We start from the raw sequence: 57,159 nt of genomic DNA, 5'->3' as shown, positions 1-57,159 counted from the left end.
CGGCCAGCAACGGAAGGCAGATCCACGGGTCGTCGGCGAATCCGACGATGTTGTCGCTGTAGAGCGCGAAGCCGGCGTTGTTGAACGCCGAGATCGCATGGAACACCCCCAGCCACAGGGCCCGGCCGGGCGGCTCGTCGTAACCGAACGCGAACCTTACCGTCAGGCAGAGCGCGGTGACGACCTCGATGAGGATGCTGACCCGGACCACACCGACGACGACGCTGCGCACGTCCCCGAGCCCGGACGCCCGCACCTCGGCGGCGGCGTTGAGCCGGGCCCGCAGCCCGATCCGGTTCGCGAGCATCAACCCGACCAGCGAGGCCATCGTCATGATCCCAAACCCGCCGACCTGGATCAGACCCAGGATGACACCCTGACCGAACCCCGACCAGTGGGCGGGGGTGTCGACCACGATCAGCCCGGTCAGGCACATCGCCGACGTCGCCGTGAACAGCGCGTCGATGACACCGGTGTCCGTGCCCGGCTGGGTCGCCGCCGGCAGGAGCAGTAGCCCGGTGCCGACGACGATCGCCGTCGCGAAACCCAGGGCCACCACCCGCACCGGGGTCAGCGCCACCCGTCCCGCGGCACGCCGCAGCGCGGAAGCCGGCGACGCACCGGTGCGTGAAGTCACGAACAGGAGGGTAGACCCGGACGTCGCCGACGCCGTGCGCGGCTGCACGGTACGTCTCGCGGGTGCGACTCCTCCGGAGCGGCACGGGTCACCATTTCATCGACGGCCGACTCTCACGATCGACCGACGTTCGAACCACGAGTCCTGACCGGAGGGCCGGTCCGGCCCTTGTGCCCGTACTGATCGCGTGTTTAGGATACTGAGTATGCGTTCAAACGAGCGTTCTCGGGGGCCGCGTGCCGCGGCCCGTGACGGTGATCTGACGGCGGCGGCGCGGATCCGCGACGCGGCCATACTCCGGTTCAGCCGCGACGGGTTCGGGGTCAGCCTCCGCACGGTGGCCGAGGATGCCCAGATCAGCGGCGGGTTGATCCTGTATCACTTCGGGACCAAGGCGGGGCTGCGCCGCGCGTGCGACGAGTGGGTGCTCGCGGAGATCCGGGAGTCCAAGCGCGCGGTGCTGGGCACCGGTGAGACCGGGCCGTGGCTGGCGCAGCTCGGGCAGACCGACCACTTCGCGCCGCTGGCGATGTATGTGGCCCGCACCTTGCAGGCCGGCGGGGAGGCCGCCGCGGCGTTTTTCGATCACCTGGTCGACGACGCGGCCGGCTACCTCGAAGAGGGCGTACGCAGCGGTGTGATCACCCCGTCCCGGGACCCGTACGCGCGGGCGAGGTTTCTCACCGGTATGAGCGTGGGAACGGTGCTGCTGGAGATGTCGCTGCGCCCGCAGATGCTGCGCGACGGCGACTTCACCGGCTTCTTCCAGGCCATCGCGGACGCCACCACCGGGCCCGGCCTCGAGCTCTACACCCAAGGATTGCTCACCGATCGGCAGATGCTCGACGACTACCTGATGTATGTGACGGATCCGCCTGCCAGGACAGACGACGGCGATAGCGCCGCCGCCCAACCCTGACAACAGCAGATCCTCCCCACATCAGGAACCTCCATGAACACTGTCATCGAGGTCGAGAACCTCACGAAAACCTTCGGAACCGTCACCGCCCTCGACGAACTCGACCTGACCGTCGGCCGCGGAGAGGTCGCCGGCTTCCTCGGACCCAACGGCGCCGGCAAGACCACCACCATCCGAGTGCTGCTCGGGCTGCTGCGCGCCGACGCCGGAAGAGCGAGCGTCCTCGGACTGGACCCGTGGCGCGACACGGTCGAGCTCCATCAGCGGCTGGCCTACGTGCCCGGGGACGTCAGCCTGTGGCCGACCCTGACCGGCGGCGAGGTCATCGACCTGCTGTGCCGGCTGCGCGGCAACGTCGACCCCGCCCGGCGCACCGAACTCATCGACCGCTTCGAACTCGACCCCCGCAAGAAATGCCGCACCTACTCCAAGGGCAACCGGCAGAAGGTCGCCCTGATCGCCGGGTTGGCCACCGATGTGGAACTGCTCATCCTCGACGAGCCGACGTCGGGGCTGGACCCGCTGATGGAGCAGGTGTTCCAGCGGTGCATCGACGAGGTGAAACAGCAAGGCCGATCCGTCCTGCTGTCCAGTCACATCCTCGCCGAGGTCGAAAAGCTCTGCGACACCGTCACCATCATCCGGGACGGCCGAGCCGTGGAAACCGGAACCCTCGAGCAGCTGCGGCACCTGACCCGCTCGACGATCACCGCCGCCACCGACCGGGACGCCGCCCCGCTCGCCCAGCTGCCCGGCGTACACGAGCTGCGGATCGAACGGGGCCGCACCGTCTTCGAGGTGGACAACGCCCACCTCGACGAGGTGATCCGGGCTCTCGCCGAGTACGGGGTCCGCAGCCTCGAGAGCGCACCGCCCTCACTCGAGGAACTGTTCCTGCGCCACTACGGTGATTCCCGCGAGAGCGATCCGGTGGGGGGTGCGCGATGAGGGCACAGCGCGCCACCCCGGCCCTGCTGCGGCTGAACCTGCGGCGGGACCGGATCAAGCTGCCCGCCTGGGTGCTCGGCATCGCGGTGATGACGATGTACTTCGGCAACGCGCTGAAGCTGGCGTACCCCACCGAGCAGGACATCGCCAACGTCGCGTCCTTCGCCAACAGTCCCGCCGCGATCATGATGTCCGGCCCCGGCTACGGCATGGACAACCCCACCCTGGAGGCGTTCCTCGCCAATCAGTACGCCCTGTACCTGATGGTCGCCGCGGCATTGATGAACATCCTGCTGACCGTGCGCCACACCCGCCTCGAGGAGGAGGGCGGGCGCACCGAACTGATCCTCGCCGGGGTGGTCGGCCGAAACGCGCCGCTGACCGCGGCGATGCTCACCGCACTCGTCGCGAACACCGCCCTGGTCGTGGCCGGAACCCTGGCCCTGGCCGGCACCGGGTTCGACACCGCCGGCTCCCTGCTGCTCCTGACCGGGTTTGCCGCCCTCGGCCTGGTGTTCGCCGCGATCACGGCCCTGATGTGTCAGGTGACCGAACACGCGCGGGCCGCCACCGGGCTGGCCGCCGCGGTCCTCGGGGCCGCCTTCCTGATCCGCGGGATCGGGGACCTGACGGCCGAGCACGGCAGTGCCCTGTCCTGGCTGTCCCCGATCGCGTGGTCGCAGCAAACCCGGGTCTTCGTCGACCCCCGCTGGTGGCCACTGACCCTGTCGATCGGGTTCGCCGGTGCCGCGTTGGTCGGCGCCTACGTGCTCGTCGGCCGCCGGGACGTCGGCGCCGGCCTGGTGGCGCCGCGGCTCGGGGCTGCGGAAGCGTCTGCGGCACTGTCGCATCCGTTCACCATGGCGTTGCGGCTGCAGCGCGGCGCCATCATCGGCTGGGCGGTGGGACTGAGTGTGGCCGGGCTGTTCTACGGTGCGTTCACCGAATCGATCGCCGACGCGTTCGGGGACCTGCCCGACGACATTCTGGTGATCATGGGCGGCGCCACCGGCAACCTCGTCGACGGCTACCTCGGTCTGATGGGCTTCACGATGGCCTTCCTCGTCTCCTGCTTCGCGATCGTGTCCGTCCGCCGCCTGCACAGCGAGGAACAGGCCGGGCGCGCCGACCCGGTGTTGGCCACGAAAACCAGCCGGGCAGGGTGGATGGGATCGGGTGTGGCCGCCGCCGCGGCCAGCTCGATCGTGCTGCTCGGCCTCTCCGGCGCCGCCACCGGTCTCGGCGCGGCGTTGGTGACCGGGGACCCCGGGTACGTCGTGACACTCAAGCTCGCCTACCTCGCGCACACCCCGGCGGTTCTGGTCGTGGCCGCGGTCGCCGCGCTGCTGTTCGGTCTGGCGCCGAGGGCGTTCGGTGCGGTGTGGATTCTGCCGGTGTTCGGGTACCTGATCGGCACCTTCGGCCCCATCCTGCAACTACCGGACTGGCTCGGCGATCTCTCACCGCTGGGCCACATTCCGCAGATGCCGTTGGAATCTTTCACCGCCACGCCGGTGATTGCTCTTCTGCTGGTCGCCGCGACAGCGGTCGCCGGGGGGCTCGCGGCCTTCCGCCGCCGTGACATCACCGCCACCTGAGTGGGCGTCACCCGACATCCGACTCGACCAACCGCGTCAGTGCCCCGGGAAATTCGCGCAGGGTCAGGTGGCCGCAGCGCGGCAGTACCTGCACATCCGCCGCGAGCAGCGCACGGACCGGGCCGCGTAGACGGCCCGGCGGAAAGAGCGTGTCCTGCTCGCCGGTGGCGACGATGATTGGGACACCCCGCGCCCACCGGCGGAGGTCTCGGGCGGGCAGGGGCCGCGGCAGGGTGCCGAGAAACCGGTACTGCGTTGCCATGCTGAACCAGTCGATCACATTGTCATCGGGCATGAACCGGGGTGCACTCAGATATGTCAGGATGCGGTCGCTGTTGGTCCGCGGGGTATGCATATGCAGCAGGGATGCGGCACGAAGTTTCGTCAGCTCGAACGACCGCTTCACCGGGACGATGCCGGCGGGGTTGAGCAGGACGAGGCCGGTGATCCGCTCGCTCGGAGTGCAGGCGAGCGCGATCCCGGCACCCAGCGAATGCCCGGCGAGGATCACCGGTTCGTCGGTGAGTTGCGGGAGCATTTCGTCGAGCCATCGCCCGTAGGCGTGAAGCCGGCGCCGGCGCGGCCGCCTGGCGGTGCTCAGGCCGGGTTCACCGGGTAGGTCCGGCACGAACACTCGGTGCGTTCTCGCCACTGCGCCGACGGCGGCGAGGACGGTCGCGGCGCTGAGCCCGGCCCCGGCCAGTACCACCACCGGAGGCCGTCCCGTGGCCTTGCCGGTGGAGACGACCATGGTCGACCCGAGGGTCGTCTCGAAGTGGTCGAGACTGTGCGGAACATCCCACGCCTGCAGGAGGGTTCGGCACCGGCGTCGCGCCGCAATCCTGACGCCAGGACCGCGGGAGCGGGCCGGGATGAGGTGCGCGGAATCCTTCACCGGCGCGCCCACCGCGACGACGAACGAAACGGCCGGGATGGGGCCGCCATCAGCTGGTGTCCGCGCCGGTAATGCCCCGACGGATCTCTCCCGGGCTGTGCTCGGGACGGGTGAGGTCACGGTGCCCGGTCGAGTGCAGTTGCCAGGGCACACTGGTCACCATCACCCCCGGCTCGAACAGCAGCCGACCCTTCAGACGCAGCGAACTCTGGTTGTGCAGCAGGTTTTCCCACCACCGCCCGACGACGTACTCGGGAATGTAGACACTGACCACGTCCCGGGGGCTGGTGCGGCGGATGCGTTTGACGTAGTCGACGACGGGCCGGGTGATTTCGCGGTAGGGGGACTCGATCACGGTGAGCGGGATGCTCGCGTTGTGGTCGTCCCACTCCTTGTGCAGCAGACGGGTATCGGAGTCGTCCACGTTCACGGTCAGGGCGACGATCGTGTCCGGCCGGGTCGCGCGGGCGAACATGATCGCCCGATTGGTGGCCTTGTGCCAACCGGAGACCAGCACGATGGCGTGGACCCGGCTCGGCAGGGTGTCCTCGTCCTCGTCGGCCTCGAGTTCGGCCCGCACGGCCGCGTAGTGGCGATGGATTCCGTGCATGAGCAGGCACAGGACGGGGATGGCGATGACGACCAGGTAGGCGCCGTGGGTGAACTTGGTGACCATGACGACCACGAGGACGATGCCGGTGAACGAGGCACCGAACGCGTTGATCCCGCGCGCGCGGTGGATCCGGCGACGATCCGCGGGTGCCACTGAGTCGGTGAGCACGCGGTTCCAGTGCCGCACCATCCCGGCCTGACACAACGTGAACGAGGTGAACACCCCCACGATGTAGAGCTGAATCAGGCGGGTCGCCGATCCGTCGAACGCGTAGATCAGGGTGCCGGCGACCACCGCCAGCAAGATGATGCCGTTCGAGTACGCCAGCCGGTCGCCGCGAGTGTGCAGCTGGCGGGGCAGGTACCGGTGTTGCGCGAGGATCGAACTCAACAGCGGGAACCCGTTGTAGGCGGTGTTCGCGGCCAGGATCAGGATCAGCGCGGTGGTCGCCTGCATGTAGAAGAACATGATGCTGTCGTTACCGAACACCGCGGCGGCGATCTGGGCGATCACGGTGCGCTGCGGATCCGTCGTACAGTCGCCGGCGAAGCCGATCAGATCGCAGGTGTTCTCGGTCACCCGGGTGTGCGCGATCAGGGCCAGCGCGGTCACCCCGGTGAACATGGTGATCGAGATGGCCCCCATCGCCGCCATCGTCCGGGCGGCGTTGAGGGCCTTGGGCTTACGAAACGCGGGCACACCATTGGAAATGGCTTCGACACCGGTCAGCGCGGTACACCCGGAGGAGAACGCGCGAAGCACCAGAAACGCCACCGCCAGAGTGTTGAGGCCGACCTGTTCGGCGTGGATCTGGTAGTTCGCGCTTTCCGCCTGCGGCGGATCACCGAGCAGCGCGCGCACGAGCCCGATCGCGATCATCACCATCACCCCGGCGACGAACGCGTAGGTCGGGGCGGCGAACGCGCGGCCCGATTCGCGGATGCCGCGCAGATTCATCGCCGTGAGCAGCACGATGAACCCGATACAGAGGGCAACCCGGTGCGCATTGAGATCGGGGATCGCGGAGATGATGTTGTCCACCCCTGCCGCGACGGACACCGCGACGGTCATGACGTAGTCGACCAGCAACGCGGCCGCGACGACCAGCCCGGCCAGGGCGCCCAGGTTCTCGGAGACCACTTCGTAGGATCCGCCGCCGCTGGGATAGGCGCGCACCACCTGCCGGTAGGACAGCACGACCACGGCGAGCAGTACCACGACCGCGCCGGCGATCCACGGCGCCATGTACAGGTAGGTCAGCCCGCCGAGGGTCAGGATCAACAGGATTTCCTGCGTCGCATACGCCACCGAGGACAGCGGATCGCTGGCGAAGACGGGCAGCGCAATCCGTTTCGGGAGCAGGGTGTGCCCGAGCCGGTCACTGCGCTGCGGGCGCCCCAGAACGACCCGCTTGAGCAACGATGTTGTTGATGCCACAACGATTCAGCCTAGATTCGTGCAGGCACCGGTGGCGGTGTCACCGCGTAGGGATCGCGTAAAGAATCCGCCCCGTAGCGTACGGAAGCCGTCAACGCCGCTCCCCGATCCCGTCGGCGCGGTCGTATCGTCCGCGGTATGCGTGATCCGGACGTCTACGCAGGTTCCGCCGAATGCAGAGGTCGGTACTCCCGATCAGATCTGCGCGCGATAGTTGACCACCAGTTCACGGTGGAGGTGCTCGATGCCCTCTCACAGGGATCACAGACGGTTGCCTCCCTCGGCGCGAACCTCGAGTTGAGGCGACGCACCCTCATGGCGCCCCTGCGGATCCTGGCCGCACACGGGCTGGTGGCCAGCGATCACACCGGCAGCTGGGATACCGCCGTAAGGCACGCCACCACGTATCGTCTGACCGACCGCGGCCGGCGAACGGCGGACCTGCTGTCCTCGTTCTGGGTGTGGGCATCGTTGTACGAGCCCGATGATTCCGACGGGAACTGACTTCGATGCCAACAGCATCACCGACTAGCGAGAACCTCGAGATCGGTGGACGACTGCACCTCGGTGGTTCGGCCCGCCCCGATGAGAGCATCGCCTCCCACACGAGCATGCCCAACGCGGCGTGGGTGAAGACGTCACCCACTGGTGGATGATGACCAGGTGAGCAGCGACAACCGCGACGGTGAGCACACGGCCGGAGAGACCGGGCGCGGAGAACTCCGCATCTATCTCGGCGCGGCCCCGGGCGTCGGCAAGACGTACGCGATGCTCGGTGAGGCGCACCGCCGCCGCGAACGAGGCTGCGACGTCGTGGTGGCCGTGGTGGAAACCTACGGCCGCGAGCACACCACAGCCCAGCTCGGCGACCTCGAGGTGATCGCCCCCAAGATCATCGACTACCGCGGGACGCGGGGCGCCGAACTCGACGTGGACGCGGTGCTGGCCCGGCGCCCCGCCCTGGTGCTGGTGGACGAACTCGCCCACACCAACACACCGGGCAGCGCCAACGACAACCGCTGGCAGGACGTCGAGCAACTCCTCGCCACCGGAATCGATGTCCTCACCACGCTCAACATCCAGCACCTCGAGAGCCTGAGCGATGTGGTCCACCACATCACGGGCGTGACCCAGCCGGAGACCGTCCCCGACGAGATCGTGCGCGCGGCGGCGCAGGTCGAGCTGGTGGACATCACCCCGGAAGCGTTGCGGCGCAGACTATCCCACGGAAACATCTACACCCCCGACAAGGTCGACGCGGCGCTGGGTAATTACTTCCGGCAGGGCAACCTCACCGCACTGCGGGAGCTCGCCCTGCTGTGGGTGGCCGACCAGGTAGATGCCGCCCTGGCGAAATACCGGGCGGCGAACCGGATCACCGACACGTGGGAAGCCCGCGAACGGGTGGTGGTCGCGGTGACGGGTGGACCCGAATCGGAAACGTTGGTGCGGCGGGCGAGCCGCATCGCGTCGCGGTCGAGTGCCGAGCTGATCGTGGTGCACGTGGTGCGCGGTGACGGCCGGGCCGGGGTGTCCGCACCGGAAATGGGGAAGGTGCGGGCCCTCGCCGCGAGCCTCGGGGCGAGTGTGCACAGCGTGGTCGGGGACGACGTACCGGCGACGCTGCTCGACTTCGCCCGGGCGGCCAACGCCACCCAGTTGGTGCTCGGGACGTCGCGGCGATCGCGGTGGGCGCGGATCGTCGACGAGGGAGTCGGTGTGCGCGTCGTGCAGCAATCCGGGTCCATCGACGTGCATTTGGTGACGCACGAGGAGGCCGGCCGCCCGCGGCGGGTGCCGCCGGTCGGGTCGCGGGCGCGGACGGTGACGGCGTGGCTCGCGGCCGTGCTCGTCCCCGGTGCCGCGGCCGTCGTGATGAGTCTGGTGGACCGCTGGTTCGGGATCGGCGGCGAAGGCGCCTTGTTCTTCATCGTCGTCCTCGTCGTGTCCTTGCTCGGCGGGGTCGCCCCCGCGGCCCTGTCCGCCCTCGTCTCGGGCCTGCTCCTCAACTACTTCTTCACCCCACCGGTGCACAGCTTCACGATCGCCGAGCCGGACAACTTCATCATCACGGTGGTGCTGCTGGTGGTGGCCGTCGCTGTTGCGGTGCTGGTCGATTCGGCCGCCCAGCGCACGCGGGAGGCCCGCAGGGCATCGCAGGAAGCGGAACTGCTGGCACTGTTCGCCGGGTCGGTGCTCCGCGGCGCGGACCTGGCAGCACTGCTCGAGAAGGTCCGCGAGACCTACGGTCAGGATTCGGTGAGCATGCTCTCGCAGGACGATGGCCTGATCAGCTCGGTGGGGCCGAATCCGGCGACGAGGACCGACGACGCGGACACCGTGTGTGCAGTGACCGAGGGCGAGTACGCACTCGCCCTGCGCGGCCCCGAGGTGCACGCGCGGGACCGGAGAGTACTGCTCGCGGTGGCGAACCAGGCGGTGGGACTGATTCGGCAGAGCGCACTCGCCCAGGAAGCCGGCGAAGCGCGGACCCTCGCGGAGGCCGACCGACTGAGGCGATCCCTGCTGTCCGCGGTCAGTCACGACCTGCGCACACCACTGGCCGCCGTCAAGGCGGCGGCGTCCAGCCTGCGCAGCGACGACGTCGACTTCTCCCCGGAAGACACCGCCGAACTGCTGGCCACCATCGAGGAATCGGCCGATGCGCTGACCGCGCTGGTGGGCAACCTGCTCGATTCCTCCCGGCTCGCGGCCGGAGTGGTGACGCCCACCCTGCGGCCGGTGTACCTCGACGAGGTCGTCCACGAGGCACTGGTGGGACTGGGCATCGGCGGGCGGACCGGAACCCGAGTCCGCGAAGGTGTACAGGTGGACGTCGGTGCGGTTGCCGCCATGGCCGACCCGGGCCTGCTCGAGCGGGTGATCGCGAACCTCGTCGACAACGCCCTCCGCTACGGCGGAGACTCCCTGGTTCGTGTGGGCGCCGGGGCGGTGGGCGAGCGGACCCTGATCACCGTGGCCGACACCGGGCCGGGAATACCGCGAGGACAAGCGGAACGGATGTTCGCGCCGTTCCAACGATCCGGCGACCGGGACACCACCACCGGGGTAGGGCTCGGCCTGTCGGTCGTGCGGGGGTTCGTCGAGGCGATGGGCGGCAGCATTTCCGCCACCGACACCCCCGGCGGCGGACTCACCATGATCGTCGAGCTGGCAGGTGCGGACACCCGGCCGGCATGACCCGGGTACTCGTCGTCGATGGACCACAGATCCTTCGTGCCCTCAGGAATCAATCTGAGTCCGCAAGCCTTCGGACAGTTCAGCCTGGTCAGGCCCCGCTCCACAGGATTCGTCCGGCCCGCCGGATACGGGCGCCCGCCGTGGTCGGTGCCGTGGGATAGATCCGTGCGGCGAGTGCCCGTTTGATGCGGCGATTCATCGATACCGCCTCGACGGTGAAACCGCCGTCGCGGACCGGTGTCTCGGGCAGGTCGGCGGCATTCAGCATGTGCCAGTTCGATCCCGCCTCGATCAGCGAGCGATGTTTGGTGGGGTAGTAGTCGCTGCGGCCAGCGAGGGTGAGGCCGCTGGCGCCGATGGCCGCAGCGACCAGGTGCGGATGGAAGCGGGTGCTGCGACCGGTCGGTGCCTGCCCGGCGCCCCGCGTGGTGGGGGTATCCGCAATCGCTTCCACATGTGCGCGCGCAGCGGCGCCCCTAGAATGGGACGAAACGGACAGTCCTTCGTTGAATGGATGTGTCCGTGCCGATCGGGCCGCTGCGAGGTGCGCGGGCCGAGGGAGGTGAGTATGCAACCGTCCGAGCGTGTGCTGTCCCGCCGCGCGTCGGTGTCGGTGGTGGTGCTGCTGGCCTTCGTGGCGTTGCTGGTGATCGGGCCGCGGCTGGTGGCGGTGTATGTCGATTGGCTGTGGTTCGGGGAGGTCGGGTACCGGTCGGTGTGGGGCACCGTCCTGGTGACCCGGTTGATCCTGTTCGTCGTGGTGACGCTCGTCGTGGCCGGACTGATGTTCGCGGTGCTGGTGTGGGCGTATCGGTCGCGTCCACTGTTCGCGGCCGCGGTGTCGGAGAAGGACCCGATCGAGGAGTACCGGACGGTGGTGATGAGCCGGCCCCGGTGGTTCGGCATCGGTGTTCCGCTGCTGGTCGCCGTGCCGTTCGGATTGAGCGCGCAGGCGAACTGGGCCACGGTGCAGCTGTTTCTGCGCGGCGGTGATTTCGGGACGACGGACGCGGAGTTCGGTCACGACATCGGCTTCTACGTATTCGACCTGCCGTTCTACCGGTTGGTGCTGACCTGGCTGTTCGTGGCGACGTTCCTGGCGTTCGTGCTGAGCCTGGCAACGCATTACCTGTTCGGTGGGCTGCGGCTGTCCTTCAAGAACAAGACCCAGAACCAGGAGGACACCGGGGACCGGGACAAGCCTCGGGGCCGGGACGAGCCCGGGGCGGATGTGAGTGCGCTGACCCCGGCGGCACGGATTCAGCTCGCGGTCCTGGCCGGGTCGTTCATCGCCCTCAAGGCCGTCGCGTACTGGTTGGATCGGTATGCGTTGCTGTGGGGCAGCCGGAAGGAACCCACCTTCACCGGTGCCGGATTCACCGACATCAACGCCGTACTCCCGGCACGGTTGATCCTGTTCGCCATCGCGATCATCTGCGCGTGCGCGTTCTTCGCCGCGATCTGGGTGCGGGATCTGCGGATCCCGGCGATGGCCGCCGCCCTGCTGGTGCTGTCCTCGATCCTGGTCGGCGGTGTGTTCCCGGCGCTGATGGAACAGTTCTCGGTCCGCCCGAACGCCGCCGACCGGGAAAGCCCCTACATCGAACGCAACATCGACGCCACCCGGCTGGCCTACGGAATCGGCGCCGACCGGGTCGAATACCGGGACTATCCCGGGGTGGGTACCCGGCCGCCGCGGGAGGTTCCCGCCGACGTCACCACCATCGCCAACGCCCGGTTGCTGGACCCGAATGTGCTCTCCCGCACCTTTACCCAGCAGCAGCAACTGAAGAACTTCTATGGTTTCACCACCCTGGACATCGACCGCTACAGCATCGACGGTGAACTCGCCGACTACATCGTCGCGGCGCGTGAGCTGTCCCCGAACAGCCTGAGCGGCAATCAAACCCAGTGGATCAACCGGCATCTGGTCTACACGCACGGCAACGGTTTCATTGCGGCGCCGGCGAACCGGGTCAATGCCGCGGTGCGGGACGCTTCCGGGCAGAGCAGCAGCAGTGACAGCGGCTACCCGATCTACACCGTCAGCGACATCGCCTCCCAGGCCGTCGGAAACCAGATCATCCCGGTCGACCAGCCGCGCATCTACTTCGGTGAGGTGATCGCGCAGTCCGACAGCCCGGACTACGTCATCGTCGGCGCGGGGGCGGGCGCCACCCCGCGCGAGTACGACACCGACACCGCCACCTACACCTATACCGGCTCCGGTGGGGTGCCGATCGGGAGATGGATCAACCGGTTGGCGTTCGCCGCCCAGTACGCCGAGCGCAACATCCTGTTCTCCGGCGCCATCGGGCCGGAGTCGAAGATTATCTTCAACCGCCACCCGGCCACCCGGGTCGAGCACGTCGCCCCGTGGCTGACCACCGACAACAACCCGTATCCGGCGGTCGTGGACGGTCGGATCACCTGGATCGTCGACGCCTACACCACCGTCGAGCACTACCCCTACTCGCAATCCGGGGCCCTGAGCGAACCGGTCGTCACGGACCCCGACACCGGACGGACACTGCCCCGGGAGCAAGTCTCCTACGTCCGGAATTCGGTCAAGGCCACCGTCGACGCCTACGACGGCACCGTCACCTTGTATCAGGTCGATCAGGACGATCCGGTCCTGACCGCGTGGATGAGCGTGTTCCCGGGCACCGTCCGGCCCGACGAGGCGATCTCCGACGATCTGCGCGCCCATTTCCGCTACCCCGAGGACCTGTTCCGGATCCAGCGTGAACGTCTGGCCAAGTACCACGTCAACGAACCGCGGGAGTTCTTCACCAACAACGCGTTCTGGTCCGTCCCGTCCGATCCGACCACCGACACCAGCGGCCAGCAACCCCCGTACTACATCCTGGTCGGCGACGCCGGCACCGCGCAGCCGTCGTTCCGGCTCGCCAGCGCCATGGTCGGGTTCAACCGCGAATTCCTCTCCGCCTACCTCTCGGTGCACTCCGATCCCGACAACTACGGCAGGATCGAGGTGCTGCAGCTGCCGACGGACACCCTCACGCAGGGGCCGCAGCAGATCCAGAACTCGATGATCTCCGACACCCGGGTGGCCTCGGAGCGCACCCTGTTGGAGCGGTCGAACCGAATCCACTACGGCAACCTGCTGACCTTGCCGATCGCCGACGGCGGCGTCCTGTACGTCGAGCCCTTGTTCACCGAACGGTTGTCGACCGCCGCCGACGGATCGACGTTCCCACAGCTGGCGCGCGTGCTGGTCAGCTACCGCGAACCCGGCACCGGCGGGGTCCGGGTCGGTTACGCCCCCACCCTCGCCGAAGCCCTCGACCAGGTCTTCGGCGCCGGCGCTGGACACGTCGCGACCGCACCCGGCGGCGACGCGGCCACCGCACCACCACCCCCCGCGCCGGAGACCGCTCCGCCACCGGGCGGAGCGCCGCCCACCGCACCGGCGTCGCCGGGCTCCGACGAGCTGACCGCGGCCGTCCTCGAACTCAACGCCGCCCTGGGGAGCCTGCGCGAGGCCCAGCACACCGGCGATTTCACCACCTACGGCGCAGCCCTCGACCGTCTCCAACGCGCGATCGACGGCTACCTGGCCGCCGGAGGAAGCCTGAACTGACGCTCCACCGGTTGGCCCAGCAGTGGTGGGGATACGCAGTGTGCCCGCAACGCCGTACACCGAACCTGCTGGCGGTTGATCGTGTGCCGAACCCCGTCGCGGCGGACAATGAGCTCATGTCGTCGACCGCTCGGGTGGGATGGGGTCACGTGTGGTGGACTTGCATGATTTCGCGCTGATCGCGGTGATCCTGGCCATCGCCGCAGCCGCCGGGTTGGTGGCCACCCGGCTTCGGCAGCCGCTGATCGTCGCGTTCATCGGGGTCGGGGTGTTGGTCGGGCCGACCGGTACCGGCTGGGTGGTCGCCGACAGCACCATCGAGCTCCTCGCCCGGATGGGGATCGCGATTCTGCTCTTCCTCGTCGGGTTGCGGCTCGACATGCACCTGATCCGAACCACCGGACCGGTCGCCCTCATCACCGGTCTCGGACAGGTCCTGTTCACCGCGGTGATCGGGTATCTCCTCGCGGTCGGCTTCGACATGGATACCGTCGCCGCCCTGTACGTTGCTCTGGCCCTGACATTTTCGTCCACGATCATCATCGTCAAACTGCTCTCCGACACTCGGGAGCTCGAACAGATCCACGGCCGCATCGCGGTCGGCCTCCTGATCGTTCAGGACATCATCGTGGTGTTGGTGATGATCGCGATCAACGCGTTCGGTCAGCGCACCGACGACACCATGACCGTGAGCATCGTGCTGGTCGTTGCCAAAGGTCTCGGCCTGATGGCGGGTATCGCCCTCCTGATGAAGTTCGTGCTGCCGTGGCTGCTGAACCAAGTGGCCCGGTCGCAGGAACTGCTCGTGCTGTTCGGGGTGGCCTACGCAGTCTCGGTCGCCGCCGTGACCGAGACACTCGGATTCAGTTCGGAAGTCGGGGCGTTCGTCGCGGGGGTGTCGCTCGCGGCCACCCCCTACCGTGACGCACTCGGCGCTCGGCTGGTGAGCCTGCGCGATTTTCTGCTGCTGTTCTTCTTCCTCGATCTGGGCGCCGGACTGGACTTCGCGGACGCGGCCGGGCACCTCTCGGAGGCGGTGATCTTCTCGCTGTTCGTGCTCGTCGGCAAACCGCTGATCGTCGTGGTGATCATGTCCGCGATGCGGTACCCGGTCCGCATCGGTTTCGCCACGGGACTTCCACTCGCACAGATCTCGGAGTTCTCCCTGATCCTCGCCGCGTTGGGCCTGAGCCTCGGGCACATCACCAACGCCACCGTCAGCCTGATCACCGTGATCGGGCTCGTCACGATCGGCGGCTCGACCTACCTGATCCTGTACTCGCACCGGATCTACCGCCGGATCGAACGCTGGCTACGGGTGCTCGAGTGGACCGGAAGTCGGCGGGCCGAGCCGGCAGAGGCCGACCGTGCCGTCTACGCCATCCTCTACGGCCTCGGCAGATTCGGCCGCCACGTCGCCGATCAGCTCAGCGCGGCCGGCCACCGGGTGCTGGCGGTCGATTTCGATCCCCATCGGCTCGCTGCGAACAACCGCGAGGGGATCACGGCGGTGTTCGGCAGCGCCGAAGATCTGCACTTTCTCGAGTCACTGCCCCTGGCGCAGGCCCGGTTCGTCATCAGCACCATCCCCCTGCTCGACGTCAACATGGCGCTGCTTCACGGTCTTCGTCATCACGGATATCAGGGGCATGTCGTGGTGACAGCGCATACGCCGCACGACGCGGATCAACTGCGGTATGCGGGAGCGGAATTCATTCTCGAACCCTTCTCCCTCGCGGCGGAAGCGGCATCGGAGGTGTTCACCCGGCTCGCGGGAAACGAGGACGGCGGCGACACGCATCCCGGCACCGAGGCCGGTGACCGGAGACCGAAGGATCCGGATCAGTCCCCGACGTGAGGTGCACTCACGACACGATGTCGCGGCCGTCGTTGTGTTGGTAGACGTCGGGAATGCCGTCGCCATCGGCGTCGACGGTTTCCTGTTCGGCGATGAGCCGGTAGGCGCGGTTGCGGATCCGCAGCACCGCGGCGGCGACGACGGCGGCGACCACCGAGCCACAGAGCACGCCGATCTTGACGTGATCGTCGGCCGCGCTGGCCTGGCCGTAGGCGAGTTCCCCGATCAGCAGGGACACGGTGAACCCGATGCCGGCGAGAATCGCGACCCCGAGGACGTCGATCCAGCGCAGCCCGGCATCGAGGGTGGCCCGGGTGAACCGGGACAGCAGGTAGGTGGTGCCGAAGATCCCGCAGGTCTTGCCGACGATCAGGCCGGCGATGATGCCGACCGCGATCGGATCGGACAGGGCGTCGGTCAGGCCGGTCAGCCCGCCGATGGTGACGCCGGCGGCGAAGAACGCGAACACCGGGACCGCGAACCCGGCCGAGATCGGGCGGATCCGGTGTTCGAAGTGCTCGGCCAACCCCGGTCCGGCGTCCGGTCCGCCGGCGGCGCGGCTGCGCAGGACCGGGACGGCGAAGCCGAGCAGCACGCCGGCGACGGTGGCGTGCACCCCGGAGGCGTGGACCAACGCCCAGGTCAGCGCGGCGAGGGGAAGCAGCAGCCACCACGACCGGATCCGCCGCTGCACCGCAATGGTGAACGCTGCCAACGGAATCAGCGCCGCCAGCAGCGGCAACACCGACAACTTGTCGGTGTAGAAGACCGCGATGATGGTGATCGCGAGCAGGTCGTCGACGACCGCGAGGGTCAGCAGGAAGGTGCGCAGCGTCGACGGGAGGTGGGTGTTGATCACCGCCAGCACGGCGAGGGCGAAGGCGATGTCGGTGGCGGTGGGGATCGCCCACCCCTGCAGAGCATCACCGCCGGTGCGGGCGTTGACCGCCACGAACACTACTGCGGGTGCGGCCATGCCGCCGACCGCGGCGGCGATCGGCAGCGCCGCCCGCCGCGGGTCACGCAGGTCCCCGGCGACGAACTCGCGTTTGAGTTCGAGGCCGACGACGAAGAAGAAGATCGCCAGCAATCCGTCCGCCGCCCAGGTTCCGATCGACAGATTCAGGTGCAGCGCTTCGGGACCGATCGTGAAGTCGCGCAGCGCATCGTATCCGCTCGACCAGGGGGAATTGGCCCACACCATCGCAGCGACGGTCGCCAGAAGCAGCAGGGCACCGCCGACGGTTTCCTTACGGAGGATCTCGGTGATGCGGGAGGCTTCGGCCCAGGATCCACGCGGGAACAGGGGTGTGGCCGTCGGGCGGGTATTCACACGGCTTCCTTCTGATTGTTCGGAGCGGAGGTGATCAGCTCGGCGACCGTGCCGGGTGCCTCACGTAACGCCAGGTGCCCGCACCGGGGAAGGGTGCGGACCTCGACACCGAGCAGCGATCGCACCCGTCGGCGCAGACGATCCGGGCTGACAAGCCGGTCGTGCTCACCCGTGGCGACGACGACCGGTGTTCCGGACCAGCGGTGTACCAGCCGGGCGGGCAGACGCCGGGGCAACCGGCCCGGGAAGCAGTGCTCGGCGACCATGCTGTACCAGGAGACCAGTCCCATGTCCGGGGTGAACCGCGGCGACATCAGATACGACAGGAGTTGTTCGCTGTTGCCGAGGGTGGCGTCGAGCCGCCACTTCGTACGCAACCAGGTCAGCTCCCGGGTGTGCCGCATCGCGACGAGGCCCGCCGGGCTGACCAGGACCAGCTTCGCGACATGATCGGAGGGTGTGGATGCGAGGGCGATTCCGGCGCCGAGGGAATGGCCGACCAGGATCACCGGCTCGCTGCACAGTTGCGGGAGCAACTCGTCGAGCCAGTGACCATACGCAGGAAGCAGCTGCCGGTACCGGTGCGGGCGCCGCGACGAGCTCAGACCCGGTTCGCCGGGGATGTCCGGGACCAGGACGCGGTGCTGTTCCCGCAGGGCGCACACGGTGGCCAGACTCGTCGCCGCGTTCAGATCGGCCCCGGGCAGCAGCACCACCGGTGGCAGCCCGGTGCTCGTGCCCGCCGACAGCACGGTGGTCACGCCCAGGGAGGTGTCGAACCGGTGCAGTGCGTGGGGGACGTGCCAGTGCTCGAGCCGGTCCCGGCAGGCCCGGCGCACCGGAACACTGTCCGCGGTCTCGTGGTAGATGCCATGTGTGGCAAGGGGAACGTATTTCATCGCGCTCACCGCGCCACGGCCGGCGACGCACCCAGGATGCGACGGCTGACGGGCAGAAGTAAAGGTGTGGTGCACATGATGCGGTCCTCGTCCGGTCGATAGCGAGCGAAATTCTTTTGCCGACCAGACTTCCCGGCGCACCATCTTCACCCTATCGCGGCGGCGCCCGAATTCCCCAACTGGGCTACCCGCTAATCAGCGGCCGCACCCCACTGCGTGAACGGCCGGGTGATCATGGTGACCAGCGCGGCGGCCGCCACCACCACCAGCAGCGCCGGCAGAAGCTGCCGCCCGGTCCGGGTCAGGATCTGCGCCACCGGAAGCCGAATGTGCGCGTCGCTGCGCCGCAGCAACATTCCGGTGAAGAACCCCCGACCGCGGTGACGAACACCTTCCACTGCCCGCGCCCCAGCGGCAGCGGCAGCGGCGCGAGGATCGGTCTGACCGCGAAGGTCACACCGATCGCCGCCCCGGACCGCTCAACAGCTGGTCGCCGCCGCCTTCGGGGCGGCTGAGACCGAGCCCTGGGATGCGTCGCTCATCACGCTGCCCGACACCGGGACGCTGTGCGGGACTTCCTGGCACGTCTGGTGCCGCACCACCGGGCAGCGATTCTCGCCGATGCGCTGGCCGACCGCGGGCCCCTGCCGCTGCCGTTGACCAAACGCGAAGCACTCATACTCGCCCGACGCGCATCGTGACCGCCTCATGCGACGGAATCATGACGATGACGTGCTGTCACGAAAGGGATCGGTTTGCGGTACTGGCGCCTCTATCCCCTGCTCAGCATCGCCGCCGCAGTGAGCGTGGGGCCGCCGGCCTTCCTGCTGGCGCGGCGACTCCAACTCGCTGCGAGCCGATCCAGCTCGTTCCCGGCGCCGCGCGCCGGTGCCAGACTCGCGCAGATGACTGACATCGACACGCTGCCGCCCGACCTTTCCAGGTTCGTCGGCCGTGCCCGTGAACTCCGAGAGATCGCCGTCCTCGTGGTCCCGGGGAGGTTCGTCACGTTGCTCGGCCGGGTAGGGTGCGGCAAGACACGTCTCGCAGCGCCCGCGGTGATCGAACGCTGGCGCCGGGCCGGAAGGTAGATCCTGACATGCCACGCGGTTTCGCCGATCTCAAACACGAGGTCTTCGCGCGCCACTCCAACCCATGGAGTGCCTGGACTCGCTGGCTGAGCACCCCTCTTGTGCTCGTTCCTCTGTGGACACGGCGGTGGAGCCATGCCGCGATCGTCGGTGCCTGGATGGCCGCCAACCCCGTGATCTTCCCGAAACCGGCGGACGAGCAGGCTTGGTCCACCCGGGCGGTGCTCGGCGAAGAACTCTGGATCACCGAGCGGCCACGCGACACCGCGATGGCGGTAAACGCGGCGGCCACGCTGGCCGGCATCACCGCACTGATCGCCGCCCGGCGACGCCGCGCCGCACCGGCAGCCGGTGCCACCGCGGTCATGATGGCGCTGCTACTGGTCTACTGGCGGCTTATGGCCGGCTACTACAGCCGACACCGGGGCGCCAACACCGGCTGAGCCCCGAATACGAGTCGGCTTCCCGTCGTCGTATCCGACGTGGACGATCCGGACGAGGGCAGGCTGCTGATGTAGACCCGATAGCCGCCGCGGCGCCGACGAGTCCGAACGCAACCGACTCGGGAGCGCGTGCGACCGGATCTCACCACCGAACGCGCTGTCACCGCCACCTGGGTGCTCACAGGCCATGCGGTCCACCGCACGCTCGTGCGCGAGCACGGCTGGACGCGCCCCGAGTACGCCAACCGGATCCAGGCGCACGACGATGGCCGAGCTCCTCAGGGATACCTCGAAGGAGGCATGACGGGCGGTGTCCTGACAATCGGCCGTTGATTGTGCCGCGTCTCGGGCTGCACGCCAGGCTGTCCCGGAAGCCGAACGGCGGATTCTGGCGGTCATCGCAACAGCAGTCGTTCCATCTCTTCGATGGGTGTGCGAAATTCTAGCCGTTTCCGGGGGCGCTCATTGAGTTGCCGTGAGACCCACTCCAGGTCCGCTTTCGAGTGCACACTCAGGTCCGAACCTTTGGGGAAGTACTGACGGAGAATGCCGTTCGTATTCTCGTTGGTCCCGCGCTGCCAGGGTGCGTGTGGATCACAGAAGTAGATGTCGATGCCGGTGGCCGCGCTGACGCTCTTCCAGTCCCGCATCTCCGAACCCTGGTCCCACGTCAGGGTCCGGCGCAGGCTCGTGGGCAGCGTCTCGAGCTGTTCGGTCAACGCGGGCGCGGTCTGCTCGGGCTTGTATCCGTCGGGCAGATGAACGAGCATGACGGTGCCGGTCGAACGTTCGACGAGTGTGCCGATCGCGCTCAGATTCCGTTTGCCGACAATGAGGTCACCCTCCCAATGTCCCGGTACTGCACGGTCTTTCACGTCTTTGGGGCGGTCCGCAATGTTGGCCATGTCGGGGATCCGATTCTTGCGCTGGCCGGCTTTCCGACTAGGTCGGCGCAGCCCACGTCCGGTCCGCAGCGATCGGGTGAGGGTGTGTTCGAGTCCGCCGCGGGAGGGTTGGTAGAGCGATTGGTAGATGGTCTCGGTGCTCACCCGCATCTGTGGATCGTCGGGGAAATCGAGTCGGAGTCGGCCCGCGATCTGCTCGGGTGAATGGCGCTCGGTCAGGGATTTCTCCACTGTCTCACGTAGCGACGGATTGGTGGCGAGCTTGGACGGTTTGGGCCGCGAGGCCCGATGGTAGGCGGCTGCGTGCGCCGATCTGGCTCGGTACCGCCCGGACGGCTCACGGTTCCGGGCGATCTCGCGTGAGATCGTCGACGGACTCCGGTTCAGGGCTTTCGCGATGTCACGAAGCGTGTGACCTGCGGCGATGCCGATGGCGATCTCTTCCCGTTCCGCGAACGTCAAACAACGGCCCTTGAGGTTGCGGCCACGCCGGGGACGCACCCCACCGCATGCCGCAAGCCACCGAGCGCCCTGTTTGCGATACGAGCCGGCCGCCTCGGCCGCGCCCGTGATGAACTCACCCGCCGCCATCCCCGACCAGAACGTCTGAAAGATCTCCGGAACCATCCGATGAGAATATTTCGCCATGTGCAACACCCTTTGATCAGTGGTGTTGCGATCACCGCACGAACCCAAGGAACCCACATCGGTGCGTTCCGATTGTCGTCCCATGACTGAACCTCGCTGAACTGCGAAGTCCCGTAGAGGTGGTCCGGTGAAGAATCCCGAACTGGGGCGTCAAACGGTGCAGAAACGTGGTCTCATCCCCGACGAGTATCGGAGTCTGCGAGCAGCTCGCGGATTCCACACGTAACTCGTGGAATCCCTCAGTTATGAGCAGTCCGCGGACCAGTGCGATGGAACGGCTGATCGATACCGCGGTATCTGGATTCGCCTCGGATCGATTGCCAAGAGCGTCGGCTAGGGTGGGGGTCTACGGTCAGGTTCGAACCCTGGCTACAAGCCAGCCACTGGCCATCGGTCAATTTCACCCAGGCGAACAATTCCGCGTGCATGGTTCCCTCGACCCGGAGACCACCAGCGAGCACTCGCAGTGGCAGTCGATCGGGGCGTTGGGCATGTTTGGCAAGCGGGAGAGCACGATTCATCTCGACAATCACCGGACGAGGCGGGACGCAGCGGCGCAATGTCGGGGTGGCCGGCCATGGCTCGCACCAAGCTTCGAAATCAGGGAGCCCGCTCACAGCGCTTCCCGCAACGGCTGCAGAGAGGCGGTCAGCTCTTCGGCGTGCTCACTCCACCCCACCACCCCCTTGCTGACCCCCAAGTCCACTCTGGAAGTCCTAGGGCGGAATCCCCGGCCACTGACCTCCACATCGAGGCGAACACCCTTCACGCGGCCGTGCCCCTCGCCCAGGCCGTCATAGCCACACACCCGCGAGTCGATCCGGACGTCGGCACCGTCCCACCGTCCTTCGGTCACCACCAGCACCGACCCCCTATTGCGTGCACGCGCGACTACAGCCCGGGCGCGACTGGGGGTCACCGCCATTCCGCCGAGCCCAAGGACCACCAGGTCCATCCCGTCGAGCAGGACCGCCGCGACGTCGACCGAATCGGCGCCGGCCTCCGGAATCAACGCGCACTTCGTCAGGTCAGCACCCATTTCCACAGCGGAAAGCAGACCGAATTGCGGTAGCCCGATAACCGCGGCGTGACCGCCGGACCCGGTTACTTCCGCGACCAAGCTCACCAAAACCGAGCGGGCACCAGTAACCGAGACAACCGAGCCGCGCGGAAGGCCACCTCTGGGCAACAGTTTCGCGAAGGCTGGAGCCACAGGAAGCAGTCGGAGGATCGATTCCGCGCTCGCCGCCGCCGGTTTCGACGCGGGAACCGCCAAAGACATCGGGGTGGCCGGCTCAACAGACCGACCCGGGATCGCCGCCATCTGACGGCGCAGCTCCTCCACACGATCGGCCTTCGGCAACGTCCGCAATGTGAAATCAGTACTGGTGGAGGAGTGTGCCGTCATAGAACCGATCTCCTACCGCGTTGCACCTACCCCGACCCGGGTAGTCGAACATGCGTTCGATTCTAACACCGACGAAATCCGTCTACCTGACCTCCGCGAGAAATGGACCATCTGCGCAGGTCAACGCGTCTGAAGTCTGGAATGCTCGAACGGCAAGGACCCTGCCCCGAGGACTCGTCGAAGTGTGACCGTGTTCCGTCAGGGCGCTGCGTCTGACCGGTCACCCTCTCCGACCCATAGTCCTCACTGGACCTCGCAGGGAGTTTCCTGATACTCCCAGTACTGTCATCTGGTCCGTACCGGAGAACTCAAGGAGTGGAAACCGTGGCACGCAAGGTCGTAGTGGAGCTGGTCGACGACATTGACGGCACCGTCTTCGGTGAGAACGGCGAAAGCATCAGCTACGCAGTCGACGGCGTCGAGTACGTGATCGACCTGAAGAACGAGCACGCGAAGGAACTCCGCGAGACCTTCGAGTACTACATCGCCCACTCCACACGAGTCGGCGGCCGCAAACACCGCGCCGACCGGCAGGTGAACCCCGTTGTCGCGAAGCGGCCGCGGGGAGAAACGAAGAAGATCCGCGACTGGGCGATCGAGCAGGGGTACGAACTGTCCTCCCGCGGCCGCATCCCCGCCGAGATCGCACAGGCCTTCCACGACGCCCATTGACGGCCTTACACAGCATCGGCGCGATCAGCCGCAAAGGCCCGGTTGTGCGCCCATTTCCGCCGCTTCGACGACCTTTGCCGGTTCGCCCAACCGAGGGTATGGCTCGATCAGACGTCGCCGATCTGCTCGGCCACTCGGCGGCATGACACCCTGTTCCACGAGACTTCAGCCCGCCGACGTCGGAAGGATCCGCGCCACACCATGACAATCTGGATTCTCTGGCTCGGCGCCGTGCTGGTCGTCGCTGGCTCAGTCGCCCAGATCACACATCGGGCCTCGGCTGCCCGGGCCCTCTGGCTGCTCGCTGTGTTCGCCTTCGCGGTGGCTGTCGTCGGGGCGGTGATCGCGTCCGAGTTCTCACTGCCCCTGCTGCTGACCGTCGTTGTCGCGATCGTGGCGACTGTCGCCCTGACCGTGGCCACCGGTGAACCGAAGAAATCCATGACGTCGAGAAGGGGTGCGGAATGATCACAGCGGTCTGCGCCATGGTCCTCGGTGCACTGCTCGGGGGATCGGACCTGGCTGATCGGTGGCGCACAGTCCAGTCGGAGCGGGCGCGTGTCGCCGAGATCGCCGCCAGTCTCGACCGCTTCCAGTGGTTGGTCCTCGAGGACCTCGCCGAGGCGCGTCACCGGTTCCTGCACCGGGATCGCAGGCAGGGGAACGAGGAGGTCCGGGTGTTCATCGCGGCCCGCGAGCGCGCCACGAAGGTCGGTGTCCCTGACGAGTTGGCGGTGTACCGCCTGGCCGACCAGATCATCCGAGAACGGGACAAACAAGCCCATGCCCGCTGATCCCGGCAGCGTCCACGCCGACTCCGACCGCGCGCTGCCACACCTGGCCACCGATGACTTCACGGCAGATTCGCCCACCATCACGGCGGTGGCCCGCACCGGAACGGACATCAGGCTGCAGATCCACACGTCCATCGCATCGTTCGTAGCCCCGGCCGCGGCGTGGTTCCCCGCGGCTACCGGGTTCACTGTCACCGTCATCGTGCACACCGTCGACGCGCACACGGGCGAGCCCCGGCATCTGCCGGCCACCGAGCCCGCTGAATGGGCTCGGACGATCTTCTCAACCGTCGACGCCGCGCAAGGGTACTTTCTCGGCGCCGTCGACCCAGCCACCGGTGTCCACCGGGACGGTCAGCTCGCCTATCGCCTCTACCTCGACAGCAACCGGCGGGCGATTCTCGTGCCCCCTCAAGTAGTCACCTGCCCGCACTACCCGCTCCCCGCCCTCGACGGCAGAGCCGAGGGAACCATCGATATCGATACCACCACCTGACCAGCTGAGCGCCGCCCACACAGGCGGCGCCGGGTGGACACAATATTTCCAATATGGGCGACGGGCAGTCCGGATGCTGAGCCCGACTATCACGCACAGCCAGAGAAGGTTTCAGAATGCCGCGCTTCTACACCGTCGATCGAAGAGGAACCCTTCATGAGGGACTGTCGCTCGAGCTCACCCGGTACGACGACGTAGAACCGACAGCGCTGCAACAGCACCTTGACGTCCTATTTCCCAATGGCGTTGCTGCGCACGGTGAAATCAACTTCGTCAACGCGGCCGCTCAGTTTCAAGTCACGGACCATCTGATCGAGCTGATCTGGGAAAACGTCCGTCGTGCACACTTTCCGACCGCACCCTCTCGTTTCGAATCCGCATTCGCAGTGGACACACTCGACGAAGCCCGTGCCTTCCGAACTGCCTTCGATCCGACTGAAGCAGCCAAGATCTGGCTCGTGGAGACCGATAGCGACGGATTCCGGGCCAACATGGAGCTGCTCCGCGCCCCCGGCACCGCTCTGATGACGTCGTATCACTCCCATTGCTATTGGTCCCAGCAAAGCCCGGACCACGAAGTACCCGTGACATGGGAGGTCCTCCTGACTCCACCCATCCGCGTTATTGGCCCTGCGGAGTAGACGCCAATTTGGCGGCTCGACGGCGAGCGGAGCGGACTATTCGGCAAAGAGATGCGCGGTCAGTCGCGAGACGAGTTCTTCCCGTGTGTCCTCGTCACCGGGGTGCGAGTAGACAGGGTTGATCGGGCGACCGGTGTCGATCAGGTCCTCACGGGCAGTCTTGACGGCCTCCGCACACTCGCGGAGGGCTTCGACGAACTCAGCCACGAACGAGGCGTCCGTGGCTGGCGACGCGTCCATGGCGGCGTCGGAGAGGGCTTCGAGGTAGCGGACGGTCTGTTCGAGGAGATCACGCATGGGATGACCGTAGCGTAAACGGAATAGGCCGTGTCACCGATGAATTGGGTTGTGCGGTGCCAGCGGCGCCTCTGGCTCCGCTGAATCATAGCGAACTGATTCCGAATTGGGCGTGTCATGGCGTGTCGTGTCGGTCGGGGCTGAGGAGCCGGACGGATTGCGCCCTTGTGTGCGAAGTACATGGCCGTGGCGGTCATCGGCGGCGCTTCGGGTGGTGTTTGCGGCGCTCGGCCGCGGTCAGTCCACCCCAGATCCCGAACCGCTCATCGTGGGCGAGTGCCTCGGCTAGGCAGGCCTCGCGAACTTCGCAGTTCGCGCACACCCGTTTCGCGGGGCGCCCGTCTTCGCCTGTCTCGGGGAAGAAAGCTTCTGGATCGGTGACTCGGCACAGTGCGAAGTCGCGCCACTCCGGCGCGGTCGCTGTTGGCGTTGGCAGCCGTGTATGGGTCTCGATTGTCATCTCGCTCCTCGCTCCTCGCTCTTTCGCAACTGGTGCCTGGTGCCTGGTGCCTGGTGGAGCGAACGGTAGCGCCGGACCTGGACAGCTCCACACGAACTCGCACCGGGACACCCACAAAGGTTCCAGCGAACGAATCCGGGCCAGTCCGATTGGGTCATCTGTCATATCCGTGGTGTCCCTCTCCGACGAAATGGGGGTTGTTGTCACTAGGAGAAAGATCCGCGGCATACGTGGTGAGTGACATCGCGTAATGGAACGTGCTCGACGAAATCCCAACACTCGTCAGGACAGGTGGAGACGCCGGTTTGGCCTAGATCTCTGCCGGTTCACAGTCCATGTCAACCCATTCCGCGACGCCCACGACAGGACACCGGTCCCACACCGCTACGCTCGGAGGCGTCGTCCGCGCCACAACCGGGGACGCGCACATGGAGGCTGACCATGACCCTGTTCGCAGGGCGTCCGGTCAGCCAGGGGAGAAAAGGGGAAATGAACGATGGTTATCCGCCGAACCGCGATTGCGGCCGTGACTGCCTGCACCGCACTGGGACTGGGACTGGCCCTGTCCGGATGTGGCGGCGGCGACGAACAGGCCGCTCCCACTAGTCAGACCGCTACGTCCGCAGCAATCACCATCATTGAATCTACGACCCCGACCGCGGCAACCAACCAGACCACGATCTCGTCGTCGGATGGCTCGGACACCATCGGCGGAACCGCCCAGATCATTACCGGCGCCGACGTCACCGCCCGCATCGAGGTGAAAGAACCCCAGCTGATCGAAAAGACCTCCATGGGAGAGCCGCGGATACTGCTTTTCCCGATCGTGCTCGATGTCGACTCCGGGACCCTGAACGCGACATCGACCAACTGGAAGGTCCGCACACTCAGCGGACAGACCATCACCGGCAGTGATTCCTGGGGCAACATTCCCACCGCGATCGGGAACAACGCCCTCGACGGCCACGCCGAGGGGCTCGTCCTGTTCCCCGGAATCGGAGACAAGCTGACCGACGACGTGTCGATCACCGAGGTTGCGCTCTATCCTCCGAACGAGTCGAAAACCCCACTCGCTCGCTGGACGCTGCCCGAACCAGTCGCTGTGCCCGACCTCCCGCGCTCCGAATAGTCGGCGAACCGCCGCACCACGCGGCGGCTCACCGAGGTAGGTGGAGTTGACGCATTCGGGTCGGGTGCATGTACGGCGGCCGCAGGCCGGCCAACCCGAAGCCGGCCGATTCCGGTTCGAGTCGATCGGGCAGACAGGCCGGTGGTGTGGTGCGCCCGAGAGTGCCGTCGCTATGCAGGTGCGCCGCCGCCCACCGGTCGGCGGCGGGGCAGTGTTCGAACTCCCACCGCAGGACCCTGCCCTCACCATGGGCCCGTTTCTTTCCGATGACATCCAGGCCACCCAGGATCGTGGCGACGGCGTCGAGATCTCCGACTCCGCGCCAGGTGACCGTGCGGGTGTTGGTGATCATCAGGGGCATGTAGCGAGCCCGGTAGCGGCCCTGCCGATCCGAGATCACCGCCGGCAGCGTGTGACTGAGTTGCTCGAGCCCGCGGTGATCGGCCCGCGACGCCCAGTGCCGCACCACGGGATCACCGGCCGGGTCCTCGGGGAACGAGCACGTCGCACACCAATGCCAGTCCTCGCCGGCGAGCTCGCATCGCGCCAGTGGCAGCTCGAGGTCGGGCGGGGCGCACTCGGGTGTCAGCGCCGGCACATACTCGCCTCGGTCGAGTGCCGCGGCCTTGTGATCGGCCCACAGTTCGGCGGCGAGGATCCCGTCGAGACTGATTCCCCACGGCGTCGCGTGCGCCAGTCCCAACGACAGGTGCGCCCGGACAACGAACGGTGCCATCTCCTCCGTGCCCGTCATGTCAGCCAGCACAATGCTTCGATGACCTCATCGCGCAGTGGTGCGAGCTCGACGCGCCAGTCCACTGACTGCGGGTCCGGGCCGGCCAACACCACCCGATCCGATTCGGCGCGGACCCGCCCGTGACCTATCGCGCTGCGCCCTCCGAGGAATCCGTCACGCGCGAATCTGCCCCACACATCGGTGAAGAACGAGATTTCGAGAGGGGTGGCCCGGTCCAGCCGCAAGAAGGTTTCGAAACGGGTTCCCGCAGGGAGTGTTTCGACCTCGAATCGCATCAGCATCGACGAGCCGGCATCTTTGCCGGCTCCGCCCCCCGCGGAGGATTCGGGGAACGTCCGGGTGTCGGTGTCGTCGAATCGGCTGTAGCTCTCCAGGGAGACCAACTCGAACTGACTTATCAACCGGCCGTCATACGCCCGGGTCATGATCGTCTCGGTCTCACGCACCCGCGGGATGACCTTGCCCACCTTCAGGCAGCCATCGATCGGTGGCTGACCTCCGCCGTTGCCGCCGAACACCCCGATCGGGGGAACCAGCTCCCGCAGTCGCTGCCGCCGGCGACCGGTCAGACCGTCGCCGGTGACCTTCGTCAAAGAGCCACCGTTGCGTAGCGCGTGCGCGGCCGAGAGCGGGATCTGCTGTTCGTAGCCGATGACATCGCGGAACAGCTCGTCGGCGATCCTGCGCAACCCGCCGCGCAGGGAGTTCCCGGACACGATCGGCACTAGCACCGGCCTTCCGTCCGGCTGGATCACCGGCTCGCGCCGGAACAGTGTCGTCGTCGTTCCGGAGTCCTCCCCCTTCTGGGAGATCGAGGACAGCGCGGTCAGCTCGACATCCCAGCGCACCGTCGCCCTCATCATTTCTTCCTTCCCGAAGTGCGAGCGGCGGCCACAGCTTCGGCGACGATCCGCGTGCGCAACACGTACGACGTGGGACGCTCACGCAGCAACGTCAGCACCGGCTCGGACTCCTCACGCAGCAACGTCGCCAGTTCCAGCCGTTGGTCGGTGTTCGTCGGTTCCGAGTCGAGGGACCGTGAGACCACCGACCACCACCGGTCGAGATCGCCGCCACCGATATAGGTGGCGACCCGAACACGGTTCGGCAGGTGCTGGGTCCAGTACGTTTCCCGCCGCCGACCAACCCATCCCGAATCCCAGTCGATCCCGTAGTGCAGCAACAACAGGAGGCGTTCTGCTGTCGACGCCGGACCCTCGAGCGGCGGCAGCCCCGCCGGTGCGGCCGCGAGCCATCGATCGGTCGGGCTGGTCATTTCGTTCCCTTCGCACTCGCCGACACGGTGGCTCGCAGCGCGAGCTCCCACCACTGCCCGACCTGGCGGTACGGGGCGAGACGGTCCCAGTCCGCGAAGACCGCCGGCCACCGCCTGGGGGCGATCGTGGCGAGCACCGGATACGGGGCCGCAGGCTCGGCGAGCATCCGGGCACCGAACCCCAGCGCCCGCAGTCGGCGCATCGCTGTCACCGCCGCGACATCACGCGCAGTCCACGGCAGGCACGTGTCCTCGACCGCAATCCCGCCCCACCGCGCGTGCGGCAGGATGTGCTTTCGGCCGGGCCGCAAGGGCACCACCACGGCGGTATCCGGATCGAGTGGCCGCGACAAAATCCGTTCGAGATCCGCCGCGGTCACTGCCCTCATTGCTGGTCGTGTGGTGACCACATGCATGCTTCTGCGCAGATCCGGGTGCCGGTAGGCCCAGGCGCAGGACGCGCACAGCCCACCCTCCGCGGGCGCTTTCCACGAATCGAAACCCGTGAACGTTCGGGAGACCACCTTGGTCACCGCCTCCACCGGAACCGGGGACGCCGCGCATCTCGCACACCGGCCCACCCTCGCCAGCTCGACTACCTCGCGCGTCTTCGACGACGCGAACGCCGCGGCGACGACGTCCTGCCGGCCGGCCACCTCGCACAGTTTCCCCACACCAACACTCCTCACATGCCCAAGCGACTTCAAACGCCCCACGCATGGAGGAAGATCCACCGGGCGGACACTGTGTGACAGAAGCTGCGAGATCTCGATACCGACCGGACACCGTGAAGGAGGACGTGTGGCGGGCAAGCCCGAACCCGACGGCCTGGACCTGAACACTCTCCGGGCACTGCGCCGGCCTCGCCGCGACCTCGCAACCCTCATCGGGCGCATCGAGCAACACCTCGACGACCATGACGGATACCTCGCCTTCTCCGGCGGCAAGGACTCACTCGTCGCACTCCACCTCACCCTGCAGATCGAACCGAACATCCCCGTCGTGTTCTTCGACTCCGGCCTCGAGTACCCCGAGACCTACACCTACATCACCGCACTCGCCGACACCTGGAACCTGAACCTCGAACCCCACCGCGCCGACCCACCACTGCTAACCGTCCTCACGCAGTCCGGCGAATGGGACCACCAACAGCCCACCCGGGCCACGAGCCAGAAACTGCGCGACATCCTCATCGGTGCACCCTCTCGTGCAGCGCACGCGGCACACGGGCCAGGAGAAATCTGGGGCGTACGAACCGACGAATCCCCGAAAGGGACCGGCCGCTGGTCGCTCTACTACAACGCACTCAGCAGCCACGTCACACGCGACTGCGACGGCTGCTGCACCAACACCACCGAGCAACGCCGACACCACGGTGGCCTCATCGACCGAGCCGACGGAACACATGTCTTCGGGCCCATATGGGACTGGAGCGTCGATGAGATCTGGGCCTACATCGCCCACCACCAGCTACCGGTGAACCCCGTCTACGACAAACTCCGCCAACTCGGCACACCCGAACAACACCTACGGGTCTCCCACATGATCGACGGCGCCTTCCTCGAACACGGTCGCATCACCCGCCTACGACGCGGATGGCCGGCACTCTTCGAAGAACTCGCCCAAATCCTCCCCCGGATCCGCGAGTTCGTCTGACACCTCCGCTTTACATGCGGTGAGACTTCGACCGCTGCAGCGGCGACAGGGATGGGAATCGTCGAGACAAGACACTTCCGAAGGCTTCGCCGGCTGGGCCACCCCATGCCGGCCTGGTCAATCCTCTAACGGTGTGAACCCTGCTGGCCAGATAGTCGTGTCGTCGTAGCGTGCCTTGTCCTGGGTTGTGCCGAGGTCTGCGCCGGTGAGGTCTGCGTCGGTGAAGTCGGTACGAGTCAAGTTGGCACCCCTGAGGTCGGCGCCCGTCAGATCGGCGAATGTTAGGTCCGCGTCGGTCAGATCTGCATCAACCAACTCTGCTTCGGCGAGGTTGGTCGCCATCAGCTCCGCACCAACGAGAGTTGCGTCGGAGAGGTCGGTGCCCCTGAGGTGGGCTCCAGTCAAGTCAGCGTTCTGGAGGAAAGCCCGGCTCAGATCCGCGCCATCGAGTTCCACCTCGATAAGCATGGCCCCACTTAGCTGTGTCTTGATAAGTTTCGTGTCGGTGAGGTCGGCATTGTTCAGATTCGCACCGGTCATGTGTGCACCGGATAACTGTGCGAGGTACAAATTTGCCCCGCTTAGGTCGACCTCGTACATATTGCAGGACGTAAGGTCCGCGTTCCGCAATGTCGCGTCTCGGAGGAACCCCAACCTTAGATCCGCATTGCGGAGGTTCGCATCGGTGAGGTCTGCGGACTTCAGGTTGATCCCATGAAGGTTGGCGTGTGCCAGGTTTACCCCAATCAGACTGGCATTTACCAGGTCTGCCTCCGACAAGTCGACTCTCGCTAAGTCAGCCCCGTCGAGCCGAACATGTGGTCGCGATCCGACTCCACTGGACACCAGAGACGTCCCAGCCTGCCCTCGTAAGATATCGACAATCGACGACCGAACCGCCCGTTCCTCCACTTCAGACTGAGTTGGCGGTTGAGGCTCTTGATCGGCCCGACTTGTCTGCCTCACTAATTGTCGGTTCGACCGGAGGTAGGAGCACAGGAGATCTACGCAAACTTGCTGCTCCGAGCGCGCTCTAAGGCTTTGATCGCTGGCAACGCCGAATCGAATCCAGTCATCAGCGAGCGCAGCAATCGCATACGCACCCGCTTCGCGGATCGCCGGATGGTTATCGGCGAGCTGGGCCGCTGCAGTGGTGTATCGATCTCGGAGGTCTGACTCGCGGTCGCGCTCCGCATTCTCCCTGTGGTGCTGCGCATCCAGCCGCCGACCCTTTTGGCCATCTGGAAGGCCAGGTACCCCGCGCTAATGGCGCCGATTCCAGCGAATGCGGTGGCAACGGGCTGCGCGGCGATGTCCCAGAACAGCGGACTCCCGAGAGCCGGAACCAGCAGACTCGCACCGTATCCGAGTGCGAGACCACCGGCGCCTGCGCTGGTGGCGGCGACACCCCGACCGCTCCAGTTGATTCGTTTCATGCGCAGCTAGCGCACGTGCGCCGCGAACTGGCCCTGACCTTGAATGGCCTGGTAGAAGTCCGGCTTCCGATTAAGTGCCTTGAAGTCGTCCTTAAGAGCTCTCCCCAACGCCTTCTCATCGCTGGCATCATCCGTCCAGAACACGCGAGCCCGCTTGGTGTCGATGAGCACAGAGTCTGCGTCGACGGCATCCTCGTACCGACCGCGAAGCTCTTCGCCATCCCGATAGGTAATGTCCTCCAACATCTCTAGGTAGATGAAGTTCGGCTCGGGGACGGCCGGGTCAAGGAACTGGTGGGGCTGGGCGTAAACCATCAACCCAAAATCCCGGAATCCCATGATCGCAGCTAAGGTACCTCGGCGACCGCCAGGATTAATGTCGCTGTCCTTGGACATCCTGGCGTTCTTCTCCCGGAGATGGGGGCACACCATCGCGGAATACAGAATGCATGAGTAGTGGAGGGGTCCACTGGGATCTTGCGCACGCTCACGCTCGTGCTGGCGCATGTGCGCAGCGTCAGCTTGTGCGAAGGCTCGGTAGACCGTGGTCCCCTTGGGCATCGGGTATCCGCACACAGCACACGCGCGGCGCATACCCAGGGCAACTTTCCGGGAAGTGCTGACCTTGCTCAGAATAGGCTTGCCATCCTGCCAACCAGCTTCTGCAGGAACCACAAAGCCGCGCTCGTCACGGGGCAGATCCTCGATCCACGGCGCAGGGGTAGGAAGTTCGCGACTCACGGCAGCCCTTTCGATTTTTAAAGTTGCTCGAGTCAGTATGTCGTCTGCGCTGAGTAACGATTGACCATGCTCCCTCCTTTCACAGTTCGGTATTCGGCTGCACCTGCTCAGTGACCAGATCATCAATCGGATCCCCCCGTCAGGGATCCGTGAGCTGGGGGTCCCCGAGCAGCAGCACCGACTCCCCCACCTCATCGACGGCGGCCACCTCGACCGGCGGCCGTCTCACCTGGTTTCGCCGCGGATGGCCCACCCTCTTCGAGCAACTCGCCGACACCCTGGCCGACGGACGCCGTGCCTTACGGGATGATCACCGGCTCGCGTGCGCGCGCGAGGCAAATGCCGTCCTTGACGACATAGCACTCGACATAGTGTTGGCCAGCATAGAGTGTGCTCTCCTGTTTACGGTGCTGGCCTGCGTCCTTCGTGATCTCCCCGCGCAGAGCCCTTTCCGACTCCGCTTCGGCGCCGTGGTTACGGACCTTCCAATAGATATCGAACGGGGCGGGAACGTTGGTGCCGGACACAGCGAAGTAGAGATCGCGCTGCTTGGGGACGTGGCCAGCTCGCTGCTGCAGTGCGCGTCTCTGCGCCCGATTGATGTTCCGCGGCGGGGACACCTCACAAATGATCTCAATCGAGTAGGTCTCCCGGACCGGAAACAGCTCTTCGATGAACTGCTCATTCGGTGCCCGTTGATCGCTGCTGACCGGCCCGAGTGTGGGGGGTGACGAAGACACGGCAGCCGAGGCGGTCGTCGCGGTCGCAACCGAATCTGGGAAGGAGGGCCCGAACACCTTTCGCCACGCCTCGATGCTTTCCGCCACGGATTCGGTCTCGTAAGCGGCACGGATCTTCGGCGCCAGGGCGTGGATCTTGTCGCGGAACGCCACGAACTGGGGGTCGGTCCAGCGCTCGTTGAAATTAGTTTGCGGACAGCTCGGGTCAACGATCGTCGGCCTACTCCACTGCGCTTGCAGCCACCTGTCGAGATCGTCCACGAGGTGGAGGAGCGTCGTGGGAACGTCCTTGTAGTAGTTCGGGTCGTACTGACGCCATCCCTCGGCGATGTTGCCGATCATCGTTGTCAGCAACACAGACTTGAGGCTGAACACGCCCTGGTGGTCTCGGAGGTACTTGAGAAGGCGGATGACCTTGCGGAGGTTGCCGTTGGTCAGCTTGTCCTTCTCTTGGATCCATCCGGAGTATCCGAGTGGGTTGGTGTCCTCGAACTCGTTCGTTTTGCGGTTGATGATGACTTCGCGGCCTGAAGCGAGGACAACGTAGGGGACGATGTCGATGTGGCAGTCGTTCGCGTAGGTGACACATACGCAACGGGTTTTCTGCTTGCTCATCGAGCCGTAGACGCTGTGACCGGAGAGCGCTGACCAGACCGCATTCGCATAGCGGCGCGGATTATCGTTCCATGCGGTGTCCTCGCTGACCTGGACGAGGAAGTCCGCGTCGAACTCGAGGCCCGACGACGGCCTGATGATTGTTTTGTGGGCCCACGACCCTTGCGGGATCGTGTCGAGGACGCGGCCGTCGAGTGCTGCTGACGTTTTCAGGGCGTCGGTGATGCTGCCCACCCGTGAGTCGAGGTATCCGAGCCGGCTCGCGTTGATGTTCACCGTTTCGGTGAGGAACCTGCCGAAGTACTTGGTCAGCTTCATCGCTCCCCCACTCGGATCGCCTCGACGTAGTCCCCGCTGTCTGTGCGGTCGTAGAGCTGGACCGATGGATGTACCTCGGGAGCGAAAACGCGTCCGAGGGCGACGCCGGCAGACAGGGGGATTGCCGCGAAGAGGTGCAGTAGCCTCACGTGCTTGTGCCCGGTCTCGAGTTCGGCCAGGAACTTCCTGAGAGTAAGAGAAAATGCGGCTAGCGCACCCGGACCCGCGAGAACGTCCGTGTGAGCTGTGCCCACGATCGTTATCTCCGATAGCGGAAGTCCCCGCACCGCCACGGGAAGCTCGTCGTGCTTGATCGTGCCACTGACATTGACGATCAGAACAGCCTCGCTCTCCGCCGGAGTCGGATCAGCGATCGTGGTGGTGAATGTGGCTGTCGCGTCCGGGTTTGGCCACTTCCAGTCCTCGGTGCTGCGGTGCCGTTGATAGATGTCGACCGGCACGGTGTCATCGATCTGTGCGCCGAGGTACACCAGCAAGGGCAACCGCGCGAAGGCGAAGACGCTCAAATGGACTACTTCTTCGGTGGTGAGCGCATCAGCCACTTTGTTCTTGATGACCTTGTCGATTGCTGCGCATGCGCTTGCGTAGTAGTGCGGTTCCGGCCCCTCTTCCCCGGGGATGTTGCGTAGGTCGATCTCGATCGCATTGCGGGTCGAGAGGTCAAACCGCGGCATGCGACCGGCAGTGGCCATGACCGCAGCCGCCGCGGCGTCGCGGCCGACATCGACCGGCCTGCCGCGGAGATTGCCGATCATCCGGAGCGGCGTGGTGCGGTCGTATTCACCGAAGCTCGTTGCAAGGTGCACCCGATCCTCGTGCCTGCGCTTGAGTTCACGGAGGAAGTCCGGGGTGAAGGCATCCCGCGAGCCCATTTTGTCGATCTCGCTGTGCTCGTCGTCGCAGAGGAGCATCAGGTTGTCGGCTTTGTCCCGATCGTCAGCACTCAGGTCCTCGTCGAGACCGCGGGGGGATTTCTCGCTCTCCGTCTGCCCAATGATGTGGGCAGCTTCGCCGAACGTCAGCTCCCGTGCGGCGAGCTGTCCCTCGAGGAGATATCGGCGGCAGATCTGGCATCGGCCCCCGGACCGGACCCACAACTTGAATCTCTCAGGATCGGGAATCTTAGGTCGGCTTGGCAACGACTCACTCCTCTTCGGTCCGGTGGACGATTCTGCGGACCGAAGGCACGGTGTACAGAGTTACGCTCCAGCAATCATACCGACGGCAGGCGACACTACCCGGAGCCCCGCACCGAAACCACCCTGGTGAGTAAGTGGTGGCGCCGTGCGGACCTTGAAGCGGCGATCGAGGTTGGGAACCGCCCGCGAGCCTCGACCCGCACCTGTAAATTTGGGATGCGGGTCGGACTCATCGATTCGCTTCTGCGAAATGGGAGACGCCTCGGAGACGCCGCCAACGGACTGACGGGAGTCGACTGTTGCCGCCGGGTCTGCGAGCGCGACGTCGACGTCCTGGCTCCGGTCAGCTGCAAGCCACCAGATACTTGCTGCGTCGCCCCTCAGCTGAGTCCTGACTGTGAGTCGTCGCGGAGCGATCCCTGACCGGTTGCCATCTAGTCGGCTCTGAATCGAGCCGTGTCAGGCTTACGTCTTCTATGGCCACAACGCGTCTGGACGGAGTTTGGTGAGGTCCGCGGGGTACTGCGCCGTTCACCTCTCCCATCAGTTCACGGGTTCAGGCGGCGCGTACGGGTCGGGAATGCCCGGCTTGATTGATGGCTCGAGCATGAGCGTCTTCAGAAAGGCGCCGATTCCCACAGAGATCAGGACCAGGTGTGGGGAAGTCGACCTGATGCTCCTCGCGCGGATCCCCTCGAGAGACAAGCTGGCTTCTGTTCGAGATCGCTGATTCTGAGCCTTCCAGGGACGTGCGCCCAGACCCATCGGCTCGACCAGATCGGAAGGATGCGAGGCCGCTGGCATCGTACGGTGCCAGCGGCCTCCCGTGACTTCGCGTATAGCGCTATCTGATCGAGGTAGCAGGCGCCTGGCCACGTACCGGGTCGGTATGGGCTAACTTTCGGCGCATCAACTTGCCTGACGAGGTCGTCGGCAGGCTGTCGACGAAAATGACGTCGCGGGGCCTCTTGTATGCGGCGAGCCGGTCGCAGCAGTAATTCAAGACGTCGCTGACGTCGAGGTTGACGCCCGGGGCGGGAACGGCGTAGGCGATTGCGATCTCTCCCTTGACCGGGTCGCCTCGTCTGCCTACCGCGACCATGGCCACGCCTGGATGCGCTCCGACGACGCGTTCTATCTCCGCCGGATCAACTCCGGTCCTGCGTCCTCGACCGCCAGGTCAGTCACCGTCATCGTGCACCCCGTCGACGCGGCGACGGGCCAGCCACGCTATCTGCCGCCCGCGGAAGCCCGCCGAGTGGGCGCGCGCGATCTTCTCGACCGTCGACGGCCGCACCTGTAGCTAGATCACCCTACGCGCATGCAGAAAGGACACGCCCAATCGCGTCCTTCTCTGCTTGGGCGACCCAGAGTTGATATGCAGCCTTGACCTCGACCTGCTTTGCAACGTAAACGCACCGGAAGCTCTTGTTGGGCGGAAGCCAGGTCGCGGCGTCACCATCGCTTTTTTGCTGGTTCGCCGGGCCGTCCGCGGCGAGGAGATTCCGGGGATCGTTGGCCAGGTTGCGGCGGGTGGTGTCGTCGAGCTGTTGGGCGCCTTTCTGCCAGGCGTCGGAGAGCGCGACGACGTGATCGATCTGCACCGAGCTCGAGGTGTCCTTGCCGCGGGTGAACGCGATGGTCTTGCCGGTATATGGGTCGTTGAGGGTGCCGGTGAGGATCACGTAGTTCTTGGTGCTGTCCTTGTAGGTTCGGTCGATGAGGTCGCGGCCAAGGATGTCGTTGCGGGTGTCGCACCCGTTGTGTCCGCCTGCGACGGTGACGTCATCGGACCATGCCTGGCCGAATTCGTCTCGCGTGTAGCCGGTTTTGGGTGCGCGGCCTTTGACCGGCAGTGTTTCTAAGGTTGCGAGGGTCTGCGCGACGTCAGGAGTTGGGCTGGCCACCATGTCGGCGGTCGGGACTACTGGTGGGGTGCTTGGGCGGGTCTGCGCCTCGATAGCGGAGACGGTGCTGCAGCCGGTGAGAACTGCGGCCGCGGCGGCGGCGGCGAATAGCACTTTCGTTCGGCGGGTGGTCGTCTGGCTGAAAGGCAAGGAGGCTCCCTTGGTGGGCTACAGCCGAGAGTGGGATGTGGGGGTTGTCGGCACGGAGGGGCCCTCGGCGATGCTGAGCAGGATGGTGCGGGCGGCCGCGGCGTCGCTGCGGGCTCGGTGTCCGCCATCGAGCCGAATGCTCTTCTCGGTGCCCTCGGCCTGCGATCGCATTCGCATGATGCATCCCCGCATCTCTGGGTCGGCGAGGTGCGCGGGGTCGAGACTGTGCCGAGCACAATCATGGAGAACGCGGCCCTGATCGAACTGACTGTTGTAGGAGAGGGTCACTCGGCCAGCGGTCACCGCAAGCAGCTTCTTGTGGACTGTAGACCAGCCGGGTGCGCCGATCAGATCGGCCGGGGCAATTCCATGCACGGCGTAAGCGTCCGGGTGGATCGGAACTTCGCCGGGATCGACCAGGGTATCGAGGAGTGGATTTCCGGTGGTGGCGTCCAAAACGCAGATCTCGATGATCGACCCGTCGAGGTCGGTCGACTCAACGTCCAGCACTGCCGCCCGGCCGGGGCCGAGCATGCCCCGTGCCCACTGCTGCGGAGACGTCTGTGTACTGGTCATGCCACCTCCTTCTCGTAATCATCGTGACGGCACCCTCTGACATTTGATTCTGACTCCGGCACCTATGCCGGCCCGGAGAAGTTCCTGGTAGCGCTCGGGCGCCGTCTTCCGACAAAGGATCGGGAGGACGACGCCCGAGAGACCGGGGCCACACCACCGGACTGCTTTCTAGCTGTAGGAATGCTCAGGTTCGCGCTCGCTGGAGACCTGCCCGTCGGTGCTCGGCGGCTGATCGCCTTCCTGCGGTGCAGCAGCATCTGCTACGTCGGTCGTCTCAGTCGCGTCCTTGCTGGCGCCACCACGTGCGGCCTTACTGGAGGCGTTCTTCCGCTTCTTCGGGGCGGTGTAGCCCATGGCTGCGAGCTCTTTGGCCGTCCATCCGCCTTCGATCGCGTTCTCGTGGGCCATCCTGATTGCGTCTACAGCTGCCTCGCGTGCGGAATCGAGCGCGGCGAGCTCTTCCACTGCTTCACCGATGGCTCCGACAAGTGCGACTCGTGTTTCGATTGCCTTCTGCGCCAGTGCTTCCGCATTCTTTCGTGCGGTCTCGATTGCCTTCTTGTGGGCTGCTGGCGTAATGGTCATGTGGCACTGTCTCCTTCGTCTCTGCGGTCGTGCCGCACGTCGCGACACGACTTGTGACCGGTCTGGGTCTATAGTGGCGATCGTATTGTTCCGCTTCGGGATCAAGCACAGGGCATTGTCCCCGATGGCCCGGCTGGGGTCACAGGATGCGGGCGGGCACCATGTCCGAGCGCACGGCGCTGATCTGGATGAGCTGGCCGGTCTGCGGTGCTTCAAGCATTTTTCCGCCACCGAGGTAGATCGCGACGTGGTTGGCTCCGTCTGCCTGCCAGTTCCCGAACAGCAGGTCACCAGGTTGGGCCTGGGACATGGTGATCTGCTGGCCTGCCCGGAACTGTTCCTGTGAGGTGCGGGGCAAGACCTTCGTGCCGCCGGTGCCGATGTAGTAGGCGAAGCGAGTGAGCCCAGAGCAGTCGTAGCCGGCGGTAGCTCCGCCGGTGCCGTCGCCCATCGACGGTCCGGTGAGAAGGCCTCCGCCCCACTGGTAGGGCAATCCGATCGCACGCATCGCCGCTTCGATGACCGCACGCGCGAACTCGAGGTTGCGGGGAAAGCGGGGATCGAAGGTCAGATCGCTGACTGCGGTCGGGGCGAGCATCCCTGTCAGGGAGGGGATGCCGGCCGCAGCGGTGGGTGCTCCGCTGACGACAGGAGGAAGGAATAGCGGATTCGTCTCCTGCTGCGGAGTCGATGACGGTGCCTGAGCTGCGGGTCCTGCTGCTGGGTTGGCGACACCGCCGGCGGGTCCGGGTTCCGGGCTAGGGGCGGGCAGGACCACCTCGGGAATCAGGCCCTGGGCCGCGGGCGGGAGCTGTTCCCTGGCGCCTGCAGCGGCATCCTGGACTTCCGGTGGAATGGCGTTTTCGATCTCGGCTTGCCACTCGGCGGGCAACTGCTCCTGCGCCTGCTGCACTGCCCGGGCCGCGTCGTCGAGGTAGGGCTGCGGGTCCGGGACATACTGGGCGAGAGCTGGTGCCTGTTCCTGTGCGACCGCCGTGACGCTGTCGGTGATCGCGGGGTCCACTCCGCCGCCCTGGGCAGCTGATGCGCCGGCCACTGCGACGCCGACGATGATCGATGCGAAATCCATGATGTCTCCTAGCCGAGGGTGTGGCAGCCAAGGGCGGAAGTACTGTCTCGATGACCGCGAGGGTGTCGTGCGATCACCGACAGTAGAGATGGACCTGTACAACTCGACCGAACTCACAACCGGGGCACCCCAAGTCGGCATCCACAACGGCCAATAGCGCGTGGAGAATTGGACCGGATGCGGAAGATCAAATAGAGTGTGGGTACTGAGAATGCACCGGGTGAGTCGGAGGCACACCATCTTGTAGGTGGCCTCCGACTTTTCTTTCTGCTCACAGCCCCTTGCCATCTCGTCGTCCGGTATGAGCGTCGGCGCCGGAGCCCTCCTTCCCTTGCGTTGTGTCCGCGGTCGGATCCGCATCGTCGTGTGGCGCGGCTTTCACCACTCTGAATTGCGCGGGCGCAGCGAAGATATCGGGATGAAAGGTCAGGTCGGGGCGCCGGTGGCGCGGCTTGTCCGCAGTCATGACTGTGTGTTCCTTCCGGTGAGTTGAATCTGTCTCGAACGCCCCGCCTCGACTTGTCATGGCATCTCGTGATCGACGAGTTGGACGACCAGGCGCTCCCCCGGTGGCTGTCCGGGTCGCTCGTACGGCACAAAATGAGCCCCCACCACCTGTAGCTGCATTCCTCGCGGCAGTAAGTGGTGCGAGTTGTCTACGCGGGAAGATTGCCCGTAGTACATGCCCCGGTCGGTCTGGATCTCGAAGACGACATCGGTGGGCCGGGCGGTCGAGTCCAACTCGTGCAGCGAATGGGTTGCTGCAGTGAACCGGTCGAAGGACAGGACCGTCCCCGGCGATAGCGTCGAGGGCAGATCTGACGGGTTCACGACCGCGTTGGGGACGCTCACCGAGGTGTACACGAGATGGCCTCGTCCGGATTCGCGTTCGTATCGTTGGATTGCCCTGTCCACTCGTTGGACCTGCTTGCGGCGAGCATCGTCGAGCTCGACAGCGTCGCCGGCCACCGCGGAGAGGGCGTTGTTCGTCTCCCGCCAGGTCTTCGGGTCCGACGTCAACGACGCCAGCGCCGTGTACTGGGCTTTCGGCATGGCGTCGAGGACGCGGCGCTTCGCCGCGGATCGGGTGTTCCGTTGTCGTGCCGAGAGTGTGCGACGGAGTTCGATCGCCGGTGGCAGCTTGGGGCGTAGCCGAGAGTTTCCGATTGCCGCCGGCGTGGGCCGTGGATAGGCGCGGTTGAGGTCCCGTTGCGCTCGGGTCAATCCGGGTAGGTTCTCGGTGGCGGTGTCGAGTTCTCTTGCTCCGCTGCGGAGATCGGCGCGGGTGTCGTAGGCGTGCTGCGAGATCAGGGCGCCTTCCTTGCGGGTGGCGACGTCGCTGTCGCCCCGGTCGGGATCGAACACACCGTTGCCGCGGTCTGGGCTGATCCGGTCATGGCTGCGGCCCATCAGTTGCGCCGATCGAATCCGGTGACGTCGCCGCGCAGCTGGGCCAGCGCCTCTTCCCGTGCCTGATGTAGATCGGCCAGGTCGGTGGCCAGGTCACCGATCGCCGACGCTGCGAGGTCATCATTCGCCGAGTTGACCAGCAGTTCTCCGAGCGCCGGTGCGTGAGCGTCGATGCGACCGAGAGCCGCAGTACCGTCGATGGAGTCCTGACGCATCAGTAGGTCTTGGTGATATGTCCACAACGCGGCGACCCGCCCGATCAGTGATTTTTTGACCTGTTCGAACCACCGTCGCTGCTCGTGGTGGGCAGTCCGAGCCTCGTCAGCCTCGGCACTGACGCCTGTCGTGGGTTCGCCGACGCTGGCCCGGAAAGTTGCCAGCTCACCGCAGTGGCAGAGAATCACTCGGAGTTGGTCCTCGATGTCGAGCCGGATGCGGTGGATGTCGAGGTCCTCGTGACTCCATGCCGGCACTTCACGAATATCGTCGACGATCGCGGACGCAGTCATGGCCAGACGAAGTTCGAAGAAGTCGCCGCAGGCCCAGACGTAGGCATCGAGCTTGGCAATGCTGCTGCGGATCATCTGCTTGTCCGCCGTGGTCAGTCTGAGGGGATCGCGGCGGATCCACCACCACATCGCGAGGACCTCCACACCTGCAGCCGCGGAGATGAATACCGTCAGATCCGTGATCGGAGATTGAAACAGCGGATTCATGTTGAGTAGGACAGGAATCATGCCGATCAGAACAGGTGCGATCACGACGAGGGGAATCTCGACAACGACACCGCCGTTCGTCCGCCCGAACGGGACCTGCTTGCGCCAGATATTCCGTCGGGGATTGGTATTCACGTCGTAGGCGGTAAAACCCAGCTCCGCTCGCCTTGCGACGATCGTGGCCACCCTCGGCGAGAGGAGTTGTAAGTGGATACGGTCGAGCGCCGTCAGAAACTGGTCGCTCTCGGGGTCGATCTCGATGCGGTCGATCAGGTCCAGAACAGCGCGGGCCGCGGGGTCGCCCGCTTCTGCCGGGATCATCGGCGTAGCTCGCTTCGCCCGATGGGCCGCTGCTCGCTGACCTGCCGCGGTTCGGGGTCATTCTTTCCGGGATAGGTCCGTGGATCCGGCCGCCTCGAGGGGTGATGTGGGAAACCCTCGAATGCTTCGACGGCGGTGTCGAACTGCGCATGCGCGCCGGCCCACCGGATGTGACCGCAGCGGCAATAGGTGGCGTCTTGCCACGGGTTGTAGGTCTTCGGTTCGTGATGCAGATCGATGCACCGGTGCCGCGCTCCGACCTGCACACCACACACTGCCACCCGGTTCAGAACATGGCGTGTGTACGACCTCGCGCCGCGGTGAACGCGCTCGTCCGGCCGGTGGTGCGCCGGACCGGACGGCAGGTCAACGTCCTGGTGAATACTCAACACTTCTCCCATCAGTGGTTGTCTCGTCAGGTGTCAGGCACGCGCAGATCTCACGCCCCGACGAGGTCGGATTTCGATCTGCGGGTGGTGTCCTGTTCGCGGCGCCCTACCGCGCGGCCGAGCAGTCGATCGAGACTCTCGCTCACCACGTCAGGGCGCTCAAGGCCGACCATGTGCCGCGCTCCGCTCACCGGGATCAGTTCGGCGAGGGGAAGAGCCGCGGCGAGTCGCTGTGAGTGCCCGATCGGGGTCACCCTGTCCCGGGTTCCACAGATGATCGACGCCGGCACCTTCGCGAGCACGTCGAGCGCCGGGGAAGCGTCGTAGATCCGCAGATCACGCAGGAAGGCGGCCGCGGTGGCGATCGGCGTCGAGTGGACCATCCCGTATGACGTGGCGGCGGCACGGACACTTGCACTCGGAGCAAGCGGGCAGGTTGCGCCGACCACTGGCGACAAGATGCGACGTGAGAGATTCCAGCTGCGGCCGACGAGCCCTGGGGCGTGAGCTGATGCCGTCCGCAGCAACGTCACCGCCGGCGTACTTAGAGCGCGCCCGATGCCGGCGCCGGCGACATTGTCGACGGCGGTCGAGATCAGCCCGACCCCCACGATTTGCGTGGCCGCGGCCTCCTGGTGATGGGCGACGTAGGACATCACGGCCATCCCGCCCATCGAATGCCCGACGAGGACAATCGGACCCTTTGGCGACACCGTGCGAATCACTGCATCCAGGTCCCGTCCAAGCTGGCTGATCGTGTAACTGTCGGTGTCAGCCGCGCCGGATCCGCCATGGCCGCGGTGATCGAAGAAGACCAACCGGGCACGCTTGCGCCAGACCTCGGCCAGGTAGGCCCGTTGCGGTGCCCAGACGTCCATGTGGAGACAGAATCCGTGCGCGAAGATTACAGTGACCGGCGCCGTCCGGGATCCGATCTCACGAACCGCAAGAGAGGTACCGTCGGCGGTGAGGACGCGGTGTGTGCGATCGTCCGGGGCCCTCATCTCTGGCCATCCAGACCTCGGGCCAACCATCTGCCACCGCGCTGGTCTCGCCGGTAGCTACCCGTGCGGGACTCGGGACGAGGTAACCACCAACGATCAGGGTGGCGGATCTTCTTCGCGTCCGTCGGATGGATGCGGCGAACCTCAACATTCATCGGTACCACTCCTTCGTCCCTACGACTGCAATTGCGAGGACCATAGGTCCGGACCTGGACTGCCCCCTGAATCGCGAGCGTTTCCGCAACTCCGCCACGACAGGGCACCTCCGTCCTAGGAAGTGCCGCCACTTCCTCTCATCTGGAGGAAGATCCGCCCCACCGGGGATGTGTGACATTGCTCTGGACAGGACACAGTGGTCCCAATCGACACCGCGACGCAGTTAGACAGCCTGAACCTGCATCCCCTGTACTCAAGAGGTCGATACCTAGCGGCCTGCCGGCAATTGACTCCCTGGACACGCAGGCTTTTCCACGAGGGAGCAGGATCCGCGAACGGAGACCGTCGCTGTCGCAGAATCGGGCGCTGGGCTCAAGCGATAGATGTTTGGCTGCCGAGCCGACGCTGTCGACTCCTGGCACATATATGGCACATGCCGGCGCGACCTCATGCCGCAGATCGTGGTCGTTGGCACCGTACGATCGACGGATGATTGATCCGGGGAGCGCTGCCGTCGCCATCGGCGCCACAAACGCAGCTACGACTCTATCGATGAACGCCCACAAGGGCATCGGGGCGGCGCGGCGCAGGTTCCAATTGCTGGGAACATTCGATGCTCAATGGCTTTCATTGCGCCCTGAAGATGCGGAGTTCGATGGACTCTCCGCAAAGGACGTGGAGGATATCGAAGAATTCCTCGCGTCGCGCCAGATGGAGCCGATACTTGCGTTCTATTTGATCACGATGCTCTCGGGTCCTGGTCCCGAGCGCGATCAAGCACTCCTCACTTTTAATAAGATCTTTGCAAACGAGGCTCAAAAATGGCTTGCGGACAGCAAAGGCAAATGGAAAAACCAGACCTCCAAGATTCAATCGAGGATTGAAGCGCTCTACAACGGCACGCTCGAACAAGGTTTGTTCGAGAGCTACCATCAGCAGGATATCGAGGGCTTTACGGCCTTCATCAATTCCCCTGTATTAGGGCATGTCTCCCAATAGTTTGAGCCATTCGACGATGCCGGCGAGGAGGAATCCAGCCCGGTAAGTCAGGGCAAGCTTGTCATACCGGGTTGCCACCGCTCGCCACTGTTTTGCCTTGTTGAAGGCCCTTTCCACCACGTTGCGGCCCTTGTACGACTCGGCATCGAAGTTCGGTGGCCGACCGCCCGCGCTGCCCTTGTTCTTGCGGTTGGCCACCTGATCGGACTTCTCGGGAATGACCGCCTTGATGCCCTTGCTGCGTAGCAGTTCTCGATTGGCCTTGGATGTGTACGCCTTGTCGGCACGGACCTCGTCCGGGCGCGTGCGGGGTGCGCCGCCACCGATGCGCGGCACGCAGATGCCCTCCAGGAGCGGGCCGAACATCGGGCTGTCGCCGGCCTGGCCAGGACCCACCAGCACCGACAAGGGACGTCCGTCGCCATCGCACGCCAGGTGGACTTTGCAGGTCAGCCCGCCGCGGGACCGGCCGATGCCGTGATCGACCGGTTCGTCAAGCAGATTCGTGTAATTCGGTAGATCCCCCTGTGTCACGCGCGGCGTTGGCGCCGTGCTGGTGCACCCGCACCACGGTGGAATCCACCGACACCGCCCAATCCAGGTCGCCACCGGCATCGGCCATCGCCGCCAGGGCTATGAGTACCCGATCCCACGTTCCATCCCCGGCGTAGCGTCGGTGCCGTTTCCACACCGTCTTCCAGGGGCCGAAATGCGCAGGTAGATCCCGCCACGGGAGCCCGGTACGCAGCCGGTAGAGCATCCCCTCCACCACGAGCCGGCTGTTCTGGAACTTCCGCCCCCGCAGCCCATCCGAACTGGGCAACAGCAGCGCAAGCAACTCCCACTGCTTGTCCGTCAACACCTCAAACCTATTAACAACGTCTGCCACAGCGAAGAGTCTGCAGCACAACACCCCAAATCATTGGGAGACACGCCCTAGGCGGGGCGGGACCAAAATCCCGCGGTGAACAGCACCTAAAGCGACTAATCGACCTAATGCGTAACGTTCCGGGTTTAGTGAAGTCCCTTGAGACTAGTCGCCGCCTCGCTCAGACCATCAGCGCAGTCGAACACCAGCCCATCATTACCCACACGGAACTCGATGGTCCATCCGACTTCGAATCCCTGTATGTTCAGCGCAACTTCGTCCGAGAGGGCGATGAACAGATCGTCGACGCCGCTGACCTGAACCCCTCGACCGCCCCCTTCCGGATGGTGGTTATGGGTCATCCAGGAGCTGGTAAGTCCACCTTCGTCCAGCATTTCAGAAAAACCGTGTCGGGTCTGGAATCTGCGATTCCAGTAGTCGAGCTGGCATGTCGCCACTATGTAAAGTCTTTTTGGGACAAATCGATCGTAAAACACGCGGTCGAATCAATCAATGCCGAGCATTCGATAGAGATTTCGACCGAACAATTCGAGAATATGCTTCTGCTTGGACGGGTGTGCCTGGTTTTTGACGGCCTGGACGAAATTACCGAACAGGCGAAGCGCGCTCAAATGATATCGCGCATCGAAAGCCTGGTCGGGCAGTATCCGGTTTGCTCTGTCCTGGTAACCTCGAGGCTCATGGGGTATGAGCGCGCCCCACTTACGAACAGCATATTTGACCACGTCAGGCTAGATCAATTCGATGATGAACAATTCGATGAGTATTGCACTCGGTGGTTCGGTAAAAAGGGTCGAGCCGATTTGATTGACAGTTTTATTCACGATTCCGAATCAGTGCACGACCTGAGATACAACCCCCTGATGCTCTCGCTCTTGTGTGCTCTCTATCGAGAACACGGATCACTGCCTACGGACCGTCGCGACGTGTACGCCAAATGTGCGGACCTACTTTTCCGGCGGTGGGACAGCCATCGCCAGATTGAACATTCGGGTGCAATTCCTAAATACGCCGAGCGACTCATGCAGGAGATTGCAAACTGGGTATATACCTCAACCTCCGTCCAAGACGGAATCGAGGAACAACAATTGGTGAGAGTACTAGCTCATTCACTCATAGACAGGGATGGCTTCGACTCCGTCGATGCCGAGCGCGACGCGAAGAGTTTCGTTGAGTTCTGTGCAGGTCGCGCCTGGCTTCTCGCGAGTTTTGGCACCAACAGTCGAGGTCAGCGAATGTTTCGCTTTACACATCGCACGTTCCTCGAGTACTTCGCGGCCGAATCCTTCGCTCGGCGAGCCGAATCTCAAGAAAAAATTTGCGACGAGATTCAAAGTGTGTTCGATCGGGACCCAACATCCGTGGTTCCCGAGTTGCTCATACAGGCCTACGATTTCCATCGAGACGGTGGCGGTCCGGCTGTATTCAAGCAGATTCTGCGGTCGAATGCCCGGAATATTCTGTTACTTCGTCTAATGGAGGGCATAGGGATGTCCTCGCAGCTCCGCAGCCAGGCATTTCAAAGCATCGTTTGGGGATGGTTGGAGCACCCCAACAGTATTTCTGCACTTGAGTTCGAAATAACGTTGAGTCTGAACGAGCAAGCGCGCGCACAACTAGTACGTGAATTCCTTGCCGAAGAGGCTGGACCTCAACGTGACTCAGTGCGCGCAATCTTCCTCGACGGATGGGCGGGCCTGATGCTAAGCGGCTCGTTCTTTCGCTTCCAAGAATATTGGGCACCGATCTTCTCCAGCGTTGCTCACAGCATGGTCAGTCGCGGAGCGGAACTGGAGTCGCAGACGACCGTAAATTGGACGATCTCCCTTGGTTTACGCCCGAAACAACACACATGGAACGGGTGGGATGCAGTCGCGTGTGTCAGCATTTATGACGTAGTCCCTGGGCTCGTCTGGTGGACGATAGAGGCACGTCTAGGTCGGATGGAAGAACTTCCAGATAACCCTGTGCAGGTGGATGCCATTCAGGAGGCCCACCGAAAGATAGTCGATGGCTCGCGGATACCAGTTCCCCTACTCGTGGAACTTCGAAGCATCCTGCTTCGAAATGGGACCGAGTACTTGCAATGGGATCGGCCGAGTAGCTTCGCCACTCACGCACTGGACACGATCCTCCTCGAGCTAGTCCAGTACTTGATTTTCGCAATGCATGAGGCCCAGCAGGACGTTGAACCCTTCGTACGGATGATGAAACCAAGCCTGTCAGGCGGCGACCTAGGTGCCGCCCTCACCTGGCGGGACTTCAAGGTAGGACTGAAGAGGCGCCCAGCACGAAAGGTCGAGAGAGCTGCCAGAGAAGTTATGCAACGCCAACCCGCATGGCTACGAGACTGGTGCGACGGCCGACGATCGCTAGTCCTTTGGGATGACGAAGTGCGGTAATCCGTACAACGTTCAGCGCGAAATTTTCCTGCCATCCTCAGGACAGGGGCTTTCCCTCTTCAAGCTGCGGTGCCTCTCTCTGGAGCGTCTCCTCGGACAAGTCCCGCACATACGCGATTGCAGACGCATATTCGGCCAAAGCGCGCCGTCTGCCAGGGGTTCTGCATTCGGATGCCTGCGGTACCAGTCAACGACCCTATGGATTCCGCACCTATCGACCGATCAACGGCCACGCCCCGTCGGCCGTCCGCCCCAGTGGGATCTCGGTACACACGATGTCTTCGACTGAGTAGGCGAGCGCCCCGCACCGAGGGCACTGCCCGGGAAGCTGTTGGTGTCGGATCATTGCCCAGTGCTCGTCACACAGCAGATAGTCCACGCGAGCATCGAACTGACAACAGTCCTTGACGACCACCGCCCAGCGATCCGCACGCACGAAGCCGACGGGGTCCCCCGTGAAGTACTGAGGATGCTCCGTGCAGAACTCACACGGCAGTTCCGTTCGAACGATCGACGGCATCGGGGCCAAGTGGTCCACCTCTTCCATACCTGAACGCCTCCCCACTCTCTGGAGACCAGTATGCAACCGATCCTCCACACCCTTCCGCCAAAGGCGTTCAGATCCAGACAATCCACCACAATGGCGGGACGGCGATTGCCACGGCGGTTCCAGCGATGAGAAACGGTGCGAAACCGAACTCTCCCAGGTCTTTCTGACGCCGAATCACCTTCACCCCCGCCATCACCAAGAGGGCCAGGACGTTCGGTAGCAACATGCCCGAGAACACATTCATCCATCCGACCCACCCCAGCGCTGCCCCGAGGATGAAACTCAGCCGCACGTCGGCCAGCCCGGGGTAGCCGCGGGTGACAATTGCGAAGACAAGGTTGAACGCGAACACCAGCACGCCGGCGAGAAGAGCGCGCCCACCTGCCGCTGGATCTTGATCCACCGCCACCGCGAAAGCCCCGAACAAAAGGCCCACTACAGTGGTCAACCGGATCAACGTCAACGGAAACCGCAACGTGAAGTGATCGATCCACGCTGCCCACACGCACAGCAGGCTCAGTGCAAGCCAGGCCGTCAAGATCGCGTCGCCGCCGGCGAGCAGCACGGCGCCAAACCACATTCCCGCGGTCGCAGCCGCAGGAACGATCCACCGGCCGGTTGCCTCTGATGGAATATCGACCGCCTTACACAACCGGGCCATCATCGGCGCTATTGCCGCACTCAACACCGCACCAACTGCAGCGCAGGCGTTTGCAGCCCACCACAGCCCTGTGGTGCCGTATTCGGCATCAAGCCACCGAACCGCGAACCACACCACCACACTCGCGACGACGACAATCCCAGCAGGCGCATACACCGTCGCCGACAGATGGTCACTGCGCGGCCCTGCCGCATTTTCAGCACCGCCGGCCGGCGATTGTGGCTCCTCGCTGCGACCACTGCCCGCCAGCTTGGACGTCGGTTCGGTCATCTTGGGCACTCCTCCGCAACTGTGCGACAGACATAAGGGATGGATCGACACTAGCCGTCCACCTGGACAGTCTCAGCACCACCGAGCCGATGCGGGAGCCCGCCCACTGGGAGGGCCTTCGAGAAGCCGCAGGTTGACGCGCGGTGGTCGCGCCGGGCGCGGTTTTGTCCAGGTCATCGCATATCACTGGGCTCGACATTGCGTCCTCCCTGTCGGACTGGAATAGAAGCGAGTACTCGTGAATCGACGAACCACCACGGAAATTGCTGCACTGGCCCTCATCGCGGCCGCCATCCTCACCGGGTGCAGCAGCACAGAAGCCGAGACCGTATCCCCGTCAGCCGAATCAGCTGCTGCTGGCACACGCGTCGAGTGGTCGACGAACCCCACCGTTGATCAAGGTCAGCCCGGCGTGACCGACGCTCAGACCCGGCTATCCGAGACACCGCCGGCGACGACTGCTACGCAGGCCACCGCTGCCGCCGCATCGCCGCCCACGAGCGCTCAGTGCGGAATCGTCACGAACAACCTGAACGGTGCGACTGCACCTGTGAGCATCATCGCCGGAACTCCGAGCTGCCCAGCAGCACTGAGCATCAGTGATCGCTACCTCAACGACCGCACGGTCGCCACGCAAGGACAAGGACGATTCGCTGTCATCGACGGTTGGAACTGCAGCTGGCCCTACCTTCCGGACCGATCACACGCCGACTCCTATCTGCAATGCGTCGACCCGACCGGGAATGCCGTCAAGATCGACGACTGACACAGAACACCGAGGCACACCGAACCTCGTGTAGCCCACGCGCGACGCGCCGACCTCGGCGCTCGCACGAACGACACCAGACGAAGGCATTATTGACCCATGGGGGCACCAGTGAAGAAATCCACGCGCAACTCACGTCGTCGTCCACATCGTGGCCGCTCCGCGTCGCCGGTCCGCAGTTATGCGGCATACGCCAAGCGCCTCGCCGCCGGAGCGAAAACCATCGTCATCGAGGCCGACCCGGAGAACTGGCTGGACCTTGGCCACGTCCCCAGCCAAGTCGAGGTCAAAATTATCGGACAAACCTGCGCGGGAATCGCCGGCGGCTCCATCGCAGCCGCCGGCCGGTGCTTCGTCCAAGCGTCCAACCACGCCAGGGTCACTGCCCGCGGCAAGAGCCATATCGTCGGCACCGACAACGCCAGGATCCGCGCAGAAGACAGCGCCATCGTCTTCGCGCACAGTCATTGCCACGTCCAAGCTCTGATCGCCGCCACCGATACCACCACGGTCCGCATCGACGCCGAGGCCCACGTCCGAGTGAGCCCAAGCGTGCACACCACCGGGCCCGGTCAACCCGCGAATATCGAAACCCATCCGATCAGCCGCCTCGCACGCCACCTGAACTTCTGAGCGAAAACGATTCCAGCTGTATGCACGCCGGCGTGTTGCCCCGATCACCAACACTAACCGATTCGGGGCGGACTGCGAATACGACCGCTCCCCTAAAATGGCGGAACCCGGACCGAGCACCCGCCGCACGAAACTCCACACGCCCAAACGCTTCCCCGACGACTAAGACTGGTGGGGTACGGTATTCGAAAGGTGCGGTATTCCTCCACCCGTGGCACGTGGGTCCAGCCCCATCCACTGCCGTTGCAGCTCGTTCAGAGCGTACCGCCATCCGTCCGGGATGGGTATGTACCAAACCCAGGAATCCACGAATTGTCCTTCTCTCCTATCGGCGGAGCCCGTCGGAAGGCTCTCGTCTACTGCATCGTTCCGTGAATCCTCAACCAATGACCGCTGGTTGGAGTGGATATCCTTTCAGTCCAAAGCATCTCATGCATGGCCCGGGCACTAAAGATCCAGTGTGACCGTCCATCCGGCTGCCGTGAGCCATCGTTGAACCGGCTCTGTCAGGTCGCCGTTCTTCACTTGCTCGGCGAGCGGGCCGGCGAGGATGGGCCCGTCACCGCAATTGCTGCAGGCGATGTCGAATGCCGGTTGCCCGGGTTCGCAATGCCGACAGTGGTGACGACTGGTGACCGTCCCTCGGTGGTCGGGATCTGCACCGACTTGACCGCTCATCTCCATGCGCAGCCAACCGGCCGTCAGCCAGTCGTCACCCAGCATTCGCGGCAACATTCGCAGCCGCCCGATCGACAATGACGTCGATGACATCCTTAGCGACCTTATCGGCCGGCTCATTGTGGGCCGCGAACACTTGAACGCCTAGCGCTTCAGGAAGCTTCTGCCCCAGATATATTTCCCTGATCCTCACTACGTCCAACCCGAGATCACGCAATGCGCTCGTCTTACGGTTGTCACCCTCAAGCTTGCTCTTATGCCAGTACCAGCCGTCGTACTCGACCACCGTCCTCTGAGCCGGCAGGAACAAGTCCACTGGTGTACGCACCCCCTGGATCCGCGTCGGACCGTCGTACTCAAGGCCGAAGAATTCGGCCAGCCGAGAACAAACATCCTGTTCCCGGCGAGACGTATGCTTCGCCAGACACTTCACACACCCGTGGTCGTATAGCGCCCGCTTGATCACCGCGGCCCGCCACTCGTGCCCCTTCCCGCACCGCCACCAGACCTTCTTGTTGGATCCGCACGTCACAGCCGTCGACAGAAGGTCACCGTTCAGCTCCGGGTGCCATTCACTCGCAAGATTCGGCCGCTCGGACGCCAGATCGTTGAAGCCAATAACGACAATTCGGTTCGCGCATACCGGGCAGCCCTGCCCCTCGCGTGTCCGCTTTACCACCGCCGTACGCCACTCATGTCCCAGCGGACACCGCCACCACACCTTCCGAGCACTATTACAATGAACCGCGCTCGGCAGAATATCGTTCTTTTCCGAGCTCCACTCACTCGCCACCAACTCCGGCCATTGTGACTCAAGATCATTGAATCCCGCCCGAACTTCGAGGCCTGAGCACACCTGACACGTCGTCTGATCGAACTTCGACCGCGCATTCGGCGATGCGTACGTCTCATGGCCGAGCCGGCAACGCCACCACACCTTCTTCGTAGACCCGATCGAGACCTGGGTCGGGAGAATGTCATTGCGCTCGAAATCCCACGCCCACAGTACCTCTGGATGAGTGGTCGCCAAGTCGTTGAAACCAATCAGCACTCGTAAGCCGCTACAGTATGGACATTTGGATCCGGAGTTGGTCCGATGTGCAATCTTTGCCTCGTACTCGTGACCGGCCGGGCACCGCCACCACGCCATCTTGTTGCTGTACAGCGCGAACTCTTCGGGTCCACGATCGTTGCGGTCACTCCATTCACCGGCGACCGGTGAATACGCGACAGTAACGGCCCCACGACGAGGGGGTAGCACCGGCTTCCCTTCACACTCGGGGCATCCGCGACTTCGATAGACCCTGTCCGTGATTGCCATCGTCCACTCGTGCCCACGGGTACATTGCCATAGCACTTGTTTCGCACTTCCAGGCAGATATCGACTAGGGTCGGTGTTGTTCCGGGGGTGGAATTCGGCGGCAATGCTTGGATGCAGGGTTGCCAAGTCATTTGCGCCTGGAACGAGCTTGCGGCCCCAGCAATCAGGGCACTTCGTGCCATTACCACGATGAAGCACCTGAGTCTGCCACTCATGTCCGGCCGCGCAGCGCCACCACACCTGCCTGGCACTGCGGATCGAAAGCTTAGTTGGGTCAATTGAGTTCCGCACCGGATGCCACTCCGCGGCGATATCGGGATGTGTCGTCGCCACATCGTTGATTCCAGGAACGATTTCACGACCAGCACAGATCGGGCATCCGGATCCGCGAACCCTGGCCCTCACCATCGCTTCCCACTCATGACCCGCAGCGCAACGCCACCACACCCTGCGCTGGCTTCCGACTGTGAGTGCCTTCGCCTCGATACTGTTGCGCTCGTGAAATTCCGCTGCGAGGTCGACTTGTTGAATTAGCAGCTTCGACTTCATTCCCCCAGAAGACATAGCTGGGATTATGACAGCGAACACCGACATTCAGCGGCCTACCGGGGTCGGACGACCTCTCCCACAGCTGCACCAGCCCCGGCAACGTTCCCCCCGACGTTCGGGGTGACCAGCACTTGCAGCTCACCTACCCGCTGCCGGAACTGCGTAGTCAGCGGTACCGGGACAACACCGCCTATCGTCTGACCTGACGCGAAGGCCGCAGTCCAGAAGATCGTCCATCCGGATGTCGCGGAGACGTGGAACGTGCTGTCGGGTTCGGTGATCGAGGTCTTTTCCATATGACGACCACACGTCGGCGACGGCATACCACTCGGCGGAGTTAGTGGGCTCGCGTCAACTAGGTCTGTGTATGGAGTGAACGGCAACAAGGCGCCCGAGCAGACAATCGGCAGGCTTCCGTCTCCGGGATTCACCGTGACGGATGTATTGAAGGCCGTCGCACTCACCAGCAGTCCGGGACCGACAGCAGTCCGCGACACGGGACCGACCGTGGATTCCCGAATCTGGTCCGGGCACAGGTAGTACCAGGCCCAGCGGCCGACGAGCCCGGTACGGCCGCCAGCATAGTCAGCAGGCTCCGGGGTCGAGCACATCGGCGGTTTCTCGAGTTGCATGCCGGTAATGGCTGTTCCCACTACGTTCATGACCTGCGCCATCGCGACTGGTGTCGCCGGCATCCCCACGTCCGGACTAAGTGGTACACAGTCTGTGAATCGGCCGCACGCCTTCAGCTGCTCCCTAATCGGAGGTCCTGTGGGGGCAGATACGACGTCACTGCCACCACCGCTGTATCCAGACCCGCCGCCGCCCGTCCCGGCTGCACTCGCCCCTGGGGAGCCTCCGGTGCCAGGTGACGCTGAAGGTACCTGGACGTAGCTGCCCTGCACTGTGATGTTCGAGCCGCCGTTTCCCATACCAGGGCTGACGTCGATTCCTCCAGAACCGAAGCCGGGTTGCCCAAGCGCTGAGTGTGGCGAAGCGACCAGGCTCCCCAGAATGAGCGCGCCGATCACGGCCGCATGCAAACGACGACGATTTGGCATGTGTTCTCCTTGGTTATGGTGCATCGCACGGTGCGTATCGGGCTGCTGCATCGCTGGTGACTCGCCAGCCGTTTGCATCGGGCCAATCCGCATTCCGGACGGTCAACTGGGCGAGCACAAACTGCGGTCGGTTGACGTCGTAGGCGGGACTACCGTCTGACGTCGTCCAGGTCATACCGGAGATGTCGGTGCAGGCGCGCACGTGGACCCAGGCGGGCCCGGGGATAGCTTTGCCGTCGTCGCCTACGGGTATGCCAGCGTCGGTGATCTTCGCATCGACAACTGTGATTGCGCCCTCGCTCCTCACGTTCTGAGACCGGTGCAACGTGAGGTCGGCCCTCCATCCGTCCAGCACGGGACCACCGGCAACGGTGTCGAGCTGCCCGATCGGCACCGCAGGATCGGCATCGAGCCGCGCCCAGACCGCGTAGAAGTCATTGACCTTCGCAAGCGCCTGTTCCCGTGCCAACTCGTCAGGAGTCTTGTTCGACGTGTCCGCTCCCTCGGGACCCTCGAACGCCGGGTCACCGGTGACAGTGAGCTCTACCGCCGGATCCGCCGCGTCGGTGTCGGAGCAGGCGGTCACGCCGACCAATAGGGTTGTGGCAGCCAAGGCTGCGACGGCGGTTCGGCGGATAGTGGTGTGTGCCATAGTCGTATCTCCTAGAAGAGTCCGGCGTTGCAGGGCGTACCGGGCAGTGTGTAGTCGGCTGTGACTCTCCATCCTGCTGGGTCGGGCCAAGCGGTGTTCGTCAGGATCGGTTTCCCGAGCTCGAGAACGTCGGTAGTGCGGGCGAGGCAGACGTCCATCTCGATGGTCGCGGTGCCGGGCGTAGGGATGCCGTTTTCGTCGATCGGGATGTTGTGGCGGGTGATGGTGTTCTTGAGAACCTTGACCTCGCCTGCGTTTGCCTCTATGCGATGCGCGGTGATGTCCCGCTTTGTCGATTGAAGGAAGTTGCCGGCCGCGACATTGTCGAGATCTGCGGAGTTGGCGGCGGGATCGGCACTCAGTCGCGCGAGCACTGTGTAGTACTCGTTGACCTTCACCAGTGCGGCTTCACCGGCCTGTTGCTCGGGGGACTTTCCGGAGCCGGGCGGTCCGGTGAACGTGGGTCCGGTGTTGGTTTCGAGGGTGACCGGTTCTGGGGTCAGGATGCTGCAGCTGGCTGTCAGGCACAACGCAGCAGTGAGTGTCGCCAGTGCGGCGATGCGGCGCGTCATGATACTGCTCCGATCCGGTAGTGGCTGCCGTAGGTGGAGTCGAGCTGACTCAAGAGCATCTTGGTTTCGTGTTCGGGCTCTTCTTCGAGGGCGTCAAGCTCGGTGATCATGCGATCGATCAACCTTTGGGTGGTCTCGGTGTCACCCGAGAAGTGGGTGGCGATGATCGCCGCACGCCAGCACCCTTCGTGGACGATGTCGACCTTGAGGCCCGTCTCCGCGGCGGCGTGTGCAGCCGCGAGGTCCTGGGGAACTTGTTGGCCGCGGATGTAGCGGGTGGCGAACTCCTCGGCGACGTCGGTGACGGCGGAGATCATGTCTTGCTTGGTGTGGTCGGCCCACCCGTAGGCGGTGGGGTCATCGCTACTGAAAGGTTGACCGGTGACCAGAGCTAGTGCGGCGGATAACCGGGCGCTGTCGACGTCAGCGGGATGGGCGTTGACGAGTTCCTGCCAGTAGTCCCAGTCGGTCGTGACGGCGTCGTGGAGCCGTTGCGGGGTCCGGCCGGTTCGATCTCCGGACTTGATGAGCGCAGGTTCACCGGTCTCGGTGTCACCGAGCCACTTACGCAGGCGAGAGAGCGCTTCGTTGCGGCGCCGGCGGAGCCGGGCCTTCGCTTCTTTCTCCTGCTCGGCTGTGCCGGTTCTGGCGGCTTCGACGTCGTGGGGCCAGATTTTGCTGTCGATGTCCGCGGCGAGGACTCCGCCATCGGTGGTGATGAGAAGCGCGGCGATTTCGGTCAGGCTCTTCTCTCGGCCTTCGGCCGGCCCTGGTGACGGGGGTGTGACGGCGGGTTCGCCGAGCAGCCTGATCCAGATGTGATCCGCCTCGGGCAGCTCGCGTTCTGCGGTGACCTCATCTGAATCGGACGGCTCTGGTCGGTCGACGGCGTGGTCGAGGTCCTCGTTCCCGACCACGCTGAAGGTTGCGGGATCGGAGCTGGTGATGAACTCGTCGGTCGAGATGTCGTTGTCGAGACGGGCTGCTTCCCATCGAATGTCAGGGTTATCGCCCTTGTGGGCAACGCGAGGTTCGCGTGAGGTGGTGGTCAGTAGGTCTAGGACGGACGCGTAGCTCTCCTCATCGAGGGTGGTCACTGTGATGCCGGCCGACGCGGCTCCTGGACGAGCAAGGACGGCCGAGCCGTTGTCGTCGACCTCGAGGGTCCATGTGGCGTTGGTATGTGCGCTCTCGGTGGTCACTGCGGCGAACGCGATTCGGGGTGCG

General features: G+C 64.8%; 55 protein-coding genes and 1 pseudogene (2 of these 56 running past the window's edge). 21 read left to right on the top strand and 35 right to left on the bottom strand.

Annotation, left to right across the window (positions count from 1 at the left end; translation table 11 throughout):
• Window positions 1-580, bottom strand: partial view of a TrkH family potassium uptake protein gene (locus tag H0B43_RS38750; protein WP_397517421.1) — the 5' portion only. Its footprint begins 743 nt before the window's first position; the window shows 580 of its 1,323 coding nt (coding positions 1-580); it begins with the start codon at window positions 578-580; its stop codon lies beyond the left edge, outside the window.
• 262 nt (window positions 581-842) lie between these two features.
• Here H0B43_RS38750 and H0B43_RS38745 point away from each other — a divergent pair, with 262 nt between their 5' ends.
• From H0B43_RS38745 to H0B43_RS38735, 3 genes are read left to right on the top strand one after another with little or no spacing between them, the layout of a single operon-like run.
• The gene (locus tag H0B43_RS38745) at window positions 843-1,556 is read left to right on the top strand and encodes a TetR/AcrR family transcriptional regulator (RefSeq protein ID WP_185723571.1); all 714 of its coding nucleotides are present in this window, start codon (window positions 843-845) and stop codon (window positions 1,554-1,556) included.
• Between the two features lie 33 nt (window positions 1,557-1,589).
• The gene (locus H0B43_RS38740) at window positions 1,590-2,504 is read left to right on the top strand and encodes an ABC transporter ATP-binding protein (RefSeq protein WP_005564999.1); all 915 of its coding nucleotides are present in this window, start codon (window positions 1,590-1,592) and stop codon (window positions 2,502-2,504) included.
• Window positions 2,501-4,102, top strand: a complete 1,602-nt coding sequence (locus H0B43_RS38735) for an ABC transporter permease (protein ID WP_185950116.1) — start codon at window positions 2,501-2,503, stop codon at window positions 4,100-4,102. The genes H0B43_RS38740 and H0B43_RS38735 overlap by 4 nt, the downstream gene beginning before the upstream one ends.
• Before the next feature lie 7 nt (window positions 4,103-4,109).
• Here H0B43_RS38735 and H0B43_RS38730 read toward each other — a convergent pair whose 3' ends face one another.
• Complete coding sequence (locus H0B43_RS38730) at window positions 4,110-4,997, bottom strand: alpha/beta hydrolase (RefSeq protein ID WP_312034199.1); 888 nt, start codon at window positions 4,995-4,997, stop codon at window positions 4,110-4,112.
• A 49-nt stretch (window positions 4,998-5,046) separates the two neighbouring features.
• Entirely contained in the window at window positions 5,047-7,047 is a 2,001-nt protein-coding gene (locus tag H0B43_RS38725) for an APC family permease (protein ID WP_185730782.1), read from the bottom strand.
• A gap of 138 nt (window positions 7,048-7,185) precedes the next feature.
• Here H0B43_RS38725 and H0B43_RS38720 point away from each other — a divergent pair, with 138 nt between their 5' ends.
• Entirely contained in the window at window positions 7,186-7,551 is a 366-nt protein-coding gene (locus H0B43_RS38720; protein WP_005566731.1) for a winged helix-turn-helix transcriptional regulator, read from the top strand.
• Between the two features lie 159 nt (window positions 7,552-7,710).
• A complete protein-coding gene (locus tag H0B43_RS38715; RefSeq protein ID WP_185730781.1) occupies window positions 7,711-10,248 on the top strand; it encodes a sensor histidine kinase KdpD in 2,538 nt (845 codons plus the stop codon).
• An 88-nt stretch (window positions 10,249-10,336) separates the two neighbouring features.
• Here H0B43_RS38715 and H0B43_RS38710 read toward each other — a convergent pair whose 3' ends face one another.
• A complete protein-coding gene (locus H0B43_RS38710; protein WP_005562045.1) occupies window positions 10,337-10,702 on the bottom strand; it encodes a hypothetical protein in 366 nt (121 codons plus the stop codon).
• A 114-nt stretch (window positions 10,703-10,816) separates the two neighbouring features.
• Between H0B43_RS38710 and H0B43_RS38705 the strand changes: the two genes are divergently transcribed.
• The gene (locus H0B43_RS38705; RefSeq protein ID WP_185730780.1) at window positions 10,817-13,852 is read left to right on the top strand and encodes a UPF0182 family protein; all 3,036 of its coding nucleotides are present in this window, start codon (window positions 10,817-10,819) and stop codon (window positions 13,850-13,852) included.
• A gap of 154 nt (window positions 13,853-14,006) precedes the next feature.
• Window positions 14,007-15,710, top strand: a complete 1,704-nt coding sequence (locus tag H0B43_RS38700; RefSeq protein ID WP_312034197.1) for a cation:proton antiporter family protein — start codon at window positions 14,007-14,009, stop codon at window positions 15,708-15,710.
• Window positions 15,711-15,717: 7 nt separating this feature from the next.
• On the opposite strand, the gene nhaA is transcribed toward H0B43_RS38700, so the two are convergent.
• The 3 genes from nhaA to H0B43_RS38685 form a co-directional block, all read right to left on the bottom strand.
• Entirely contained in the window at window positions 15,718-17,043 is a 1,326-nt protein-coding gene (nhaA, locus tag H0B43_RS38695; RefSeq protein WP_005560877.1) for a Na+/H+ antiporter NhaA, read from the bottom strand.
• A complete protein-coding gene (locus H0B43_RS38690; protein ID WP_185730778.1) occupies window positions 17,040-17,942 on the bottom strand; it encodes an alpha/beta fold hydrolase in 903 nt (300 codons plus the stop codon). Before H0B43_RS38690 ends, nhaA begins: the two co-directional genes overlap by 4 nt.
• Window positions 17,943-18,133: 191 nt before the next feature.
• Entirely contained in the window at window positions 18,134-18,340 is a 207-nt protein-coding gene (locus H0B43_RS38685; protein ID WP_185730777.1) for a hypothetical protein, read from the bottom strand.
• 507 nt (window positions 18,341-18,847) lie between these two features.
• Between H0B43_RS38685 and H0B43_RS38680 the strand changes: the two genes are divergently transcribed.
• Both H0B43_RS38680 and H0B43_RS38675 read left to right on the top strand, forming a co-directional pair.
• Window positions 18,848-19,033, top strand: coding sequence for a hypothetical protein (locus H0B43_RS38680; RefSeq protein WP_185730776.1), 186 nt, complete (start codon window positions 18,848-18,850; stop codon window positions 19,031-19,033).
• An 8-nt stretch (window positions 19,034-19,041) separates the two neighbouring features.
• Window positions 19,042-19,476: a DUF6653 family protein gene (locus H0B43_RS38675; RefSeq protein WP_005569791.1), complete on the top strand. Its 435-nt coding sequence runs from the start codon at window positions 19,042-19,044 to the stop codon at window positions 19,474-19,476.
• A gap of 395 nt (window positions 19,477-19,871) precedes the next feature.
• On the opposite strand, the gene H0B43_RS38670 is transcribed toward H0B43_RS38675, so the two are convergent.
• Together H0B43_RS38670 and H0B43_RS42245 are read right to left on the bottom strand one after the other, a co-directional pair.
• Complete coding sequence (locus H0B43_RS38670) at window positions 19,872-21,029, bottom strand: IS30 family transposase (RefSeq protein ID WP_252190979.1); 1,158 nt, start codon at window positions 21,027-21,029, stop codon at window positions 19,872-19,874.
• A gap of 613 nt (window positions 21,030-21,642) precedes the next feature.
• Window positions 21,643-22,068 (bottom strand): hypothetical protein, encoded by a 426-nt coding sequence (locus H0B43_RS42245; RefSeq protein ID WP_252190444.1) that lies wholly within the window; start codon window positions 22,066-22,068, stop codon window positions 21,643-21,645.
• A gap of 693 nt (window positions 22,069-22,761) precedes the next feature.
• On the opposite strand from H0B43_RS42245, the gene H0B43_RS38660 reads away from it, so the two are divergent.
• The 5 genes from H0B43_RS38660 (at window position 22,762) to H0B43_RS38640 (ending at window position 25,040) form a co-directional block, all read left to right on the top strand.
• Window positions 22,762-23,109, top strand: coding sequence for an Lsr2 family protein (locus H0B43_RS38660; RefSeq protein ID WP_043791394.1), 348 nt, complete (start codon window positions 22,762-22,764; stop codon window positions 23,107-23,109).
• Between the two features lie 201 nt (window positions 23,110-23,310).
• A complete protein-coding gene (locus H0B43_RS38655) occupies window positions 23,311-23,577 on the top strand; it encodes a hypothetical protein (protein ID WP_005569781.1) in 267 nt (88 codons plus the stop codon).
• Window positions 23,574-23,903 carry a hypothetical protein gene (locus tag H0B43_RS38650; RefSeq protein WP_043791389.1) on the top strand — a complete coding sequence of 110 codons (330 nt, stop codon included), beginning with the start codon at window positions 23,574-23,576 and terminating at the stop codon, window positions 23,901-23,903. Before H0B43_RS38655 ends, H0B43_RS38650 begins: the two co-directional genes overlap by 4 nt.
• On the top strand, window positions 23,893-24,399 hold the full coding sequence (locus H0B43_RS38645) for a hypothetical protein (protein WP_005569779.1): 507 nt from the start codon (window positions 23,893-23,895) through the stop codon (window positions 24,397-24,399). The genes H0B43_RS38650 and H0B43_RS38645 overlap by 11 nt, the downstream gene beginning before the upstream one ends.
• A 116-nt stretch (window positions 24,400-24,515) precedes the next feature.
• Window positions 24,516-25,040 carry a DUF2441 domain-containing protein gene (locus H0B43_RS38640; RefSeq protein WP_005569777.1) on the top strand — a complete coding sequence of 175 codons (525 nt, stop codon included), beginning with the start codon at window positions 24,516-24,518 and terminating at the stop codon, window positions 25,038-25,040.
• Window positions 25,041-25,076: 36 nt separating this feature from the next.
• Here H0B43_RS38640 and H0B43_RS38635 read toward each other — a convergent pair whose 3' ends face one another.
• Window positions 25,077-25,337, bottom strand: coding sequence for a hypothetical protein (locus H0B43_RS38635; RefSeq protein ID WP_005572492.1), 261 nt, complete (start codon window positions 25,335-25,337; stop codon window positions 25,077-25,079).
• A 193-nt stretch (window positions 25,338-25,530) separates the two neighbouring features.
• Entirely contained in the window at window positions 25,531-25,797 is a 267-nt protein-coding gene (locus H0B43_RS38630) for a WhiB family transcriptional regulator (protein WP_043793230.1), read from the bottom strand.
• A gap of 496 nt (window positions 25,798-26,293) precedes the next feature.
• Between H0B43_RS38630 and H0B43_RS38625 the strand changes: the two genes are divergently transcribed.
• A complete protein-coding gene (locus tag H0B43_RS38625; RefSeq protein WP_005572488.1) occupies window positions 26,294-26,926 on the top strand; it encodes a hypothetical protein in 633 nt (210 codons plus the stop codon).
• Window positions 26,927-26,954: 28 nt separating this feature from the next.
• Here the strand turns inward: H0B43_RS38625 and H0B43_RS38620 are convergent, their stop codons facing one another.
• Genes H0B43_RS38620 through H0B43_RS38605 form a run of 4 tightly spaced genes read right to left on the bottom strand, consistent with a single transcriptional unit; the run spans window position 26,955 to window position 29,633 of the window.
• A complete protein-coding gene (locus H0B43_RS38620; protein WP_005572486.1) occupies window positions 26,955-27,680 on the bottom strand; it encodes a hypothetical protein in 726 nt (241 codons plus the stop codon).
• Window positions 27,677-28,546: a hypothetical protein gene (locus tag H0B43_RS38615; RefSeq protein ID WP_005572484.1), complete on the bottom strand. Its 870-nt coding sequence runs from the start codon at window positions 28,544-28,546 to the stop codon at window positions 27,677-27,679. Before H0B43_RS38615 ends, H0B43_RS38620 begins: the two co-directional genes overlap by 4 nt.
• A complete protein-coding gene (locus H0B43_RS38610; protein ID WP_005563614.1) occupies window positions 28,543-28,959 on the bottom strand; it encodes a hypothetical protein in 417 nt (138 codons plus the stop codon). Before H0B43_RS38610 ends, H0B43_RS38615 begins: the two co-directional genes overlap by 4 nt.
• Window positions 28,956-29,633: a hypothetical protein gene (locus H0B43_RS38605; RefSeq protein WP_005563613.1), complete on the bottom strand. Its 678-nt coding sequence runs from the start codon at window positions 29,631-29,633 to the stop codon at window positions 28,956-28,958. The genes H0B43_RS38610 and H0B43_RS38605 overlap by 4 nt, the downstream gene beginning before the upstream one ends.
• A 127-nt stretch (window positions 29,634-29,760) precedes the next feature.
• Here H0B43_RS38605 and H0B43_RS38600 point away from each other — a divergent pair, with 127 nt between their 5' ends.
• Window positions 29,761-30,615 carry a phosphoadenosine phosphosulfate reductase family protein gene (locus H0B43_RS38600; protein ID WP_005560359.1) on the top strand — a complete coding sequence of 285 codons (855 nt, stop codon included), beginning with the start codon at window positions 29,761-29,763 and terminating at the stop codon, window positions 30,613-30,615.
• 117 nt (window positions 30,616-30,732) lie between these two features.
• Here H0B43_RS38600 and H0B43_RS38595 read toward each other — a convergent pair whose 3' ends face one another.
• The 5 genes from H0B43_RS38595 to H0B43_RS38575 form a co-directional block, all read right to left on the bottom strand.
• Window positions 30,733-31,461: a pentapeptide repeat-containing protein gene (locus H0B43_RS38595; protein ID WP_312034192.1), complete on the bottom strand. Its 729-nt coding sequence runs from the start codon at window positions 31,459-31,461 to the stop codon at window positions 30,733-30,735.
• 596 nt (window positions 31,462-32,057) lie between these two features.
• Entirely contained in the window at window positions 32,058-32,447 is a 390-nt protein-coding gene (locus H0B43_RS38590; RefSeq protein WP_185950115.1) for a hypothetical protein, read from the bottom strand.
• Between the two features lie 644 nt (window positions 32,448-33,091).
• Window positions 33,092-34,465 (bottom strand): nucleotide-binding domain-containing protein, encoded by a 1,374-nt coding sequence (locus H0B43_RS38585; RefSeq protein WP_005560350.1) that lies wholly within the window; start codon window positions 34,463-34,465, stop codon window positions 33,092-33,094.
• Window positions 34,462-35,625, bottom strand: coding sequence for an SAVED domain-containing protein (locus H0B43_RS38580; protein WP_063885172.1), 1,164 nt, complete (start codon window positions 35,623-35,625; stop codon window positions 34,462-34,464). Before H0B43_RS38580 ends, H0B43_RS38585 begins: the two co-directional genes overlap by 4 nt.
• Before the next feature lie 844 nt (window positions 35,626-36,469).
• Entirely contained in the window at window positions 36,470-36,763 is a 294-nt protein-coding gene (locus tag H0B43_RS38575; protein WP_312034204.1) for an AMP-binding enzyme, read from the bottom strand.
• Between the two features lie 42 nt (window positions 36,764-36,805).
• Between H0B43_RS38575 and H0B43_RS43000 the strand changes: the two are divergent.
• Window positions 36,806-36,914: pseudogene (locus H0B43_RS43000) on the top strand (N-formylglutamate amidohydrolase); the annotation flags it as partial.
• A 24-nt stretch (window positions 36,915-36,938) separates the two neighbouring features.
• Here H0B43_RS43000 and H0B43_RS38570 read toward each other — a convergent pair.
• The 8 genes from H0B43_RS38570 to H0B43_RS38535 all read right to left on the bottom strand — a co-directional run bounded on the left by H0B43_RS38570 (window position 36,939) and on the right by H0B43_RS38535 (window position 43,773).
• Window positions 36,939-37,682: an HNH endonuclease family protein gene (locus tag H0B43_RS38570; protein ID WP_213016566.1), complete on the bottom strand. Its 744-nt coding sequence runs from the start codon at window positions 37,680-37,682 to the stop codon at window positions 36,939-36,941.
• A gap of 18 nt (window positions 37,683-37,700) precedes the next feature.
• Window positions 37,701-38,258: a 3'-5' exonuclease gene (locus tag H0B43_RS38565; RefSeq protein WP_005560344.1), complete on the bottom strand. Its 558-nt coding sequence runs from the start codon at window positions 38,256-38,258 to the stop codon at window positions 37,701-37,703.
• A gap of 168 nt (window positions 38,259-38,426) precedes the next feature.
• Entirely contained in the window at window positions 38,427-38,843 is a 417-nt protein-coding gene (locus tag H0B43_RS38560) for a hypothetical protein (RefSeq protein WP_005560343.1), read from the bottom strand.
• A gap of 139 nt (window positions 38,844-38,982) precedes the next feature.
• A complete protein-coding gene (locus tag H0B43_RS38555) occupies window positions 38,983-39,933 on the bottom strand; it encodes a C40 family peptidase (protein ID WP_005560342.1) in 951 nt (316 codons plus the stop codon).
• A gap of 271 nt (window positions 39,934-40,204) precedes the next feature.
• Complete coding sequence (locus H0B43_RS38550) at window positions 40,205-40,399, bottom strand: hypothetical protein (protein ID WP_185730774.1); 195 nt, start codon at window positions 40,397-40,399, stop codon at window positions 40,205-40,207.
• Between the two features lie 56 nt (window positions 40,400-40,455).
• Window positions 40,456-41,343, bottom strand: a complete 888-nt coding sequence (locus H0B43_RS38545) for a hypothetical protein (RefSeq protein ID WP_005560340.1) — start codon at window positions 41,341-41,343, stop codon at window positions 40,456-40,458.
• Window positions 41,343-42,380 (bottom strand): hypothetical protein, encoded by a 1,038-nt coding sequence (locus tag H0B43_RS38540; RefSeq protein WP_005560337.1) that lies wholly within the window; start codon window positions 42,378-42,380, stop codon window positions 41,343-41,345. Before H0B43_RS38540 ends, H0B43_RS38545 begins: the two co-directional genes overlap by 1 nt.
• Window positions 42,381-42,819: 439 nt before the next feature.
• Window positions 42,820-43,773 (bottom strand): alpha/beta fold hydrolase, encoded by a 954-nt coding sequence (locus H0B43_RS38535; RefSeq protein ID WP_005560333.1) that lies wholly within the window; start codon window positions 43,771-43,773, stop codon window positions 42,820-42,822.
• 645 nt (window positions 43,774-44,418) lie between these two features.
• Between H0B43_RS38535 and H0B43_RS38530 the strand changes: the two genes are divergently transcribed.
• Window positions 44,419-44,928 carry a hypothetical protein gene (locus H0B43_RS38530; protein ID WP_005560329.1) on the top strand — a complete coding sequence of 170 codons (510 nt, stop codon included), beginning with the start codon at window positions 44,419-44,421 and terminating at the stop codon, window positions 44,926-44,928.
• Here the strand turns inward: H0B43_RS38530 and H0B43_RS38525 are convergent.
• Window positions 44,908-45,817, bottom strand: a protein-coding gene (locus H0B43_RS38525; RefSeq protein ID WP_255284983.1) for an IS5 family transposase whose coding sequence is annotated in 2 segments (ribosomal slippage) — window positions 44,908-45,465 and window positions 45,467-45,817 — 909 coding nt in all. Because the reading frame shifts where the segments join, the coding sequence is not laid out codon by codon here. The two genes, H0B43_RS38530 and H0B43_RS38525, sit on opposite strands and share 21 nt — an antisense overlap.
• Window positions 45,818-45,924: 107 nt before the next feature.
• On the opposite strand from H0B43_RS38525, the gene H0B43_RS38520 reads away from it, so the two are divergent.
• A complete protein-coding gene (locus H0B43_RS38520; RefSeq protein ID WP_082320627.1) occupies window positions 45,925-48,219 on the top strand; it encodes an NACHT domain-containing NTPase in 2,295 nt (764 codons plus the stop codon).
• Between the two features lie 617 nt (window positions 48,220-48,836).
• Here H0B43_RS38520 and H0B43_RS38515 read toward each other — a convergent pair.
• Window positions 48,837-49,700: an A24 family peptidase gene (locus H0B43_RS38515; RefSeq protein ID WP_043786738.1), complete on the bottom strand. Its 864-nt coding sequence runs from the start codon at window positions 49,698-49,700 to the stop codon at window positions 48,837-48,839.
• 412 nt (window positions 49,701-50,112) lie between these two features.
• On the opposite strand from H0B43_RS38515, the gene H0B43_RS38510 reads away from it, so the two are divergent.
• Together H0B43_RS38510 and H0B43_RS38505 are read left to right on the top strand one after the other, a co-directional pair.
• Entirely contained in the window at window positions 50,113-50,466 is a 354-nt protein-coding gene (locus tag H0B43_RS38510; RefSeq protein WP_252190441.1) for a hypothetical protein, read from the top strand.
• Between the two features lie 99 nt (window positions 50,467-50,565).
• Window positions 50,566-51,099: a hypothetical protein gene (locus tag H0B43_RS38505; RefSeq protein WP_005560311.1), complete on the top strand. Its 534-nt coding sequence runs from the start codon at window positions 50,566-50,568 to the stop codon at window positions 51,097-51,099.
• A 447-nt stretch (window positions 51,100-51,546) separates the two neighbouring features.
• On the opposite strand, the gene H0B43_RS38500 is transcribed toward H0B43_RS38505, so the two are convergent.
• The 5 genes from H0B43_RS38500 to H0B43_RS38480 form a co-directional block, all read right to left on the bottom strand.
• Window positions 51,547-51,822: a hypothetical protein gene (locus H0B43_RS38500; RefSeq protein WP_005560310.1), complete on the bottom strand. Its 276-nt coding sequence runs from the start codon at window positions 51,820-51,822 to the stop codon at window positions 51,547-51,549.
• Window positions 51,812-53,647 carry a zinc-ribbon domain-containing protein gene (locus H0B43_RS38495; protein ID WP_185730773.1) on the bottom strand — a complete coding sequence of 612 codons (1,836 nt, stop codon included), beginning with the start codon at window positions 53,645-53,647 and terminating at the stop codon, window positions 51,812-51,814. Before H0B43_RS38495 ends, H0B43_RS38500 begins: the two co-directional genes overlap by 11 nt.
• A 1,074-nt stretch (window positions 53,648-54,721) precedes the next feature.
• A complete protein-coding gene (locus H0B43_RS38490) occupies window positions 54,722-55,360 on the bottom strand; it encodes a hypothetical protein (protein WP_043786716.1) in 639 nt (212 codons plus the stop codon).
• 11 nt (window positions 55,361-55,371) lie between these two features.
• Window positions 55,372-55,932 carry a hypothetical protein gene (locus tag H0B43_RS38485; RefSeq protein WP_005560302.1) on the bottom strand — a complete coding sequence of 187 codons (561 nt, stop codon included), beginning with the start codon at window positions 55,930-55,932 and terminating at the stop codon, window positions 55,372-55,374.
• Window positions 55,929-57,159, bottom strand: the end of a protein-coding gene (locus tag H0B43_RS38480; protein ID WP_005560300.1) for a LysM peptidoglycan-binding domain-containing protein. The gene runs 1,925 nt beyond the window's last position; only the last 1,231 of its 3,156 coding nucleotides appear in the window; its start codon lies off the right edge, out of view — the gene reads right to left on this strand; its stop codon occupies window positions 55,929-55,931. The genes H0B43_RS38485 and H0B43_RS38480 overlap by 4 nt, the downstream gene beginning before the upstream one ends.

It is taken from the genome of Rhodococcus sp. 4CII (genome assembly GCF_014256275.1).
In the GTDB taxonomy this organism is placed as follows: domain Bacteria; phylum Actinomycetota; class Actinomycetes; order Mycobacteriales; family Mycobacteriaceae; genus Rhodococcus_F; species Rhodococcus_F wratislaviensis_A.
The sequence above is the reverse complement of the archived record's forward strand: the minus strand, read 5'-3'. Positions and strand labels throughout refer to the sequence as shown.

Excerpts from the sequence above, each read along its gene's own strand:
- H0B43_RS38745 (WP_185723571.1), top strand. The coding sequence starts at position 843 with ATGCGTTCAAACGAGCGTTCTCGGGGGCCGCGTGCCGCGGCCCGTGAC.
- H0B43_RS38740 (WP_005564999.1), top strand. The coding sequence starts at position 1,590 with ATGAACACTGTCATCGAGGTCGAGAACCTCACGAAAACCTTCGGAACC.
- H0B43_RS38735 (WP_185950116.1), top strand. The coding sequence starts at position 2,501 with ATGAGGGCACAGCGCGCCACCCCGGCCCTGCTGCGGCTGAACCTGCGG.
- H0B43_RS38720 (WP_005566731.1), top strand. The coding sequence starts at position 7,186 with ATGCGTGATCCGGACGTCTACGCAGGTTCCGCCGAATGCAGAGGTCGG.
- H0B43_RS38705 (WP_185730780.1), top strand. The coding sequence starts at position 10,817 with ATGCAACCGTCCGAGCGTGTGCTGTCCCGCCGCGCGTCGGTGTCGGTG.
- H0B43_RS38690 (WP_185730778.1), bottom strand. The coding sequence starts at position 17,942 with ATGAAATACGTTCCCCTTGCCACACATGGCATCTACCACGAGACCGCG.
- H0B43_RS38680 (WP_185730776.1), top strand. The coding sequence starts at position 18,848 with ATGACTGACATCGACACGCTGCCGCCCGACCTTTCCAGGTTCGTCGGC.
- H0B43_RS38675 (WP_005569791.1), top strand. The coding sequence starts at position 19,042 with ATGCCACGCGGTTTCGCCGATCTCAAACACGAGGTCTTCGCGCGCCAC.
- H0B43_RS38670 (WP_252190979.1), bottom strand. The coding sequence starts at position 21,029 with ATGGCGAAATATTCTCATCGGATGGTTCCGGAGATCTTTCAGACGTTC.
- H0B43_RS42245 (WP_252190444.1), bottom strand. The coding sequence starts at position 22,068 with ATGGGTGCTGACCTGACGAAGTGCGCGTTGATTCCGGAGGCCGGCGCC.
- H0B43_RS38655 (WP_005569781.1), top strand. The coding sequence starts at position 23,311 with ATGACAATCTGGATTCTCTGGCTCGGCGCCGTGCTGGTCGTCGCTGGC.
- H0B43_RS38650 (WP_043791389.1), top strand. The coding sequence starts at position 23,574 with ATGATCACAGCGGTCTGCGCCATGGTCCTCGGTGCACTGCTCGGGGGA.
- H0B43_RS38645 (WP_005569779.1), top strand. The coding sequence starts at position 23,893 with ATGCCCGCTGATCCCGGCAGCGTCCACGCCGACTCCGACCGCGCGCTG.
- H0B43_RS38640 (WP_005569777.1), top strand. The coding sequence starts at position 24,516 with ATGCCGCGCTTCTACACCGTCGATCGAAGAGGAACCCTTCATGAGGGA.
- H0B43_RS38635 (WP_005572492.1), bottom strand. The coding sequence starts at position 25,337 with ATGCGTGATCTCCTCGAACAGACCGTCCGCTACCTCGAAGCCCTCTCC.
- H0B43_RS38630 (WP_043793230.1), bottom strand. The coding sequence starts at position 25,797 with ATGACAATCGAGACCCATACACGGCTGCCAACGCCAACAGCGACCGCG.
- H0B43_RS38625 (WP_005572488.1), top strand. The coding sequence starts at position 26,294 with ATGGTTATCCGCCGAACCGCGATTGCGGCCGTGACTGCCTGCACCGCA.
- H0B43_RS38620 (WP_005572486.1), bottom strand. The coding sequence starts at position 27,680 with ATGACGGGCACGGAGGAGATGGCACCGTTCGTTGTCCGGGCGCACCTG.
- H0B43_RS38615 (WP_005572484.1), bottom strand. The coding sequence starts at position 28,546 with ATGATGAGGGCGACGGTGCGCTGGGATGTCGAGCTGACCGCGCTGTCC.
- H0B43_RS38610 (WP_005563614.1), bottom strand. The coding sequence starts at position 28,959 with ATGACCAGCCCGACCGATCGATGGCTCGCGGCCGCACCGGCGGGGCTG.
- H0B43_RS38590 (WP_185950115.1), bottom strand. The coding sequence starts at position 32,447 with ATGTCCAAGGACAGCGACATTAATCCTGGCGGTCGCCGAGGTACCTTA.
- H0B43_RS38585 (WP_005560350.1), bottom strand. The coding sequence starts at position 34,465 with ATGAAGCTGACCAAGTACTTCGGCAGGTTCCTCACCGAAACGGTGAAC.
- H0B43_RS38565 (WP_005560344.1), bottom strand. The coding sequence starts at position 38,258 with ATGACCAGTACACAGACGTCTCCGCAGCAGTGGGCACGGGGCATGCTC.
- H0B43_RS38560 (WP_005560343.1), bottom strand. The coding sequence starts at position 38,843 with ATGACCATTACGCCAGCAGCCCACAAGAAGGCAATCGAGACCGCACGA.
- H0B43_RS38555 (WP_005560342.1), bottom strand. The coding sequence starts at position 39,933 with ATGGATTTCGCATCGATCATCGTCGGCGTCGCAGTGGCCGGCGCATCA.
- H0B43_RS38550 (WP_185730774.1), bottom strand. The coding sequence starts at position 40,399 with ATGACTGCGGACAAGCCGCGCCACCGGCGCCCCGACCTGACCTTTCAT.
- H0B43_RS38545 (WP_005560340.1), bottom strand. The coding sequence starts at position 41,343 with ATGGGCCGCAGCCATGACCGGATCAGCCCAGACCGCGGCAACGGTGTG.
- H0B43_RS38540 (WP_005560337.1), bottom strand. The coding sequence starts at position 42,380 with ATGATCCCGGCAGAAGCGGGCGACCCCGCGGCCCGCGCTGTTCTGGAC.
- H0B43_RS38535 (WP_005560333.1), bottom strand. The coding sequence starts at position 43,773 with ATGAGGGCCCCGGACGATCGCACACACCGCGTCCTCACCGCCGACGGT.
- H0B43_RS38530 (WP_005560329.1), top strand. The coding sequence starts at position 44,419 with ATGATTGATCCGGGGAGCGCTGCCGTCGCCATCGGCGCCACAAACGCA.
- H0B43_RS38520 (WP_082320627.1), top strand. The coding sequence starts at position 45,925 with ATGCGTAACGTTCCGGGTTTAGTGAAGTCCCTTGAGACTAGTCGCCGC.
- H0B43_RS38515 (WP_043786738.1), bottom strand. The coding sequence starts at position 49,700 with ATGACCGAACCGACGTCCAAGCTGGCGGGCAGTGGTCGCAGCGAGGAG.
- H0B43_RS38505 (WP_005560311.1), top strand. The coding sequence starts at position 50,566 with ATGGGGGCACCAGTGAAGAAATCCACGCGCAACTCACGTCGTCGTCCA.
- H0B43_RS38500 (WP_005560310.1), bottom strand. The coding sequence starts at position 51,822 with ATGCTGGGTGACGACTGGCTGACGGCCGGTTGGCTGCGCATGGAGATG.
- H0B43_RS38495 (WP_185730773.1), bottom strand. The coding sequence starts at position 53,647 with ATGAAGTCGAAGCTGCTAATTCAACAAGTCGACCTCGCAGCGGAATTT.
- H0B43_RS38490 (WP_043786716.1), bottom strand. The coding sequence starts at position 55,360 with ATGGCACACACCACTATCCGCCGAACCGCCGTCGCAGCCTTGGCTGCC.
- H0B43_RS38485 (WP_005560302.1), bottom strand. The coding sequence starts at position 55,932 with ATGACGCGCCGCATCGCCGCACTGGCGACACTCACTGCTGCGTTGTGC.